Origin of the sequence: Paenibacillus sp. YYML68, assembly GCF_027923405.1 — a bacterium.
GTDB lineage: Bacteria > Bacillota > Bacilli > Paenibacillales > NBRC-103111 > Paenibacillus_G.
In genome coordinates, this window is the sequence record NZ_BQYI01000001.1 from 4,892,759 (window position 1) to 4,950,429 (window position 57,671).

51 protein-coding genes, 1 other RNA gene and 1 pseudogene (2 of these 53 running past the window's edge) are annotated in these 57,671 nt (G+C 51.9%); 21 read left to right on the forward strand and 32 right to left on the reverse strand.

Features of this window, described 5'->3' with window-relative positions; translation table 11 throughout:
- From PAE68_RS21860 to PAE68_RS21885, 6 genes are all read right to left on the reverse strand, one after another.
- Positions 1 to 962, reverse strand: partial view of an extracellular solute-binding protein gene (locus PAE68_RS21860; RefSeq protein ID WP_281890514.1) — the 5' portion only. Its footprint begins 556 nt before the window's first position; only the first 962 of its 1,518 coding nucleotides appear in the window; the start codon lies at positions 960 to 962; the stop codon falls past the left edge of the window.
- Between the two features lie 38 nt (positions 963 to 1,000).
- A complete protein-coding gene (locus tag PAE68_RS21865) occupies positions 1,001 to 1,879 on the reverse strand; it encodes a carbohydrate ABC transporter permease (RefSeq protein ID WP_281890516.1) in 879 nt (292 codons plus the stop codon).
- Between the two features lie 16 nt (positions 1,880 to 1,895).
- The gene (locus PAE68_RS21870; RefSeq protein ID WP_281890518.1) at positions 1,896 to 2,849 is read right to left on the reverse strand and encodes an ABC transporter permease; all 954 of its coding nucleotides are present in this window, start codon (positions 2,847 to 2,849) and stop codon (positions 1,896 to 1,898) included.
- 164 nt (positions 2,850 to 3,013) lie between these two features.
- The gene (locus PAE68_RS21875) at positions 3,014 to 5,137 is read right to left on the reverse strand and encodes a helix-turn-helix domain-containing protein (protein ID WP_281890520.1); all 2,124 of its coding nucleotides are present in this window, start codon (positions 5,135 to 5,137) and stop codon (positions 3,014 to 3,016) included.
- 410 nt (positions 5,138 to 5,547) lie between these two features.
- Positions 5,548 to 6,948: a sulfatase family protein gene (locus PAE68_RS21880; protein WP_281890521.1), complete on the reverse strand. Its 1,401-nt coding sequence runs from the start codon at positions 6,946 to 6,948 to the stop codon at positions 5,548 to 5,550.
- Positions 6,949 to 6,987: 39 nt separating this feature from the next.
- On the reverse strand, positions 6,988 to 8,859 hold the full coding sequence (locus PAE68_RS21885) for an ADP-ribosylglycohydrolase family protein (protein WP_281890523.1): 1,872 nt from the start codon (positions 8,857 to 8,859) through the stop codon (positions 6,988 to 6,990).
- A gap of 108 nt (positions 8,860 to 8,967) precedes the next feature.
- Here PAE68_RS21885 and PAE68_RS21890 point away from each other — a divergent pair, with 108 nt between their 5' ends.
- Complete coding sequence (locus tag PAE68_RS21890) at positions 8,968 to 9,855, forward strand: AraC family transcriptional regulator (RefSeq protein WP_281890525.1); 888 nt, start codon at positions 8,968 to 8,970, stop codon at positions 9,853 to 9,855.
- Positions 9,856 to 10,093: 238 nt separating this feature from the next.
- On the opposite strand, the gene PAE68_RS21895 is transcribed toward PAE68_RS21890, so the two are convergent.
- The 12 genes from PAE68_RS21895 to PAE68_RS21950 form a co-directional block, all read right to left on the reverse strand.
- Complete coding sequence (locus tag PAE68_RS21895; RefSeq protein ID WP_281890527.1) at positions 10,094 to 10,687, reverse strand: PIN domain-containing protein; 594 nt, start codon at positions 10,685 to 10,687, stop codon at positions 10,094 to 10,096.
- An 8-nt stretch (positions 10,688 to 10,695) separates the two neighbouring features.
- Complete coding sequence (locus tag PAE68_RS21900; protein ID WP_281890529.1) at positions 10,696 to 11,151, reverse strand: hypothetical protein; 456 nt, start codon at positions 11,149 to 11,151, stop codon at positions 10,696 to 10,698.
- 189 nt (positions 11,152 to 11,340) lie between these two features.
- Positions 11,341 to 12,066, reverse strand: coding sequence for a Fic family protein (locus PAE68_RS21905; protein ID WP_281890531.1), 726 nt, complete (start codon positions 12,064 to 12,066; stop codon positions 11,341 to 11,343).
- A gap of 98 nt (positions 12,067 to 12,164) precedes the next feature.
- Positions 12,165 to 12,529: a transfer-messenger RNA gene (gene ssrA, locus PAE68_RS21910) on the reverse strand.
- Between the two features lie 253 nt (positions 12,530 to 12,782).
- Positions 12,783 to 13,262, reverse strand: coding sequence for an SsrA-binding protein SmpB (gene smpB / locus PAE68_RS21915; RefSeq protein WP_281890533.1), 480 nt, complete (start codon positions 13,260 to 13,262; stop codon positions 12,783 to 12,785).
- Positions 13,263 to 13,370: 108 nt separating this feature from the next.
- Complete coding sequence (gene rnr, locus PAE68_RS21920) at positions 13,371 to 16,097, reverse strand: ribonuclease R (RefSeq protein WP_281890535.1); 2,727 nt, start codon at positions 16,095 to 16,097, stop codon at positions 13,371 to 13,373.
- A 43-nt stretch (positions 16,098 to 16,140) separates the two neighbouring features.
- A complete protein-coding gene (locus PAE68_RS21925; protein ID WP_281891187.1) occupies positions 16,141 to 16,941 on the reverse strand; it encodes an alpha/beta hydrolase in 801 nt (266 codons plus the stop codon).
- Positions 16,942 to 17,033: 92 nt separating this feature from the next.
- Entirely contained in the window at positions 17,034 to 17,273 is a 240-nt protein-coding gene (secG, locus tag PAE68_RS21930; RefSeq protein WP_281890537.1) for a preprotein translocase subunit SecG, read from the reverse strand.
- A 159-nt stretch (positions 17,274 to 17,432) separates the two neighbouring features.
- Complete coding sequence (locus tag PAE68_RS21935; RefSeq protein ID WP_281891189.1) at positions 17,433 to 18,287, reverse strand: formylglycine-generating enzyme family protein; 855 nt, start codon at positions 18,285 to 18,287, stop codon at positions 17,433 to 17,435.
- Positions 18,288 to 18,450: 163 nt separating this feature from the next.
- On the reverse strand, positions 18,451 to 19,020 hold the full coding sequence (locus PAE68_RS21940; RefSeq protein ID WP_281890539.1) for a chromate transporter: 570 nt from the start codon (positions 19,018 to 19,020) through the stop codon (positions 18,451 to 18,453).
- A complete protein-coding gene (locus PAE68_RS21945) occupies positions 19,017 to 19,652 on the reverse strand; it encodes a chromate transporter (protein WP_281890541.1) in 636 nt (211 codons plus the stop codon). The genes PAE68_RS21940 and PAE68_RS21945 overlap by 4 nt, the downstream gene beginning before the upstream one ends.
- 205 nt (positions 19,653 to 19,857) lie before the next feature.
- Positions 19,858 to 20,715, reverse strand: a complete 858-nt coding sequence (locus PAE68_RS21950) for an AraC family transcriptional regulator (protein ID WP_281890543.1) — start codon at positions 20,713 to 20,715, stop codon at positions 19,858 to 19,860.
- A 151-nt stretch (positions 20,716 to 20,866) separates the two neighbouring features.
- Here PAE68_RS21950 and PAE68_RS21955 point away from each other — a divergent pair, with 151 nt between their 5' ends.
- The 3 genes from PAE68_RS21955 (at position 20,867) to PAE68_RS21965 (ending at position 25,146) form a co-directional block, all read left to right on the forward strand.
- Positions 20,867 to 21,868: a Gfo/Idh/MocA family protein gene (locus PAE68_RS21955; protein ID WP_281890545.1), complete on the forward strand. Its 1,002-nt coding sequence runs from the start codon at positions 20,867 to 20,869 to the stop codon at positions 21,866 to 21,868.
- Between the two features lie 25 nt (positions 21,869 to 21,893).
- Positions 21,894 to 22,838: an aldo/keto reductase gene (locus PAE68_RS21960; protein WP_281890547.1), complete on the forward strand. Its 945-nt coding sequence runs from the start codon at positions 21,894 to 21,896 to the stop codon at positions 22,836 to 22,838.
- A gap of 391 nt (positions 22,839 to 23,229) precedes the next feature.
- Positions 23,230 to 25,146: a glycoside hydrolase family 127 protein gene (locus PAE68_RS21965; RefSeq protein ID WP_281890548.1), complete on the forward strand. Its 1,917-nt coding sequence runs from the start codon at positions 23,230 to 23,232 to the stop codon at positions 25,144 to 25,146.
- Between the two features lie 77 nt (positions 25,147 to 25,223).
- Here PAE68_RS21965 and PAE68_RS21970 read toward each other — a convergent pair whose 3' ends face one another.
- Together PAE68_RS21970 and PAE68_RS21975 are read right to left on the reverse strand one after the other, a co-directional pair.
- Entirely contained in the window at positions 25,224 to 25,880 is a 657-nt protein-coding gene (locus PAE68_RS21970; RefSeq protein ID WP_281890550.1) for an RloB family protein, read from the reverse strand.
- Positions 25,881 to 27,194 carry an AAA family ATPase gene (locus tag PAE68_RS21975; protein ID WP_281890551.1) on the reverse strand — a complete coding sequence of 438 codons (1,314 nt, stop codon included), beginning with the start codon at positions 27,192 to 27,194 and terminating at the stop codon, positions 25,881 to 25,883.
- Between the two features lie 409 nt (positions 27,195 to 27,603).
- On the opposite strand from PAE68_RS21975, the gene PAE68_RS21980 reads away from it, so the two are divergent.
- The gene (locus PAE68_RS21980; protein WP_281890553.1) at positions 27,604 to 29,046 is read left to right on the forward strand and encodes a transposase; all 1,443 of its coding nucleotides are present in this window, start codon (positions 27,604 to 27,606) and stop codon (positions 29,044 to 29,046) included.
- A 72-nt stretch (positions 29,047 to 29,118) separates the two neighbouring features.
- A complete protein-coding gene (locus PAE68_RS21985) occupies positions 29,119 to 29,637 on the forward strand; it encodes a hypothetical protein (RefSeq protein WP_281890554.1) in 519 nt (172 codons plus the stop codon).
- A gap of 371 nt (positions 29,638 to 30,008) precedes the next feature.
- Here the strand turns inward: PAE68_RS21985 and PAE68_RS21990 are convergent, their stop codons facing one another.
- The gene (locus PAE68_RS21990) at positions 30,009 to 30,581 is read right to left on the reverse strand and encodes a hypothetical protein (protein WP_281890555.1); all 573 of its coding nucleotides are present in this window, start codon (positions 30,579 to 30,581) and stop codon (positions 30,009 to 30,011) included.
- A 208-nt stretch (positions 30,582 to 30,789) separates the two neighbouring features.
- On the opposite strand from PAE68_RS21990, the gene PAE68_RS21995 reads away from it, so the two are divergent.
- The 4 genes from PAE68_RS21995 (at position 30,790) to PAE68_RS22010 (ending at position 34,388) form a co-directional block, all read left to right on the forward strand.
- Entirely contained in the window at positions 30,790 to 31,242 is a 453-nt protein-coding gene (locus PAE68_RS21995; protein ID WP_281890557.1) for a hypothetical protein, read from the forward strand.
- Positions 31,243 to 31,270: 28 nt separating this feature from the next.
- Positions 31,271 to 32,281 (forward strand): transposase, encoded by a 1,011-nt coding sequence (locus PAE68_RS22000; RefSeq protein WP_281890559.1) that lies wholly within the window; start codon positions 31,271 to 31,273, stop codon positions 32,279 to 32,281.
- 165 nt (positions 32,282 to 32,446) lie between these two features.
- Entirely contained in the window at positions 32,447 to 33,637 is a 1,191-nt protein-coding gene (locus PAE68_RS22005) for a two-component system regulatory protein YycI (RefSeq protein ID WP_281890560.1), read from the forward strand.
- A 373-nt stretch (positions 33,638 to 34,010) separates the two neighbouring features.
- Entirely contained in the window at positions 34,011 to 34,388 is a 378-nt protein-coding gene (locus tag PAE68_RS22010; protein ID WP_281890561.1) for a DUF1878 domain-containing protein, read from the forward strand.
- 31 nt (positions 34,389 to 34,419) lie between these two features.
- Here the strand turns inward: PAE68_RS22010 and PAE68_RS22015 are convergent.
- Positions 34,420 to 34,688 (reverse strand): annotated as a pseudogene (locus PAE68_RS22015) (transposase); the annotation flags it as partial.
- A gap of 122 nt (positions 34,689 to 34,810) precedes the next feature.
- Here PAE68_RS22015 and PAE68_RS22020 point away from each other — a divergent pair.
- The 10 genes from PAE68_RS22020 (at position 34,811) to PAE68_RS22065 (ending at position 43,618) form a co-directional block, all read left to right on the forward strand.
- Complete coding sequence (locus tag PAE68_RS22020) at positions 34,811 to 35,329, forward strand: hypothetical protein (RefSeq protein ID WP_281890563.1); 519 nt, start codon at positions 34,811 to 34,813, stop codon at positions 35,327 to 35,329.
- Between the two features lie 148 nt (positions 35,330 to 35,477).
- Positions 35,478 to 36,674: a two-component system regulatory protein YycI gene (locus tag PAE68_RS22025; RefSeq protein ID WP_281890565.1), complete on the forward strand. Its 1,197-nt coding sequence runs from the start codon at positions 35,478 to 35,480 to the stop codon at positions 36,672 to 36,674.
- Positions 36,675 to 36,683: 9 nt separating this feature from the next.
- Positions 36,684 to 37,448 (forward strand): hypothetical protein, encoded by a 765-nt coding sequence (locus tag PAE68_RS22030; RefSeq protein ID WP_281890567.1) that lies wholly within the window; start codon positions 36,684 to 36,686, stop codon positions 37,446 to 37,448.
- The gene (locus tag PAE68_RS22035) at positions 37,441 to 38,319 is read left to right on the forward strand and encodes a hypothetical protein (RefSeq protein WP_281890569.1); all 879 of its coding nucleotides are present in this window, start codon (positions 37,441 to 37,443) and stop codon (positions 38,317 to 38,319) included. Before PAE68_RS22030 ends, PAE68_RS22035 begins: the two co-directional genes overlap by 8 nt.
- A 1-nt stretch (position 38,320) precedes the next feature.
- On the forward strand, positions 38,321 to 38,959 hold the full coding sequence (locus PAE68_RS22040; protein WP_281890571.1) for an ABC transporter ATP-binding protein: 639 nt from the start codon (positions 38,321 to 38,323) through the stop codon (positions 38,957 to 38,959).
- Between the two features lie 509 nt (positions 38,960 to 39,468).
- Positions 39,469 to 39,987 carry a hypothetical protein gene (locus PAE68_RS22045; RefSeq protein ID WP_281890573.1) on the forward strand — a complete coding sequence of 173 codons (519 nt, stop codon included), beginning with the start codon at positions 39,469 to 39,471 and terminating at the stop codon, positions 39,985 to 39,987.
- A 149-nt stretch (positions 39,988 to 40,136) separates the two neighbouring features.
- Positions 40,137 to 41,333, forward strand: a complete 1,197-nt coding sequence (locus PAE68_RS22050; protein WP_281890575.1) for a two-component system regulatory protein YycI — start codon at positions 40,137 to 40,139, stop codon at positions 41,331 to 41,333.
- Between the two features lie 9 nt (positions 41,334 to 41,342).
- Positions 41,343 to 42,107 carry a hypothetical protein gene (locus PAE68_RS22055; protein ID WP_281890577.1) on the forward strand — a complete coding sequence of 255 codons (765 nt, stop codon included), beginning with the start codon at positions 41,343 to 41,345 and terminating at the stop codon, positions 42,105 to 42,107.
- Positions 42,100 to 42,978 (forward strand): hypothetical protein, encoded by an 879-nt coding sequence (locus PAE68_RS22060; RefSeq protein ID WP_281890578.1) that lies wholly within the window; start codon positions 42,100 to 42,102, stop codon positions 42,976 to 42,978. The genes PAE68_RS22055 and PAE68_RS22060 overlap by 8 nt, the downstream gene beginning before the upstream one ends.
- A 1-nt stretch (position 42,979) precedes the next feature.
- Positions 42,980 to 43,618, forward strand: a complete 639-nt coding sequence (locus tag PAE68_RS22065) for an ABC transporter ATP-binding protein (RefSeq protein WP_281890580.1) — start codon at positions 42,980 to 42,982, stop codon at positions 43,616 to 43,618.
- 77 nt (positions 43,619 to 43,695) lie between these two features.
- Here PAE68_RS22065 and PAE68_RS22070 read toward each other — a convergent pair whose 3' ends face one another.
- The 5 genes from PAE68_RS22070 to PAE68_RS22090 form a co-directional block, all read right to left on the reverse strand.
- Positions 43,696 to 45,315, reverse strand: coding sequence for an extracellular solute-binding protein (locus PAE68_RS22070; RefSeq protein WP_281890582.1), 1,620 nt, complete (start codon positions 45,313 to 45,315; stop codon positions 43,696 to 43,698).
- A 93-nt stretch (positions 45,316 to 45,408) separates the two neighbouring features.
- Positions 45,409 to 46,299, reverse strand: coding sequence for a carbohydrate ABC transporter permease (locus PAE68_RS22075; RefSeq protein ID WP_281890584.1), 891 nt, complete (start codon positions 46,297 to 46,299; stop codon positions 45,409 to 45,411).
- 12 nt (positions 46,300 to 46,311) lie between these two features.
- A complete protein-coding gene (locus PAE68_RS22080) occupies positions 46,312 to 47,205 on the reverse strand; it encodes an ABC transporter permease (protein WP_281890586.1) in 894 nt (297 codons plus the stop codon).
- A 77-nt stretch (positions 47,206 to 47,282) separates the two neighbouring features.
- Positions 47,283 to 48,677 (reverse strand): sulfatase-like hydrolase/transferase, encoded by a 1,395-nt coding sequence (locus PAE68_RS22085; RefSeq protein WP_281890588.1) that lies wholly within the window; start codon positions 48,675 to 48,677, stop codon positions 47,283 to 47,285.
- A gap of 247 nt (positions 48,678 to 48,924) precedes the next feature.
- On the reverse strand, positions 48,925 to 49,833 hold the full coding sequence (locus PAE68_RS22090) for a helix-turn-helix domain-containing protein (RefSeq protein WP_281890590.1): 909 nt from the start codon (positions 49,831 to 49,833) through the stop codon (positions 48,925 to 48,927).
- Positions 49,834 to 50,031: 198 nt separating this feature from the next.
- Here PAE68_RS22090 and PAE68_RS22095 point away from each other — a divergent pair, with 198 nt between their 5' ends.
- Complete coding sequence (locus PAE68_RS22095) at positions 50,032 to 50,460, forward strand: hypothetical protein (protein ID WP_281890592.1); 429 nt, start codon at positions 50,032 to 50,034, stop codon at positions 50,458 to 50,460.
- A gap of 39 nt (positions 50,461 to 50,499) precedes the next feature.
- Here PAE68_RS22095 and PAE68_RS22100 read toward each other — a convergent pair whose 3' ends face one another.
- From PAE68_RS22100 to PAE68_RS22120, 5 genes are all read right to left on the reverse strand, one after another.
- Complete coding sequence (locus PAE68_RS22100; protein ID WP_281890594.1) at positions 50,500 to 51,963, reverse strand: sulfatase family protein; 1,464 nt, start codon at positions 51,961 to 51,963, stop codon at positions 50,500 to 50,502.
- Between the two features lie 39 nt (positions 51,964 to 52,002).
- Positions 52,003 to 55,032: a glycoside hydrolase family 2 TIM barrel-domain containing protein gene (locus PAE68_RS22105; protein WP_281890596.1), complete on the reverse strand. Its 3,030-nt coding sequence runs from the start codon at positions 55,030 to 55,032 to the stop codon at positions 52,003 to 52,005.
- Positions 55,033 to 55,101: 69 nt separating this feature from the next.
- A complete protein-coding gene (locus PAE68_RS22110; RefSeq protein ID WP_281890598.1) occupies positions 55,102 to 55,740 on the reverse strand; it encodes a bifunctional 4-hydroxy-2-oxoglutarate aldolase/2-dehydro-3-deoxy-phosphogluconate aldolase in 639 nt (212 codons plus the stop codon).
- Entirely contained in the window at positions 55,737 to 56,723 is a 987-nt protein-coding gene (locus PAE68_RS22115; RefSeq protein WP_281890600.1) for a 2-dehydro-3-deoxygalactonokinase, read from the reverse strand. The genes PAE68_RS22110 and PAE68_RS22115 overlap by 4 nt, the downstream gene beginning before the upstream one ends.
- Positions 56,724 to 56,805: 82 nt before the next feature.
- On the reverse strand, positions 56,806 to 57,671 hold the 3' portion of the coding sequence (locus PAE68_RS22120; RefSeq protein WP_281890603.1) for an aldehyde dehydrogenase family protein. 556 nt of this gene lie beyond the right edge of the window; only the last 866 of its 1,422 coding nucleotides appear in the window; its start codon lies beyond the right edge, outside the window; it ends in the stop codon at positions 56,806 to 56,808.

Genomic DNA, 57,671 nt, shown 5'->3' on the forward strand with positions numbered 1-57,671 from the left:
TAGTCCTTCGTTCCTTTCAGTGGCGGCAACACCATGACCTCGCCCTTAGGGTCGGTTTTCTTCAATTCCTTCTCAATTTTCCATGCTCCATGGATCGGACGTTGAAGGATGCCTGCCTTACCCTGCTGGAACATCTCAACCTCTTGACCTGCCTTCAGCACCGAGTATTCGGCGGGAATGAGCTTCTCTTGATACAAGTTCCGGGCATATTGCAAATAATCACGGAAGTAAGGGGTCAGCTGCTTGATCAGTTGAACGCCCTGCCCATTCACCTCAGGGTTCAATGTACCATGAGCATACATGCCGATCGACATCGGATACGTTCCGTAAGTAGCCATAGGTGCAGCAATATTCGGCTTATTGGCTTTAAACGCTTTCATGACTTCCGTCAATTCGTCCATTGTTTCCGGAGTTTTCAGATTCAGTTCCTTCAGCCAATCTTTGCGGATCAGCAGCGATTCACTGATGAGGCCGGTGGCGTTAGGAATGCCATATACTTTTCCGTTAACCTTGGAATCTTCCCATATTTTTTTAGGAATCAACGCAAGATTAGGATACTTTTTCATATCGGCAAGGTAAGGGGTCAAATCCGTAAATGCCCCCTGATTAATTGCATTCACTATATTCGCATCCGTAAAGTTTTTTACAACAGTAATGTCTGCCAAATTATTGGAGGCCAATGCCAAATTAATCTTATCGGTAAAGGAAGGGCTGGTAATAAACTCAATATTCAGCTTCACATTCGTTCTTTGCTGTAGCTCTTTATAGAATGGACTCTGTTCTACAGACGGAGGGGTACCCCAGATTAAAGTCTGCATGCTGATTTCTGTAGGTGTGCTTACGGAAGCATCTTCGGGAGTTGCGGAACCATTCGGATTGGAGTTGCCGCAGCCGGCTAACAGTTGAGTCATGACCAATCCCGCGCTCAGCGCAACAACGGCACTTTTCTTTCGATTGAACATAGAATAATCCCCCTTTTGTTTGGAAAAAGTTCGAACCACTACCCTTTGACCGATCCAAGCAGAACGCCCTTGGCAAAATGCTTTTGCAAGAACGGGTACACCAACAGAATCGGCGCAATAACGGTTACCAATGCAGCCATTTTGATCGTTTCCGGTGGCAAGGCTACCCCCGGGTCCATCGAAACGACCGACATTCCTCCGACGTTGGTTTCATTTTGTAGGATCATCTGCTGCAGTAGCACTTGCAAGGTCCACTTCGACGAATCCTGAATATAGATCAAAGCGGAGAAATACGTGTTCCAATAGTTCACAGCAAAGAACAGGGAGAACGCTGCAATCACGGGCATGGACAACGGTAATATAATTTTGTACCAAATCATAAAGTCGTTGCAGCCGTCAATCTGAGCCGAATCCTCCAAGCTTGCGGGGATCGTATCAAAGAACCCTTTGACCACAAAGATGCTCCAAGCATTCGTCAGCACAGGCAGGATTAGCGCCCATAAGGAATCGATCAACCCTAGCTTATCGACGAGTAAATAATTAGGAATAAGTCCCCCGTGAAACACCATCGTAAACAATACCATCATGATGAGTAGACGAGCTCCAGGCATTTCCTTCTTCGTGATGGCATAGGCGAATGAGGTCGTAAACACTAGGCTCAAAATCGTGCCGACCAAGGTAACAAATGCAGTAGCCTGAAATGACTGCACAAAGGCTTTAGTAGATAAAATATACCGATACGAGTCCAACGACCATTTCTCGGGAAATAAGATGAACTTGCCTGCCACATAGGTCTTCGGATCAGTAAATGACACGGCAAATACATACAGGTATGGAAAAATCATCATTGTACATATGATGACCAGAATTGCATAGATGACAGCATCTACCCACCACGCATTATCCGGTTGCTTCACACAGCTTACCTCCTTCTTAATACAGACCCTGCCGTCCGAAGCGTTTGGCCAATTGATTCGCACTTACAATGAGGATCAAGCTTGCCACTGATTTGAACACGCCAACTGCAATACCGTAGCTGAATTGTCCTGACAACAAGCCTCGCTTATACACGTACGTATCGAATACTTCGGCAACGGGCTGAACAAGCGGATTCTGCATCAACAGCACCTGCTCGAAGCCGACCTCCAGCATGCTTCCCATTTGCAGAATGACCAGAATAATAATGGTTCCGCTAATGGCTGGCAACGTAATATGCCAGATTTGTCGCATACGGTTCGCTCCATCGAGAAGAGCTGCCTCATATTGCTGTGGATCGACACCGGCAATTGCCGCTAGGAAAATAATAGTACCCCAACCAACTTCCTTCCATATATTCTGTCCCGTAAGCAGCAGCCAGAACGCATTGGGATTCGTTAATATCGATACAGGCTCTTGACCGATATAAACAAGGAATTTGTTCAGCAGACCCACATCGGTAGACAGGAACAAGTAAGTGAAGCTGACCACCACAACCCAAGATAAGAAGTGGGGCAGGTACACAATCGACTGGGCCACCCGCTTGAACCTCTCCTGCCTGACCTCATTTAAGATCAGCGCCAATAAGATCGGCAACGGAAAAGAAAGGAACAAGCCGAGGAAGCTAATCGCTAGCGTGTTCCGCATTAATATCCAGAAATCCTCATAGCCGAAAAAAACTTTGAAATGCTCGAAGCCGACCCATTCACTGTCAAGTAATCCGCGGAAAGGATTATAGTCCTGAAAAGCCAATACAATGCCCCACATCGGTACATATTTGAACAAAATAAAGAAGAACGTTGTAGGTGCCGCCAGAAGATAACACCACCGGTATCGGACTATAAGGGCCCATAACCGTCCTGCCTTCAACTTGATCGACTGGTTACGTTGAATGTTGTAACCGTTCTCCATATCACTCACCTCCCTTCCTGTGTCCACTGTAAACCGAATCACAGTGACACAGAAGAGGCACGTTTTTACCCCAGCTAAACCGTTGATTTTCCTAGGTTTGCGCCGCTAATGCGTACATTTTTTTACCTAACCAAGCAGGCCACCTCAAAATATGTACGTTGCCTTTACTTGCGCTGCCGGGCCCGGAACGCTTGCGGGGGAATTCCTTCGTACTGCTTGAACACCCGCCGGAATGTAGGCTCCGTATAGCCAACCTTCCCGGCAATTTCGGTAATCGTCCAGTCCGTATCCAGAAGCATGTCTTTGGCTTTGGCCAGCTTCACCCGATTCACATAATCAACAAAGGTTACTCCTGTCTTCTGCGCGAACAATCGACTGAAGTAAGAAGGGTTTAACAACACATGCTCTGCAACGGCTGTCAACGACAGGTTGCTATCGACATTGTTCTCGATATATTTTTTGGCCTTGTCTACACTATGATAGCTTTGCCGTTCCCGCTCCTGGGCCATGTAGCTAGATACGAAGGGAAGCAGCCGCGTGCGGAACAAGCCTTCCATCTCGCTGCTGGTGGTGCATTGAAGAAGAAGCTCCATGACGTTCATTTCGTTCAAGTGAAGGCCACTATCTTTGAAGAGGCGGCATAAGGATGAATACAGCAGCAGATAGGAGTGCTTGATCATGGTAGGGGAGCAGCCGCAGTTGGTCAGCTTTTGGCCAAATTGGACAAAGCTCTTCAAGGCCTCCTCCTGCTTACCGTTCTGCAGGCTGAGTACAATCGCCTCTTCTTCTTCCACGGGATAAGCGGACTCCTCATCTATGACGGGCAATTCCTCGATGCTGATCGTTCGATTGCCGCCCTGCACCAGTCGGTAGCGCAACGCCTCCTGAGCATCATTAAAGGAGCGATGGACGGAATGAATATCAGGAGATATGGAACCAATTCCCACAGATACGTTAAATTTAAGATACGTCTCTACAGCCATCCGTGCTTGTTCACTGCAGGTATGGGACAATGCCTGCAGGTCCTTCGTTTGGTCCTCGTGTGACAGCTTGAGCAGCACAATCACCCGTTGCAGACCGGTAAATGACAGCACCTCAGCCTGCAGACCGTTCTCGTCCAGAATCTCCTTGACTATGTTGGCAATAGAGAACAACACCAGCTGCCATTCTTCCTTGCGGAAGCGGTCCTCGACATCATACTGTTCCGCGTCCACGACAATAACCTGATAGGCACATTGTGTCTCAATATGGTGCAGCTGACATAGACGATTCGTCTCTTCCCGGCTATCATTCGTATAGTACCCGTTTATTAAACGGCTTATCATCATTTCTCGAAGCACGGGCGCCTGCTGCTTGTTGAACTGCTCAATCTTCCGCTCCAGGTTGGACCATCTGTGGCGAATGACTCCCCATTCGTCCAGTCCCGGGGACATCACACCGTACTGCTCCTCCTTAAGAAGCTCGGACAACGGGGCGTACAGCCTGCGGGAATTAAAATAGGTCAGACAAATGCCCAGGATCGATGCGCCCAGAACGACGAGGACGGAGGTCCATAATAATTTCGACTTGAAGGTAAACATATTGTCGATCGCCACTGTCTTGACGATGAGCCAATCAGTCTGTGCCGATCTACTATAGAGAGTAATAACCGAGTCCTTGTGATCCGTTACTGAACCAGATAACGGTCCGTCTGCATCCAGTCTATCTAGCCATGCTTGATTATCAGCTATCGTTCCTAACCGCTTCCTGTCATGATGCGCCACGATCCGATGGCTCGCATCCCATATCTCAATTCGAGAATCGTGCTTGATGAAATCAAACAATCCCGCTTCGGTGAAATAAACGGCCAGATACCCATAGGCAATCGATGAATAAACGGGCAGCTGCCGGACAAAAGCAAGATTGGGCGCCTCGCTTCCCCGTTCTGCCTGAGAGTGCCCGTTCACTCCAGTCCATGCTCTTCCGTCGGACAATTGCAATGAACGGTAAAAAACGTCCGTGCCTGAATCGACCCGTGTCAAAAATCCGTTCTTCGAGGACAACAGCAAGCCTTGCCTAGGCAAATACAAGTCAATGCTGAACGACTTGGGAATGGTCTGATGAATCAAGTTCACCTTCTTATTAAGCTCCAGCAACGCCACTGCATCCTTGCCGATATCAAGGTCATAGATGGCATTCAACACTTCATTGTCTAAGGTTAGACTGATGGTCGCTTGCTCGACTTCGGCCAGAGCGGAATCCATCCGTTGCCGAATTTGCTCCAGCTCGCTTAAGGAAGCTTCCCTCACCTGCTGCTCCATGTTGGATGACATTAGCCAATAAGACAATGTCATGCTTAAGGCAAGAGGAATATAGACGGCAATCAATCCAAGATAAAGGAGTCGAAAAAAGTACCTTCTTCGCTGAGGATGCTTTCTTTTATATCGTTTATACATGTTTGTCAGTAACATCGCTTCCCCTCCATATCCTGTTGCTGTGCACCAGACTCCAGTGTGACGAGCATCTGCATGATCAGTATACCTGAATTGTCCTCCTATTGTACTCGAGTTTCAAGCGTTGGGCTCAGCAGTCTGACCTCCTTCCCAGATTATTGAAATAGAAGCAACGGCAATCCTTGGACTTGAACCTATCGTCCTGGATTACCGTTGCTTCAACCACTTTATGTGTAAGGTTGCACCGTTCTTGATTATGCCTTCTGTCAATACGTCCAGGTTCGTCGGCGCGGCGTTTCGATCTGCAGCATCCGATGAGCAAGGAGTCGCCGCGATTCAGCCAACACCTCCCGATACTCGGGCTGATCTGCCACATTCGTGTATTCCCGCGGATCCTTGTCTAGATCGAACAGCTTTTCCTGCCCGTTCGACTCCAGCAAGTACCTGTGTTGCTGCGTGCGGATGTTTCTCCAGCCGGTATGCTCCATTAGCGCGCATGCCTTGGGCTCATATGGACGATCTTGGAACAGTGGGAACAGCGACTGACCCTTCAATGGCTCGGGGACCGGAATGCCTATGCTGTCGAGCAAGGTAGGAACCACATCAACCCCCTCCACCAGATGGGAGATCGTCTGCCCTGATCGGACCATCCCTGCCGGCCATCGGATAATAAGCGGTACACGACTGATACAATCAGGTCCAGGGTAAGACTTCCCATAGCGCAGGTAATCTCCTAGAAACTCGCCATGATCAGAGGTATAGATGACGATCGTATTGTCCTGCAGCCCTAATTCTTCAAGCGTATCCAGCATGCGTCCTGCGTGATAATCGACTTCGCTGATCATTGCATAGTACCCATGCTTAACCGAACGTAGCTCTTCATCTGTGCACGTACCTGAACGCTGGCGTTCAGCTTCATAGTCTGGCGCATATTCGGGCAAGCTTAACCGGTCGGGCTCATATAGGTCCAAAAACTCCTTAGGTGCCACCCACGGGGAGTGTGGCGAATATATGCCAGCGACACAGCACCATGGCTCATGCTGATGACGCTTAATGAAAGAAATCGTCTGCTCCGCCACAAATGCTGTATGTGTGATCTCGGACCGGCCCGGGAATGGGTGAGCACATCGCGCTTCGCGTACGGGATGCTCGATTCCATCATCCAGAACCATCAAGTTCTGATATATCTTCGTAGCCGGTGGCAGTCCAAGACTGATGTCCTTCTCCTCACCCGGATAATTCCTTCTGACCCAAGCTCGGTATGCATCCTCATAGCATCCCGGTTCATCGGAGATCTCCAAGTGATCGAACCCATAGGAGGGATGGATGTCACGGTGATCCCGATTGGCATGAGGCAGAAAGTGCAGCTTACCTATATTTCCAGTGCGGTACCCGTAATTACGGAGCAGCCTCGGTAAGGTGACCGTGTCCTCCGGTACCGGCACACCCATATGGGTAATGCCCAGACTCGATGGATATTGCCCCGTCAAGAAGCTGACACGACTAGGCATACATATCGGACTTTGAACGAAATAATGGTCGAAATTCATCCCTTCGCTAGCCAGCCGATCCAGCCGCGGTGTGATGATCTCCTTGTTGCCATTAGCCCCCAGCGCATCCCAGCGTTGTTGATCGGTATATATAATTAAAATATTAGGACGCTTCATGCCACCTTCCCCCTTCTGCACTCATCGGGTTGTGCCTGTCTAGTTAGCAAACAACATGTCAGTATAATAATAGAATGGACCTGGTTGCTCCGTATTATTCACTGCCACAGGCAACACATACACCTCAAGTGGCGCTCCATTCTGTTGTGCTATGATCTCCAATTCGTGATTCCCTTCAGTCATGACAAACTCGGCATATTGACTATTCGGCGCGCGGTGATAGGCTGGCATGAACTCCTCAATCGTCTTGCACGCTATAATCGTCTCACCATTGAATCTAGCGGATACCAAACCATTAGAAGCAGTAATCAACCTAACCTTGCGTTCGCTTGGATTATGAATCGTAGTTACTGCTCGATACTCTCCATCCTGCTTCGTATCCATCCACTTATCCCAATCCAATCGATTGCCGATGAAGCTGGCTTGCACTCCTTCTGGCTGATCAGGGCCCGAGATGATCCATTCGCTTGCAGCAACCAGCACGATCGTCTCCTTAAGCTCAGCCCAGGTTGATCGATCATGAATCCTTGTAATGACTGCCGTCAACTCATAGGCAGGAGCAGGCATTCCCTTGCTATGAACCTCGAAGTCAAAGCTCATAGATTGACCGGCCTCCAGTGTGAAGCCTTGCGCTGGCGTTCCATCCCATTCGCTCGGTGTGTCTAATGCAAGCCTACCGTTCCATTGCTCAAGTGAATGGTTCACCAATGTTAGCTTCAACCATTTACTTTGTTCCCGACTAATCGCCGGCCCCCTATCACCATAATCAATGAGAAGCTCTAGTCCAAGCGGCTCAGTCGAACCTTGAGGCAGCAGCCTGCGATCAATCGCCACATCACGCTCCCATAGCTTACGAACCATATCGTTCGCTTCAGCAGTCGCAGCGGCAAAATCAGTTGCCATCTCCGGATGTACAATTATACCCGAATCCCAAGCGGCCAGCACCTGCTTCCCCATACGAATCGTTCGTCTTGTCAATTCGTCCAGGTCAGCTGGCACAGGAAACCCTTTAATGGGCGGACTGATGGCGATTCGATCCCCAATCGGCTTCACCCACTTTTCTGGTAAGCCGTCCGGTCCGAGAATCATTCCTAGAATCGCTGCAAGTGTAGCGGCCGTGCAGTCTGTATCGTAACCACAGTTAACTGCCTTTAAGATCGCATCCTCAAAGTCTTCGCCGTACAGCCATCCCAGGATAGTAAAAGCGATATTTTGCGGAGCATCGGTGAAGTTATCGCGGCCATGGTGCTCCAGAATAAGCTTGCGTGCCTCGATCCAGCTCTTGCCTTCGCGATGCCACTTCAACAAATCATACAGCGCCTTCGCTGTGCGACTTGTCTCTGGTATATAAGATAATCCGATCGCAATCAGCTTATCTCGATCTTTCTCCATGAAAATGGCACTCTCTATCGCAGCAAAAAACATCTCTCCATATACACCTTCGCCGCCTGCGTGATCCACGACTGCATCCTGGTAGGCATAATGCGCAGCGATATGAGGCGCCCCCGGAGCAACCATTCCCCAAATCTCAGAACGAATCGGCGAGCCCATGCAATTCGTGAACGGGTTGTTGAACTTCCCAGCAAGAGGGGGCTGGATTCCTCTTCGTATATTTGTAAGCGCATACCCATATTCGTCAAAAGGGAAGAACACATGCTCGATCCATTCCTGTCCCAATTCCTTACACGTTAGCTTCGGGCCATATTGCTCCAGCGCATGCAGCCAAACGAGTTGCAGGTCAAGATCGTCGTTTGCCAGTGGTAACTCCTTCAGCGAAGGATAGAAATCTAACGTAAGCAGTTCCTTTTTACCCTCATCAGGCGCACCAAGAGTTCCCCCTATATTTTTACCTAACCATCCACCATAGACGGTATTGTAATAATCCTGTTCGTTCAGTATGTGAGCAGCCATTGTTTCAAGCCTCCAGTTTGTTATAATACAATCATTATAAAATGTGGAGTTCCCGAAAGACCATGAACAATCTTCATATATGAACGAGCTCAGAACACGGAGGCAGCCATGTACTATTCCTTATCCAGACTCTCTTCACTAGATGTTAAATGGGCTGGATTGTACGATGCCAGCTCACCATCATTTCAATGGAATCACTATAATCCGTATTACCAGCTGATCGCGGCCGTCGAAGGTCCTGTTCATATTGACGCGGGGCAGCAGCAGCATACGCTCCGCACAGGTGAATCGTTGCTACTGCTCCCGTGGGAACCGCATACCGGCTGGAATCACGGCGAACGGCAAGGGCAGTTTTTCTGGACCCAATTCTCCTGCTCCCCTGACATCAGTGTATTTCATACGGAAGGAGCCGACCTGAAAATTGTCCATGCCGAGAAAACAGAGCTACGAACGACACATGCCAGTCACGAAGACCTGCTCGTTATTCCGAAGCTGCATCTGTCCAACCAACGCTTCCGATTACTTGGCTTGTTTGAGCAGTTGGTTGCAGCGTCGAACACACCTCAGGGGTATTTTCGGTTTCAACAGACACTGTTGCTCAGCGAGATCTTACGATTGATTGCCACTAGCTTCCTGGAACAGAGCGATCAGGACACTTCCTTTCCGACATCCTACATCACCTATCGTAAGCTGGTTAATTATCTGAATAATGAGTATGAGAATGAGATTAGCACTGAAGATTTGGAACAGGCTATCGATCGAAAGTACGGGTACTTGTGCCATGTGTTCAAAAAATATGCCGATACCACTATTGTCAGTTACCTTCACGAGCTGCGTGTCCAACGAGCCAAATACCTTCTGCTTCACTCTGATAAAAGTGTAGGAGAAATCGCAAATGAAGTTGGCTACCAGGATCCTTTCTATTTCAGTCGGATCTTCAAACGATTAGAAGGGCTGTCCCCTCAGCATTACCGTAATCGCAAGAGTACGACTTAAGAGAAGATATCCGTTCTGTGATTCAGGAGCTAACATTTCAGGAAGTAACCCATGCTTTCAAGCAACAAGAGCTCGCCTTGGTAAGTGGAGGATAGCATAAAGAAGCACCATCGCATCGGATGGTGCTTCTTGTCTTTATGGAGACGAGGGGAGTCGAACCCCTGTCCGAAGATAACGCCACATCAGCTTCTACGGGTGTAGTCACAGTTTTGATGTCACCCGAGCAAGCGAAATGAAATTACAGTCTCGATTGAATATAACCCAACGCATGATGAAAATTGGAAAAGAACTTACATTTATAATTTTGTAGTTCCTCCAAAATCTCTTCTTGTTCGAAGTCTTTCCAATTACGACTCACAAAGACTTTCTCTTCCCCTACAGATTGTTGCATTACGTTGGTAATAACTGATGAATAAATAATTGCATCTTGTGGAGATAAGTCTAATTCTTCCTGATAACGAATAGAACCCTCATAAATTGTTGATGTTATATCGATTGTTTCGCCAACTCGTAACAATCGACCCAACACCTTCTCAAGCATATCTCTCTCTTTGATTTCAACATCAATAATTGTCTTTGTTAATGGTTGTAGCACTGAAACAAGTTCCTGGTTATAAACGGACCTTTGCAATTGCTGCAATTCTTTATTTAAGGACTGCTGTATACTTTTCCTCTGCTTCCCTCTTCCCTGTATCGTCCAGAACGGCTCCATCAAAGAGAAAGTAGGTATCACCAATTTAATGCGGTTTATCTCAGCGAAATCAAGAATTTGCTCTGCCGCTGTTGCTTCTTCTTGTGCAAGAACCAATTCAAGTATGAAATTCGATTCCACATATACAATCATCCTTGTACCTCAGAAACAACCCTGGCTCCAAGTATGGTATCAATGAACCCGCCCTCAACCAGCTTCAGTTCAGGCTCACTCGTAAAATTTCGACTTTCTTTTGCTCTAACTAGATCATTTATCCATTGAGTTACGATTAACTCTAATTCATTTCCTCTGAGTCGGTTTTCGTAAGTATCCATATGCCTATAATATCGACTAACAATGTCTTGCATGGAGAAACTAATTAGTGGATTGTCCAACAATTGGTGGGATTTCTCATTATCCCAAACATAACCATATTCTTGAGAAACTAGCACAAAGTACTTCGACTTCAAGCTCTGGTGTGCAATAATATTTCTTCTAATCTTTTTTGCATCCTCTATGTTAAGGTTTTTTCGATTTTTCACTTCAATTACCGCTATGGTTCCATCATCATCTTTAATCAAAATATCAAAAGAATTTGAATTCATAACTTCACCACCCTTGAGTGCTTTAATAACAATTATACACGATAAAAACAGAAAGAGCATCCTTCCTTAATGGATGCCCTCTCAATGTACTTATGGAGACGAGGGGAGTCGAACCCCTGTCCGAAGATAACGCCACACAGGCTTCTACGGGTGTAGTCACAGTTTTGATGTCACCTTAGAAGCGTCCCGTTACACTAACTTTAAATATAAATCGAGGGTTTTGCCAAGTGTCCTTGTAATCAAAGTAAGAAACAAATCGTTATTGCCCGTAGTATGGGCCAAATCTATTGCAGCATAATATTCTGCTCGATCCTCTTTTTCTATTACGATGGGCGGATAACCATTCTTCATAAGTTCAAAATTCAGAAGCAATCGTGCTGTCCTTCCGTTCCCATCAATGAACGGATGTATCTTAACAAAATCAACATGAAGAAAAGCAGCCCGCTCTACAGCATGCTTTTGCACCTGCCACTCTGCATAAGAGTGTATTAACTGCTCCATCTGGTCCTGAACTTGGATATAGTCAGGCGGTATGTGAGTTGCTCCGCTGATAATCACATTTTCCTTTCGGTACATCCCTGCATTTTCATCATCTATACCCTTGAGGATCAAGCGATGAATATTTTTCGATTGCCACTCGGACAGAGGTTCCTGGCGACTCACGATTTCTTCGACATACAAGATGGCTTCTTTATGATTAATAACTTCCAGATGCTCTTTAATGGTTTTACCACCGACCGTTATGCCCTCAAGAGCTACCTTCGTTTCAGATAATGTCAAAGTGTTGCCCTCAATAGCATTAGAGTGATAAGTCCAATTAATGATTAAGTGCTCACGGATACTTCGTAATGTATGTATAGGCAAAGGTCGTTTCCTATCAAGTTGTTCCATCTTGCTATCAATGTCAGAGAACATAGCGAATCACTCCAATCTGCGGAATCATGATCCATTATACAACATGAGTAAATACAAAAGAAAAGAGCACCTGTAGTTAGGTGCCCCTTCTCTTTGACTTATGGAGACGAGGGGAGTCGAACCCCTGTCCGAAGATAACGCCACACAGGCATCTACGGGTGTAGTCACAGTTTTGATGTCACCTAGGCCGACGCCCCGTAACCGGCTTCGATCTAGGTCAGCCTGATTATCTTCTTCAGCTCACCCCAGGCGGAGATGAGACAGCGTATCCCACTAAAGTTGAGCCCCTATCCGGCCACATGGGCGATGGACGGTAGAAGCACGAGAGCAGTTTCTTAGGCTGCTACAGCGTAGTTAGTTGTACGGTTGCCATTTAATAGGCTTTAGCGTTGATGAAGTGGACGCGTCCCCACTACCCGCAACCCATGCTCGAACTATCCCCGTCGAATCCAAGAACGTCCCCGCATGGAGGACCCGGTAAAGGGTCCTATAAAAGTGTTATGAAAAAAATCTTATCACGATGCCTCAATCATTGCAACTTCGACGACTGCAACGGATGAGAGGCAGCAACAAGTGTAGTTCGCTGTGCTTCGAGCTGGCTATGGCTCCGAGCAAGCTGCGCCGTTTCCTTCAGCGCTCCTTTATTATAGCATACCGACGGTCGAAAGATAGCGTGATGTTACTGGCAGCATGACCAGTCCGCACCATACGCCTCTCTACCGCGCCACCTTCTGCTTCTCCCGCAACGCCCGCTGAATCTCACGCTGAGCATCGCGCTTCGCCTCCGTGTCGCGCTTGTCGTACTGCTTCTTACCTTTACCCAGACCGAGCAGCAGCTTCGCATAGCCGTTGCGCACGTATACCTTCAGCGGCACCAGCGTGTAGCCCTCCTGCTTCGACTGGCCGAGCAGCTTGTTGATCTCTGGCTTCTTCATCAGCAGCTTGCGCGCTCGCGTCGGATCGGTCGGATTGTGACGGTTCCCCTGCTCGAAGGGGCTGATATGCATATTGTGAATGAACGCCTCGCCATTGCGAATCGTCGCGAACGCGTCGCCGATATTGGCCTTGCCCAGACGCAGCGACTTGATCTCTGTGCCGGTCAGCACCATGCCGCATTCATACGTATCCTCGATAAAATAATCGTGCGACGCCTTCTTGTTCTGCGCCAGCACCTTATTCTCCGCCTTCTTGCTCATCTGTGAACCGCTCCTTCCCGCCAAGCTTACCCGCTTCCACGCCTGCAATATGCAAAAGAAGGGATAGAGTCCATTGTATCAACTCTATCCCTCGAAAGCAAGCCGCGCCTATCGCTTCACCGTCTTCTTGCGCCGCTTCTTCGGCCCGAAGCCGCCGAAGCCACCGCCGTCCTGGCCGCCTTCACCGCCGCGGCCAGTCGCCTTCAGCGCCCGCGACTTCGCCGCGCCGGGCCCCTTGCTGCGGCCAGCGCCGCCTGCGCTGCGCCCGCTGCCCGCTTCGCCAGCGGCTGCGCCCGCGGCGCCGTCACGCCCGGCTGCGCCTGTGCCCGGCGCGCCGCTGCGCCGCCCGCGCGGACCATCCCCGCGCCCGGCGCCTGCACTGCCCGCGCCTGCGCCCGCTCCGCCGCGGCGCCCGCCTTCGGCGCCGCCGAAGCCTGCGGCGTCGCCGCCACGCGCGGCTGCGCCTGTGCCCGGCGCGCCGCTGCGCCGTCCGCGCGGGCCGTCGCCGCGCCCCGCGCTGGCGCCCGCTCCGGCGCCGCGTCCACCGCGGCGCCCTGAGGCTGCGCCGCCTTCGCCTCCGCGGCGGCCTGAGCCTCCGCTGCGGCCTTCACGCCCACCGCCGGAGCCGCTGCCGCCGCGCTTGCCCTTGCGCACCGCCTTGAGCGCGTCGACGAGGCTCACCTTTTGCCCTCGCGGCCGCGTATCCATCATCTCGAAGTCGATCGTCTTCTCGTCCATGCTCACACGCGCCACGCGCACCTTCACCTCGTCGCCGAGGCGGTAGATGCGAGACGTACGCTCGCCGATCAGCGCATGCTGCGCCTCATGGAAGTGGTAATAGTCATCGTGCAGATCGGATAGACGAATCAAGCCTTCGACCGTATTGTCCAGCTCCACGAATATACCGAAGCTCGTCACGCTGCTAATAATGCCGTCGAACTCCTCGCCGACCTTATCCATCATGAACTCGGCCTTCTTCAGCGCCTCCGTCTCGCGCTCAGCATCGACAGCGACACGCTCGCGCTCCGACGACTGCTTCGCAATATCCTCCATACGCGCGGTCAAATATTCATGACGCGCATCGCTCAGCGTGCCGCTCTCCAGCACCTCGCGGATGACGCGGTGAATGATCAAGTCTGGATAACGACGAATCGGCGACGTGAAGTGCGAGTAATACTCGGCGGACAAGCCGTAATGCCCGAGACTCTGCGCGTCATAGCGCGCCTGCTTCATCGAGCGGAGCAGCACGGTGCTGATGACCGTCTCCTCCTTCGTCCCCTTAATCTCCTCAAGCAGCGACTGCAGCGCCTTCGGATGAATGGAGTTGCCCTTGCCGCGCACGACATACCCGAAGTTCGTAATGAACTCCATGAAGTGCTGCAGCTTCTCGCCATCCGGGTCCTCATGCACCCGGTACAGGAACGGCACCTTCAGCCAGTAGAAGTGCTCCGCCACCGTCTCATTCGCCGCGAGCATGAATTCCTCGATAATCATCTCGGCAATCGATCTATCGCGCTTAATAATCTCGGTCGGCTTGCCGTCGGAGTCGACGAGAATTTTGGCCTCCTGGAAGTCGAAATCAATCGCGCCGCGATGCATCCGCTTCGCTCGCAGCTTCATCGCGAGCTCCTCCATCAGACGGAAGTCGTCCATCAGGTAGCCGTATTTCTCCACCAGCTCCGGGTCAGGCGACTCCTCGGTCAGCAGCGTCTTCACGTTGTTGTACGTCATCCGCTCGCTCGTCCGAATGACGCTCGTGAACACATCGTGCCGCACGACGTTCAGCTGGGCATCGAATTCCATCTCGCACGACATCGTCAGACGGTCCACCTGTGGATTCAACGAGCAGATCCCGTTCGACAGACGATGCGGCAGCATCGGAATGACGCGATCGACGAGATAGACGCTGCAGCCGCGGTTGTACGCCTCGCGATCTAGCGGCGAGCCCTCACGCACATAGTAGCTCACATCGGCAATATGAACGCCCAGCACGTAGTTGCCGTTCGGCAGCCGCTCCACGTTCACCGCGTCATCGAGATCCTTCGCATCCTCGCCATCGATTGTCACGATCCGCTTGCCGCGCAGGTCACGACGGCCTTGGCTGACGATCTCCTCCTCGGTAATCACCTCAGGGGCACGTCCCGCCTCCTCCATCACCTCATCCGGGAACGACTCCGGCAAGCCATGCTTGCGAATGATGGACAATATGTCGACGCCCGGATCGTTCTTGTGACCGAGTATCTCGATCACCTCGCCCTGCGCCGCCGCACGCCCCTCTGGGTAAGCGACGATGTTCACGACGACCTTATGACCGTCCATCGCGCCGTTGAACGCATCCTTCGGGATGAATATATCCCGCACGACCCGCTTATCATCGGGTATAACGAACGCATACTCCTCATACGTCTTGAACAAGCCGACGATCCGCGTATTCCCGCGAGTGACGACTCGAACGACCTCGCCCTCCAGACGACCGCCGGACACACCCTTGCTCGTCACGCGCACGAGAATAATGTCGCCGTTCATCGCGGTACCCATATCGTTCGCATGAATGTAGACGTCTGGCAGCTCCTTGTCGTCCGGAATTAAGAACCCGAACCCCTTCGCATGCGCCTGCAGCCGACCACGCAGCAGATTCATCCGCTCAGGCACACCGTACCGATCATTACGCGTACGCAAAATATGCCCTTCGTTCTCCAGCTCATTCAGCAGTCTGAGGAAGCTCTTGAATTCCTCCGCGTCCTCCAGCTCGAAGTGCTGCTCCAGCTCGTGATACGTCATCGGCTTGTACGCCGTTTCCTTCATGAAATCCAATACTGTTTCTTTATTTACCATATCATCACCCTTTCTGGTGTCTTGTCTATCTTCATTATATTCCTTACACGTGCTGCAAGGTCCCGGCTAGTCCGGCTGCCGTTAATTCCAAGCTCTGCAGCTGATCCAATGCCAAGAGAAAACGTGAGATCTCCTCATACACATGCTCCCGTCCGTCATCGAGCAGCAGCGCGTGCGACGACTCCGGATACATCGAGAGCTGTCTGAATGGCGATGATACATGGCGATAGATGTACTCCGCGCTCTTCGGCACGACGAGCGAATCCTTCAGCCCTTGCGCGATCAGCACCGGAATATGAACGTGACGAAGGCTCGACTTCACAACCTTCAGCAGCTTGCGCAGATCGACCACACAAGGAATCGGTGTCTTCGTATACGTGCACGCCTCTTCCATAATATGCGGCGCTACAGTGGGCTTGCGCTCTATATATTTCACGAAATATTGCAGCAGTATGGCCAGAACAGTCTTCCGGCTCGAGAGATAAATAGGCGCAGCCAGCGTCACTACCGCGGCCAGACGCCGCTCCATCGCCAGCTTCAGTGCAAGCAGTCCGCCCATCGAGTGGCCGATCGCTACGATGCGCTTGCCGCTTCCTTCCATCTCATCATAGCATTCCCGCACATGTCTCGACCAATCGACCCAGCCCGTATGGATCATATCCTCCGGTGTTGTCCCGTGTCCGGGCAGAAGAATACCGCGTACCGTATATCCCTGGTCGTTCAAGTAATAGCCAACCCGGCGAAACTCAGAGGGTGAACCGGTGAAGCCGTGGATCATGAGGAGCTCTGTTGACGCCCGTTCCCCGATTCCCCGTAAGTAAAAAGGCTCTGTTGTCCGATACATTCTGCTCAACTGCCCCGCCTCGCTTCCCTAGCCGCAACGTTGAAAAAGAAAAACAGCAGGAGTATTATTCCCCTGCTGCTCGGATTTATGTTTTAGACGGATCTCACGAAAAATGCCACGACAATGGTCAGCCCAAAGAACACGACTGCAAGACCCATTGTAAGCCGCTGCAGGAACAGCTCCAGCCCGCGCGCCTTCTGCTTCCCGAACAAGTGCTCCGCACCTCCGGAGATGGCACCGGATAATCCCGCGCTCTTGCCTGGCTGCAGCAATACCGCCGCAATTAATCCAATGGACACAATGACCAAAATAATCTTAAGTGCTAATTCCATCCTTCCACCTCCTAATACCGACTGCTCACATCTTGTCCGATAATCATAGACAGCATCCCCAGTATAACACAACCGCGCAGCACTTGACAAACAGAATTGGAAGCGCTCTACGCACAAAAGCCCGCCCGAGCGTCGGACGGACTTCTATATGATATTCACTCAGCCCTGCGGTACATCCGCCGCACAGCGGAAGCCTGCGTTGCCGGTCGAGCTGTCCGGAGTGTTCGAGCTTCGCGCCGCGACACGGTACCGGTTGCAGTACGACTTGTGACACAGGTACGAGCCGCCGCGCATGACACGAGCTGCACCCGACGGTGGTCCCTGCGGATTCGTCCGCTCCGCCTTCTGGTGGTACGTCGGGTGGAACCAGTCGCTGCACCATTCCCACACGTTGCCCGACACGTTATACAGCCCATAGCCGTTCGGCTCGAACGCGTCGACCGGGCATGTCCCGATGTAGCCGTCAGAGGCGTTGTTCTTCTCCGGGAACTTGCCCTGCCAGATGTTGCACATATGCTTGCCGTCCTGCTTCAGCAGATCGCCCCAAGGGTAACGCTTGCCGACAAGACCGCCGCGGGCTGCGTACTCCCACTCCGCCTCGGTCGGCAGACGCTTGCCTGCCCAGCGGCAGTACGCCTCCGCATCGTTCCACGACACATGCACGACAGGATGGTCGGCCCGACCCTCGACAGAAGTGCCCGGACCTTCGGGACAAGCCCAGTAGGCGCCCGCCACCGCGTACCACCACGGCGTCTGCTGCGGCACCTGCGTCACGGTCGCTGCGACCGACTCCGGTACGAGTAGATGAAAGACGTACGACCAGCCGAACGTCTCCGCCTCTGTCTGATAGCCTGTCTCCTGTACGAACTGCGCGAACTGCGCATTCGTCACGGCGTACGCATCGATATAATAGTCGCCGAGCGTCACCTCGCGCACCGGGCCTTCCCCGTCTGCGGGGAAGCCCTCGGCGTCCTCCGTTCCCATCAGGAACGTCGCGCCGCTAATGCGGACCATGCCGTCATGCTCCGGCTTAGCTCCGAGCTGTCGTGGAGCCGGAACGACGAGCTCGATCGGAATCGGGGACGGCCCCTCGCCCGCTCTCGCCGGAGCACAGCAGGAACGCAGCTCCTTATGCTCTTGCTCACTCATCTCGTTCATCTCCTTCGTGTTGTGTGCCCTAGCTGTACAGTGCCGCACCGATGACACCTGACATGAGTATAACCGCCGCCGGGTGTACCCGATACTTCACGAGCGCGAGCAGCGCGCCGAGGAACACCAGCATCAGGCTGATCGTGCTCCAGTTGATCCCGCCGAGACTGGATGGGATGACCTGGTTGCCGATGGCGAACTTGATCGCGGCGTAGAAGATAAGACCAGTGATGATCGGACGGAGGACGTAGAAGCCTTTTTTGACAACCATATTCTGATTCATCTTATAGAACGACGTGGCGACGACCAGAATAATGATGAGCGATGGCAGCACCATCCCCGCCGCCGAGACGATCGCTCCCGGTACGCCGACGAGATGGTAGCCGATGAAGATCGCGCAGTTGGTCGCAATCGGTCCCGGAGACATGCCAGCCACGGCGATGACGTCCGTGAAGCTCTGCAGCGTCAGCCATTGATGCTCCCAGACGACCTCCCGTTCAATAACGGGAATCATCGAGTAGCCGCCGCCGAACGATACCGCACCGATCATGAGGAACGTCACGAACAATTCGAACAGTAAGCCCGCATCCTGCATCATATCCCATCCCCCATGATGAAGCCCCATTCCTTGCGCTCGATCTGATGACCCTCCAACGTCGTCTTCATCCCGAGGCGAGTACGTATCGCGACCAAGATCGGTCCGATCAGGAAGCCGCTCAGAATCATGAGTGCCGGATGAATATGCGGCAGGAACAGAATGCCGAGTGTCACGAGCACGACGCCGAACGTCATCTTATCCAGCACCGCTGTCTTGCCGATCTTGTAGCCCGCATAGCAGATGAGGGCGACGATCGCCGCGCGTATGCCCTGGAACGCCGCCTCGATCTTCGGGTGATCGTGCACCTCCATGAAGAACACCGACAGCAGCAGCACGATGAGGAACGTCGGCAGCAGTACGCCGGCCATTGCCGCGATCGCGCCTAGCGGTCCAGCCAGTCGGTAGCCGATGAACGTCGCCGAGTTAATAGCGATAGCGCCCGGGATCGACTCTGCAACCGCGAACACGTCCGCGACCTCCTTCGTCTCGAGCCACTTGCGCTTATCCACCACTTCCTTCTCAATGAGTGGAATCATGGCGTAGCCGCCGCCGAACGTGACCGGACCGATCCGCAGAAAGCACAGAAATATGGATGGAATGCGCCCCCAGCGCTCCTTGAACGATGTATGCATAAGTCCCGCCCCCTTACTTTACTTGTCAAACTAAGTATAGCATCTTTATTTCAACTTGAAAATAAGGAGTTGGATTTTTAGAGTTAATATAGTTTATATTTCAAAGTTAACTGGATTGTAGTGATTCTTTTGACCACTTTGGTTAATACATAGTGTTTTGCTAGGAATAATAGGGATGAGCTCTCGAGACGGCGGCTCCACGCGTTCATGTCATCGCACGCTGCTGACGGAACACGGACGGTGCTGCGCCGAACTCACGCTTGAACTGCCGCCCGAAGTATTCCGGCTCCATGCCCACGTAAGCCGCCGCCTCTGCGACGGACAGCTCCGGCTGCTCCTCCAAGAGCCGTGCTGCCGTATGGAGCCGCAGCCAGCGTACATACTGCAGCGGCGTCATGCCGAGCGATTGCTGGAAGATGCGGTTCAGCTGCTTGGACGAGTAGCCGACATAGGAGGACAGCTCGGCGAGCGTGAAGTCACGCTGCAGGTAGTCGTCCAGAAAGCGCACGACCCGGTCGACCACCTCACCGCGGTAACAAGAGGCTCGCTTCCTTGAGACGGGCCCCGACTCCTCCGCTTGCTCGCCCTGCTTCTTCAGCTCCATACATAGCGTGAACAGCAGCTCACTCGTCCGCCACTTGTCATACTGAGGGCCCGAGTATAGCCAGATGTCCCCGAGCAGATCGCGCATGCGCTGTATGTGCCGCACCCTCCGATGCACCGTCTCCACGCCGAAGCCCCAAGGCCCGAGCATCGCATGCGCTTCGTCGATGAACGTCACATAGCCAACCTGCCACGGCGAGCTGTCCTGCTTCGGCATGTACACATGCGGCAGGCTAGCCGGAATATACAGTACGGAGCCCGGCTCCAGCGTGAGCCAATCGTCCGACCCAAGGACCCGGAATACACCTGACCCGGATAAGGTGAGCAGCAGATGATTAGCCGAGAAGCCGCGCATCCGAATGCGCATGCTCTGCAGCTCTGTTCCGACGGTGTAGACGGAGAACGGCAAGGAGCCGCTCTCGGGATGGTACACATTCGTACGTAGTTTTAACAGCTTCATGGTACGTTTACACTCCGTTATGTCCATTTTGTCCGGATGAATGTCCGTCTTGACTCTATCCGTTACCAGTATAGCACGGTACACTGTTAGCAAGGGATTCGTGCTGAGCGATCCACATGAATAGATTCATATTGAGAGGAGCTGAAGTCTGATGAGTGTGAAGCCATTGCGCTGGGGCATTCTCGGCTGTGCAGGTATTGCGGTCCGGGCCGTCATTCCGGGCATTATCGAGTCGAACACAGGAGAGGTAGCGGCGATTGCGAGCCGTGATCTGGAGAAGTCTCGTGCCACCGCTGATAAGCTGGGCATCGAGACGGCCTACGGCAGCTACGAGGAGCTGCTCGCTGACGAGACGATTGAGGCGGTGTACATCCCGCTGCCGAACCATCTGCATAAGGAATGGACGATTCGTGCAGCCGAGGCCGGTAAGCATGTATTGTGCGAAAAGCCCGCTGCGCTGAACGCCGCCGAGATGGAAGAGATGGCGGCCGCCTGCGAGAAGGCCGGCGTGTTCTTCGCCGAGGCGTTCATGTACAGACTGCATCCCCGCTACGCGATGATCAGGGAGACCATTGCAAGCGGCAAGATCGGGGAGCTGCGCGGCATTCACGGCGCGTTCACCTTCAACAATGCAGGCAGCGACGGCAACGTGCGCTTCTCGCGCGCGATGGGCGGCGGCTCGCTGTACGACGTCGGCGTCTATCCGATCTCGGCCGCACGTATGGTGCTCGGCTGTGAGCCGGAAGCGGTCACGGTGCACGCCTTCTTCTCGCCGCAGCACGATGAGGTCGATATGATGGCATCGGGTCTTGTCGAGTTCCCGGGCTCGGTCGCGCTGACGTTCGACTGCGGCATGTGGGCGGCTGGACGCAATACGCTTGAGATTGTCGGAACGGAAGGACGGATCGAGGTACCGTCGGCGTACGTCGCTCCTGCCGATTCGAGCTCGGACTTCGTCGTGATCAAGGGCAACGAGCGCCGTGTAGTGGAGGTGCCGCACGTGAACCAGTATGCGGTGCAGGCCGACGTATTCGCGCACAGCGTACGTACGGGCGAGCCGCTACCGTACAGCCCGTCCGATTCGATCGCAGGCATGCGCGTGCTGGACGCTTGCTTGAAGTCAGCGCGTGAGCGTGTGCGTGTAACACTGTAATGATCCCCCTATGGAGGTGACTCGTATGGACTATATAACGATTCCGGGTGTGACGAAGCCGGTCTCCCGCTTAATCAAGGGCTCCGACTACTTCCGTCATCACGTATATGAGAAGGTATGCGACAATCTAGACGCGTATCTGGCCATTGGCGGTAACGCGATCGACACGGCGTACATCTATTGCGGCGGCGAGAGCGAGGCGGTCATCGGCCGCTACATGCAGGAGCGCGGCAACCGTGAGTCGCTCGTCATCTGGACGAAGGGTGCGCACCACGACCAGACAGGCCCGCGGGTGACGAAGGCTGCGATAGATCACGACCTATCCGCCAGCCTGGAGCGTCTGCAGTCGAGCTATGTCGACATGTACGCGCTCCATCGCGACGATCCGAGCGTGCCGGTCGGCCCTATTGTGGAGGCGCTGAACGCACACCTCGAGGCCGGACGCATCCGCGCGATCGGGGCGTCCAACTGGACGTGGCAGCGACTCGACGAGGCGAACCGCTACGCCGCGCAGCACGGGCTGACAGGCTTCAGCTTCAGCAGCCCGAACCTCAGTCTCGCGAAGGTGAACGAGCCGTTCTGGACCGGCTGCGTGTCCGCCGATCAGGCGACGCTCGACTGGCACGAGGAGACAGGACTGCCGCTGCTCGCATGGTCGTCGCAGGCCCGCGGCTTCTTCACCGGGCGCTACTCGCCAGAGGTGACGGATAACGCCGATCTCGTGCGCGTCTTGTACAGCGAGGCTAACTGGGAGCGTCTTGCGCGTGCGAAGCAGCTGGCGGCCGAGAAGCAGGTGAGCATGATTCAGATCGCGCTCGCATACGTGCTGAACCAGCCGTTCCCGACCTGCGCGCTCATCGGCGCCCAGTCGCGGGAGGAGCTGCTCTCCTGCGCCGAAGGCTCGCGCATCCGGCTGACTCCCGAGGAGACAGCTTGGCTCGATCTGCAGGAGCAGACGCTGCGCCGTTAGGCGGGCGCTTGAGCGACACAGGCAGACGCTGCGCCGCTGGCGGGCGCTTGAGCGGTACGGGCAAACGCTGCGCCGCTGGCGGGCGCTTGCCTCGCAAGCTAGTCTCGCTTGGCCTACAAGCGGGACGCCCGTCTCGTGCGAGCAGCTGCAACGCCAGCCTGTATGACCTCACCTGCTCAAGCAAGCGCTTCACTTACACGCCAGATTTCCCCCTACAAGGTACCGAATCGATTCGCGCATGTGGCGCGGGTTGGTTCGGTGCCTTTTTTTCACAGTGAGGGAGATAGGTAAAAATAGTACTAGTATTCTAAGCAATAATGCATGGCTACCGCATGTCCTCAAGGGTACAATAGCCTTATAGAACGAACAACTCATCCGAGGAGGACTTACGATGACGACTGACATCCGCAAAGTCAAACCATTACCAAATATGACCGATTCCACATGGACGAACGGCTTCTGGGCCGAACGCTTCCACCTGGCTCACAAGGAAATGATCGAGTCGATGGAGAAGGCGCTTCACGAGAAGGAGAACGGTACGTACTTGCCGAACTTCGAGGTGGCGGCTGGACTGAAGAGCGACCGCCATTACGGCGAAGATTGGTCCGACGGCGACTGCTACAAGTTCCTCGAGGCATGCGCACATGTGTACGCCTTGACGAAGGACCCTGAGCTCGATCAGAAGCTGGACAAATATATTAGCTTCATCGCGCAGGCGCAGGACGAGGACGGCTACATCAGCACGAACGTGCAGCTGAGCCACAAGAAGCGCTGGGGCCAGCGCATCTATCATGAGGACTACAACTTCGGTCACCTGCTCACGACAGCGGTCGTTCACTATGAAGCGACGGGCAAGGACAGCCTCTTGAACGTTGCGCTCAAGGCAGCCGAGTACCTGAACCGTACGTTCAACCCATGTCCGAAGCACCTCATTCACTACGGCTGGAACCCTTCGAACATTATGGGTCTGGTCGAGCTGTACCGCGTCACAGGCAACGAGCAGCATCTGAAGCTCGCTGACATTTTCATGACGATGCGCGGCGCAGGCTACGGCGGTGAGGACCAGAACCAGGACCGCACGCCACTTCGCGAGGAGACAGAAGCGATCGGTCACGCCGTAACGGCGGTATACCTGTATGCAGGCGCTGCTGACGTATTCGCTCACACAGGCGAAGAAGCGATCATGAACTCGCTCACACGCATCTGGGACGATATGTATCTGAGAAAAATGTACGTAACCGGCGGAGTCGGCGCGATCTACAACGGTCTGTCCAAGAACGGCGACAAGATCTGGGAAGCGTTCGGCAACGAGTACCAGCTTCCGAACCGCTCGGCTTACACCGAGACGTGCGCGAACATCGGTAACGCGATGTGGTCGATGCGCATGTTCAACCTGACTCAAGACGCGAAGTATATGGACGTCTTCGAGCGCGTCGTGTACAACAGCTTGCTCGGTTCGATGACGCTCGACGGTCACAAGTTCTGCTACACGAATCCGCTGGAGACGAGAGGCAGCAAGCTGTTCAACCACTTCACGCCGCAGACGCAGCACTTCCGCGCGGAGAGATGGTTCACGCATACGTGCTACTGCTGCCCGCCACAGGTGCTCCGCACGATCGCGAAGCTCAATCAGTGGGTATACGGCCAGTCGAGCGAAGGTCTGTACATTCATCTGTACAGCGGCAACAAGCTGAGCACGGTGCTGGAGTCCGGCGAGCAGCTGGAGCTGACGGTCAGCTCGAACTTCCCGACCGACGAGAACGTACAGATTACTATCGAATCGAGCCTGAAGCAAGAGACGTCGATCTTCCTGCGCATTCCGCAATGGGCGACAGGTGCAGTCGTGAAGGTGAACGGCGAAGTACAGCCGGGCGTTGCTGCCGGCTCGTATCATGAAGTGAAGCGTCAGTGGCAAGCGAACGATCGCATCGAGCTCGTACTGCCCATGTCCGTGAAGATGATTGCAGCGAACCCGATGGTCGAGGAAGCTCGCGGTCAAGTCGCATTCACCTACGGTCCATTCGTCTACTGCCTGGAGGCTCACGATCTTCCGCAGGACGTAACGATTGATCAGGTGCGCATCCCTCGCCAGATCAAGCTGGAGGCTTCGTTCAATGCCGACCTGCTCGGCGGTGTTACACAGCTGAAGGGCACAGCCGTGAAGATTCAAGAGGCTAATCACGACGTGTCGCTGTACCAGCCGTTTGAGAACCTGGAGCTGCAGGACATCGAGATCTCGCTGATCCCTTACTACGCTTGGAACAACCGCGGCAAGGCGGACATGTCCGTGTGGATGCCGTTGATCTAATGATTTAAATTCAATAAGGTACAGGAGATGCTGGTTGGCATCTTCTGTACCTTTGTTTGTTTGGGGCTGCGGTTTGGCTACAACAGCCCACAATCTTTCAATATTTTTTCGACCGACTCATGTACGGTTAGAGAAGGATTATCCTTATAATAGCTGTAGCCTTTATATCGGTGCAGTGTAATCCGAGCTTCGACATGTCCGTTCATAATGGCTTTAGCTCGTTTAATCGCAGCTCTCACATCATGTAATGAGATTTTACCAAGCACCCTCTTGAAGTTCTGCTCTTCCTTGTATGTATCGAGTTCCTTGAACTTTTCATCATATGCACGGTTTATAGGAGTAAGATACTGATCTCTGTGAGTCATGTAGCTGCAGTTGGTTTTATGCAAGATCATCCACAGTTCAAAGGTCAGATTGGAATATCCCAATATATATTTGATCTGCTTGCCTTGAATCGAAGAGCTCTGCTTAAGCTGGTCTAATGTATCCATAAACTGCTTGACATGCACGGCCTCACTACTTTCGTAGTCAAACCAGTGTGTAATTTCAATTGGTGACGTAGCGACTACAGTCTTAGCAAATTTATAGGGACTTTTCTGTACCTTGCATTCAATGGATACATGGAGCTTTGCCGACTCCTCAGCCCGAAGCAAATCATTAATCCGAGCTAAGTACCACTTCTCGGTCTCACCTTCTACTGTGAAGTAATACTTTCTATTCGGCTTTCTAACCATTCACCTTCCGACCCCCAGCTTCTCTATCAGCTTCTCAATAACTGGCGAGAAATCGATCTCCTTAATGGCTCCATACTGGCTGACGAAATAATTCTTCATATAATCTCCACCCATTCGAACCCCCTTCTCTCCAGAGGTACCGAAGTCAGATAGCGAATAGTGAGTGCTCAGTGAAGTATCATCATCTCGCTCTACGAATTTAATCTCGTCACGTCTGAACAAGTTCGAATTAAGGAATATCGGGTTATGGGTGTTGAATATGAGCTGGGCATTGTTCTTATTCAGGTCGTCACTGTGAAAAATATTAATAATACTCATCAGCGCCATCGGATGTAAGGAAGCATCGAATTCATCAACCACAAGGGTCCCGCCTCGGAGCAAGGCCGAGATGATCACAGGGAATAGATGAACAAATCGGACCGTTCCGTAAGATTCGAAAATTTCGGCGTTAAGTACATCATTCTCTATGATAGAGACCAGTCGCTGTTCAGATTCATCATCCTTGGAGGCATACCCCAGCTCATTGGAAGTGATCCCGAATATCTTCGCTGCTTCATTTACTGTTGTATCTATAAAGATGGTATCCTTTTTAGACTTGGAGGGCTTAGCTTGAAGCGAATCTGCCCTGTAGTACACCATGAATTTATTTTCAAGCCAATGACTCACCATTTCTGCCAGCTTCGGGCTAAATATATTTTTGAAGCCATTCGTCAAAAATAGTTCATCATCAACCAAATTGTTAAAAGCTAGCTTAGACAATAGCTCGGTTGCTTGTTTGTCCAGCACGTTCATACCAAATGAAGATAACCATCCAGCATCAATCTGCAGCTCATCATGTCGGTTATAAACGAGGCGCTCATTCACATAAAGAACCTCTTGTACAACCCTTCTCGAATACTCCTCATCCAAAAACGCACCCAGGTCGACAGTTAGTTGGAACTCGAACAACATGGTTTGTTCGATAAATTTGATTGAGAAGAAGACGGGATGTTTACCTTGGTCATAACGATTAGGTATTAATTCTAGATGAATAGCTGCTGCATCCGAGAATGTGAGTCGGCTCTGATCTCCATTTCGAACATTGCCGCGCAGCATGATCGACTTCAACGTCTCCATCGCCCCGATGATGTTGGTTTTACCCGATGCATTGGCTCCATAAATGACCGCTGAGCTTAAGGCCCGGTGCTCCTTCTTGCCAACCTTCTCCTTCAATATGCTGTAATCCAAGCCCTTCTGCTTTGGTGCAGGAATCATCGAAAAGACGAGCTCATCAACGAAGGTCTTGTAATTCTTTACGCGAAATTCCAACAGCAAGCAGAACACCTCCATTTTGCGGAAAAACTGCAAAATCACATTTTAAATATATGGTTTATATTGCACATATGTCAACTTTGTTATTTCTTTTTCCAAAATTAAATCTGCCAACAACAAAAATCTAACTTTAGGTCAATTTTTTCAGTCTATATCTGCCATGACAAACCATCTTAAGATGTACAAAAAGGTACCATGCAGAAAGACAGAGGAAATATAATACAAAATTTACCTGTAGGTTATTTACATTTTTTAATTATATACTATACCTTGACAGTGAAAAGTTCTCGATAGAAAAATAACCCAACCTAGCGATTTTACGGTATCCTTAAGGTCTCACTCTAAAAGGATAGAATCGCTGGATGGGTTATAGACACCAGTCTAACCCATTTGCGGGCGATTGACCAGACCTATGCTCCCATACATCGATAAAATCATAAATGAATTTCGTTCCTGCTTCTCCAGGCAAGCCGCCTTTCACTGGTTTGTCATTACGGTGATCGGCCTGATGGTGCGCTCCGACCAGTTAGGGGTGACCTCCATTGTACGAGACCTTACGCTGCATCCGCGCTGCTACGAGACGCTGATCCATTTCTTTCGTTCTTCGGCCTGGTCGCTGGAATCCCTTCGATTAACTTGGCTCCAAGTCGTCCGCAAGGCGGCTCCTTTGATGACCGTTGGTGACCGCGTAGTCCTGGTGGGCGATGGCATGAAGCAGTCCAAGGAAGGCCGTCGAATGCCCGGCGTGAAGAAAATGCATCAGGAATCAGAAAATTCGTCCAAAGGTGAATATATCTTTGGCCATCTCTTTGGAGCCGTCGGTGTGTTGGTCGGAGCGTCGGCCAAATGGTTCTGCTTGCCCCTCTCTATGAATTTGCAAGACGGCGTGAAGACGATTTGGAACTGGGGAGCGTCCGCTCCAGCCGAGCCGAAATCAGATTCCCATGTGGTGCAAATGATCGGGCAGGGCTTTGCCGCCGCGAAGGTGCTTGGTGACGCCTTGTTCCTGCTGGATCGCTATTTTCTGTCCGTTCCGGCGCTGATCCGGTGGAAGCAGGAGCAGGCTGCGAGCGGAGTCCGACTGGACCTCATCACGAAGGCCAAAGTCAACACCACAGCCTATGAATTCCCCGCTGCCAAAAAACCAGGCCGGGGCCGTCCGCCGAAGAAAGGCGCGAAAGTCAAGCTCAAGGAGCTTTTTCAAACCCGGGCAGCATCGTTTCAAACGGCCGAGGTGATGCTGTATGGCAAGGAAGAAACGGTTTCCTTTTTGTGCCTGGACCTGTTGTGGGGGAAAAAGCTGTATCAGCCTTTGCGATTTGTCCTGGTGCTGCGTGGAGACCAGACCTCTATTTTGGTGAGTACGGACCTGACGCTTGCCGGCCCCGAGATCATTTCCTTGTACGGATACCGGTTCAAGATCGAATGTACGTTTCGGGAAATGAAACAAGTCATCGGCGCCTTCGGCTATCGCTTCTGGAGCAAATCCATGCCGAAGCTCAAGAGGTATCTACGCAAGACCGAGAGCCATCCACTGGAACAAGTAAAGAACGAACAGGATCAAAAGCGAATACGACAAACACTTGAAGCCATCGAAGGATTCGTCATGTGCAGTTGCATCGCAACCGGCTTAATTCAGATGGTCGCGTTGACGTTTTCGGCGCGTACGCCGGGCTTGTTCTGGCGTTATTTGCGAACACCATCGAAAGCCATCGTCTCTGAGGCTACCGTGGTGGTTTATTTGCGCAGATCCATTTTTCGCATGTTTGCCCAGCACCCGGATTTACCCATAACCGAAACAATTCGTTCCAAGCAGGAAAAAACCACTAACAACGCGGATTTGCTGGCTTCTTAAGCGTTAGAACTCTTCACTGTCCAGTACTATACTATCAATGTAATTACAAAAACTAATAGGAGTGAATTATTCATGAAAATTAAAAAACTGTTGTTTGTATCTATCGTAAGTGTAGCATTGAGCGCAACGGCAACCAGCGTTTTTGCAAACTCCGAGCCTGGCGCGTCAAGTAAGAGTACATTGTCGTTAAGCCCTAGTATCACCACGAATAAAGTTGGAACGAAAAATACTGCGGAGCCGCTTGCCACTGTTACTCCTTCACGTGATGGAGGTATCAGTATTTTATCCAACAATTTGGTCATTCAAGAGACCAACATCTCAGCATCTCAAGGTACTTGGGAAAGAAGTTGGTCTCAGCCAGAAGATTGGAACTATTATAGGTTCTATGTTAATAACACTACAAGCACAAGTGTAACTGTTCAAATCCAACAGAATGGTTATACTCAAAACTATAGTTTAAGTGCTAATTCAAACTCAACTTGGACACAAAACGCAGCAGTGCCAGGAGACCATAAAATTGTGGTTACCACATCTGACGGTAGAAAGTTTACAGGAGATGTTTCAGTAAGAATAGCCGATGCTCCATTTTAATCTAACTATTCAGCAGATTTAACGCTTGGCTAGTGCACATCGTCAAAGGCAGACAGTTTAACTAGTTTGCCTTTGACGATCTCCTAGGTGAATGATCTACAACAAGGCTAGCCTCTGCGTTTAGCGGTCTACAAGTAAACTTTAACTTTTTCGACTAAGCTTATAGCCCCTGTCCTATCAACTAAAGTCTCCCGGCACCACTACACTAAGAATCAAACAAAACCGGATAATCCTTCTCTAACCGTACATGAGTCGGTCGAAAAAATATTGAAAGATTGTGGGCTGTTGTAGCCAAACCACAGCCCAAACAAACAAAGGTACAGAAGGTGCCAACCAGCATCTCCTGTACCTTTGTTTGTTTGGGAATTTGTCTATTCCCAGCAGCCTGAGAGGATCATATCCAGCCTCTCCAATGATGCTGTATCAACCTTAAATCCATATTGACCCATTGTCGTAAAATATGCACGACCCGCTTCAGCTAAACTATAGATGAATGCACTTGAAGGAGCTTCAAACGCAAATATTTCTTTGTTGGAAACCTTCTCCTCGTAGGCCAAACGGACCCGTATATAAGCATCGCTAGAACCCGGTTTTATGGAAAGCAGCAGAGGCTCAATACCAAAGTTAACCTCCCCATATCCTTTGGATATGTATTGATATGCTGCTTCAATATAGGCACTCCAAATCCCCATACCGTATGCATCATAATCAATAAGTTTTTCACCTTTGAATTCAAGGGTAACAGCTAGATATAGCCGATTATGACGTTCCTGCGCTCTCACTTTTTCCATTTCAGAGGCATTATGAATGTCAATAAAACAGAACTCTGGGTGTTTCAAAAATACGTAGGATGAGGAGAGTCCATACTTTTCTACAATTTGACTTTGATTTCTTAATACGAACGTGTGAAATGCAAACATGGTAGTACCGCCTTTCCGCTTCATCTACTGGCATATCCAGCTCTTCAGGGACCCTCGGTCCATTATTCACTCTAAGATGCGAACCTTCATTACTCCATGACCTATGCAGTTGAAGTAATTAACTGGTAGCATCTCAATCCAAAAAAAACACTTGACTTTTGAAAAACGGCCTAATAATTGCGAAGGATACCTTTTCACGAGGTATATCTTCTAGATAACAGGTGGTTTTCCAATGTCAGCGTTACAAAAACCGAGATTCAAACAATTAAACCATGGAGAGTGCGCAGGCGCACCCATACTGAAAAGCTTGTGGGAGCGGTTTGACCTTTCCCTCCTGCTCACACAATCCGGCATGATGAAAAGAAGCGGTACTCCGTCCTGGCTCATCTGCTTTCTGTATGTGATTGGCCTTGTCAGTAACTGCTCGTCTGTCGTTCAAATGGCGAGACTGGCCGAGCAAGATGCGCTTCTTAAAGTGATGTTCCAGCCATGGAAGCTTGCTCAGTATACGATGAGTCGGTTTCTCTCGAGCCCCTTCGCATGGACTACCTTTGGCAAAAAGCGAGTAGCAAGGCTTCAGCAGGATGAAGTCACTCGCCTGCAGGATGGGGATGTGATCAATCTGGACGATACGCATCTAGCTCATCCTTATGCCAAGCAGCTTCCTTTTAAGCTGGTTGTATGACTCGTCTAAGAAGACTTATGTGTGGGCGATGAATGTGGTCGTTCTTCAGGCCGTACTTCACAGCGGACTTGAATATCCGTTGTTTTACCGCGTATGGCACAAGTCTGAGCAGAAGAACGAAGGCTTGTCAAAGATCGATTTGGCCAAGCAAATGCTCTTGATGCTACGCGAATCGGCGACCTGCCGTCTTTGGGTTGCGATGGATCGCTGGTACTTGTGTAAAGGCTTCTTCGCCTTTCTCGAAAAGCATCAATTTGACTGGGTAACAAAGGCTAAACGCAACACGGCATTATTTCGTAAGGTCATCGAGCCTTGTACGGGTAGGGAGCGGTACGTTCCTGTGACCCCGATCATGCTCATCCGGGAAGTGTACGGGCAACTGGTTGCCGAGGGTGCGTCAGGACTGGTTTCACTTGCGATTCCTGACATCTACATGAAGCAGCCGCATCCTGTAACGAACCGCAGAGGCAAGCAAGTCAACAAGCAGCGCTATGTACAAATTGCCGCTGTAGCCGCCATGCGCTTAAAGGAAGACGATTCCGAGTTGCTCGAGACGGAGGAGGAAGCCCCCGCGACTTACAAGGGTGCCTACCTGCTCATCAGCAACCGCTTCGATGCGCCTGAAGAAGCCTTGCGTACTTACGTGAAGCGTTGGCGGATCGAGGTGTTTTTCCGTACGGCCAAGCAGGAGCTAGCCTTGGAGAAGTGTCATTCCGAAACTGAAGCCCATCACCATGCACACTTCGAATTATTGTTTACGGCCGAAACGTTGCTGTCCGTTGCTCTATACGAATTAAACAAAGAAAAAACGAGTGATGAAGGCTACACCCACGGCGAAATGGTTCGTGGCCTCTTCCACACTCGTTGTCAGGTCCGCATGTCACACCACAAAGGGCAACAGCGAATCTACATCGATTGTGACACACATGTACAGCAGTTTGCAAGACTTATTGATTTATTTTGGCCGGAGCATTATCGGATGGTTCTTTGGGTTGCGCATCATCCGATAAACTACCAGACCTTACCACGAAGTGCATAGGTCATGATTACTCTAGCATCATACCATTAACAATTCATTTATGGTATGATATGGAATTGTTATCAGTCGTATGCAACTAACAGAATCAACATCATGGGTCTTTGTAGCAGCTATTCTATATGCCCATTCCAAGTCACGCAATCGGATTACAAGGGAGGAATTACCATGAGGTTCATGCTTCTATTGCTATGTACCATCTCATTGATATCGTTCGCTTCAGCATGCCAAGGAACGCAGACAGAGAATCATGTCGCTCACTCGACCGACCTGGCATCGTTTCTTCAGACCGTAGAGCTACCTAATAATCTATCTATTTCTCTAGATCCCGCGGAAGTGAAGTCAGTGTCCTCAGCCAAGACCTACACAGTCAATTATCTGAGACTTGAACCGGAGACCGTCGCACAGAAGCTGTTAAATCGTACGATTGTCGAGAGGCGGATATTGGCGCAGGGGTTACAGTTCCAGACAGGAGACGAAGCCCTGACTGAGTACCTTACCGTTCTCGATGGGGGCAAACGCTTTGGAGAGGAAAGCGGCGTAGATGGTGGATTTTACTACGGAATTTATGCCTACGGTAAGTCGACGGCAAATTATTCATCCGTCATAGCAAATGCCGTCGGGCCTCTAGACATCACTGAGCAGTTACATAGAAGCTTACTACGGAGTGACTATGCTTCCCGTGCTGACCTATCCTTCCAGAGCTTCGAGCAGGCGCTAGCTACCGTACAGCAACACTTGATGGCTACCGGTATTCCGGCAATCGAGCTAAGTGAGACCTATTCCCTGGACTTAAACACCATTCAAGCGCATTATGCGTTATATATGAAAGACATTCATGATCAGAAGGAGCACATTGATTGGACCAAGAACGACGAAGCGTACCTCTTCCACTTTCGCCAAATCTTTGATCAAATTCCTGTTATAAATATAAGCTGGGAGTGGGGCAAAGGGGCTGCAGCAAGTGCATTCGGTAACTGGATGCCGCACCCAGCTATTAACGCAACGTATACCACTAATGGTGTAGCCAAAATTCATGCCAGCGGTGTTTATGACAAGAATGGAGCCGTAGCAGGGGAAGAACAGCCTCTTATTAGCGCGGCACAGGCTATACAGCATCTGGTTAAGGAATATGAAGGTCTCATACTCAGTGAAGGTACCGATGTTATCTCTGCTGAGCTGTGCTATGTATCCATTCCGCAGAACAAATCGTATCAGTTAATTCCAGCGTGGGTCTTAATCGTGGCCAAGCCAGAGATCTGGACACAAGCTGAGAGCAATATCCAGACCCCTTATTATGACTATAGCATCTATGTGGTCAATGCCGTAACAGGCGAGAAAATGTCGGGGATGAGGTGATGCTGTCTGATGAAGACGTTCTTCTCTCTCTTGGCCGTTTGCTGCGGTAATATTCAAGTCCTCAGTGAAGTACGGCCTGAAGAACAACCACATTGTTGCAGTGGAATATGTTGACATTTAGAGAAACTATACTAAAATAATGTGGGATATGGCTTATTGTGAAGTTGCTAAAGAAAATGGTTCCGGTCGTCCTTGCACTGCTGCTCCAACAGGTTACGGTTTCCAAAGAAGCGCTTGAAAGACTGTATTAAGCTTTAGACAGTCCTAGCAATATTGAAACAATAACAGCAGGGATGAGAGCTGTAGGACTTGGTAAACATACAGGCAAAATTGATAGTGCTTAGTGAATGGTTGTAATAGTGGAGATGATGAGATGAGCGAGGAAAACTTAGTTAAAAAGGTGGAACGTCTCGAATTTTATGTAAATTTACTTCGTGAGTTTTCTTTAGATCCAGAAGCATATGTACTTTGGGATTATTATATGGCAGAAGAACTTGACGAAGGTCAAGCGCGACAAATGATGCAGGTTTTCAGTCAACATTTAAAGGTTGTGCGCGAAGTAAATGAACAACAGGAAGATATCGCACCTTATTGGAACGCATTAATAGAAGATCTTAAACCATTATTCGAAACGCTTAAATGGCGTACTGATCGGGAATCTATACTTAGAGTCGTACGCAGAGCATCAAAACTGCCCCATATGTATGAACTTAAAAAACTAGTTCATTATGCTGAGGGTATAAAGGAATAAAATTGGACGGGGCTTTGTGATCCGATGACTTTTTCCAGTTCTCTTGCCAAATTAAACGCATGCGATACGCCTTGGCGGTATCTAGATCGCACTCCTTCAGCTTGTCGAGCTTGGCTCGTTGCGCGTCGGTCAGCTTCTCCGGATTCTTAAGCCACATCTATCGGGTATCCTTGAGCTCTGCACAGCTTCTACGCTCTGTACGGCGAACTTCGTCTACGGCTTGGTTCGCAGCTTGAATCACATGGAATTTATGATGAAAGCTGGCGACATGTCCATGCAAACCTCGGTGATGTTCTCCGCTTTACATTTGTATCTACCACGCACCACACACTTAAGGTATTATATGGTGTCAATTTTCATCATTAGTCGTATGCAACTAACAAAAAGAAATATCAACACGAAGTGAATAGGAGTGTATACCGATGAACTCCAAGGTAATGTTAGCAACGATAATTATTATCACTGTATGCAGCGCTACAGCCGCTAGTCTGCATGCCAAGTCCAAGCCACATGCCGGTAATAAAGTTCTAGCTATTCCTTCAACCTATATCGCTGCAAGTGCATATATTCTACAGCCGAGTACTGAACCACTTGCCACACCCGTCCCCTCTGTTGACGAGGAACTCAACGTAATGAATACTACTCCGGTCATTCGTGAAACCGACATCTCTGCAGCTCAAGGAGCTTGGGAGCGTACCTGGTCTCAACCCAAAGGCTGGGAATCTTACACGTTCTATGCTGTCAACACAACAAGCACGAATGTAACGATTCATATTAAACAGAATGATCACACGCAAAGCTATCATCTTACTGCTCATTCCAACTCGACATGGGTACAAAACGCCGCTGCTCCTGGCGACCATCAGATCGTTATTACGACCTCTGACGGAGGAACATTCACAGGCGATGTTTCTGTAATCATAGCTGAGTCTCCCTATTAAACGTGCTGTTCTCCTGTGCGTCACCACATCCTTGTTAATTACAGTGAAAGTGGAGATTTTTCAAATAAATTAGGTTTATTGGGCTGTTGTAGCAGTTACATGCGCCACCTGCTTCTTGCTATAGTCGGATTGAAAGGGAGGAATTACCATGAGATTCATGCTTCTATTGCTATGTATCATCTCATTGATGTCGTTCGCTTCAGGATGCACAGGAACGCAGACAGAGAACCACATCACTCACTCCACCGACCTGGCATCGCTTCTTCAGACCGTAGAGCTACCTAAGAATCTATCTATTTCTCTAGATCCCGCGGAAGTGAAGTCAGTGTCCTCAGCTAAGACCTACACAGTCAATTATCTGAGACTTGAACCGGAGACCGTCGCACAGAAGCTGTTAAATCGTACGATTGTTGAGAGGCGGATATTGGCGCAGGGGTTACAGTTCCAGACAGGAGATGAAGCGCTGACTGAGTACCTCACCGTTCTTGATGGGGGCAAACGCATTGGTGATGAAAGGGAAAGCGACTCAGATGGTGGATTTTATTACGGAATGTTCTCTAACGGAAAGCTAGTGGCGAATTATTCACCCGTTATAGCAAACATCGTCGGGCCCCCAGACATCAATGAGCAGTTACATAGAAGCTTGCTACGGAGTGACTATGCTTCCCGTGCTGACCTATCCTTCCAGAGCTTCGAGCAGGCGCTAGCTACCGTACAGCATCACTTGATGGCTGCCGGTATTCCCGCAATCGAGCTAAGTGAGACCTATTCCCTGGACTTAAACACCATTCAAGCGCATTATGCGTTATATATGAAAGACATTCATGATCAGAAGGAGCACATTGATTGGACCAAGAACGACGAAGCGTACGTCTTCCACTTTCGCCAAATCATTGATCAAATTCCTGTCATAGATATAAGCTGGGAGTGGGGCAAAGGGGCTGCAACAAGTGCAATCGGCAGTTGGATGCCATACCCCACTATTAACGCAACGTATACAACTCAAGGTGTAACCGATATTCATGCCAGAGGTATTTATGACAAGAATGGAGCCGTAGCAGGGGAAGAACAGCCTCTTATTAGCGCGGCACAAGCTATACAGCATCTGGTTAAGGAATATGAAGGTCTCATACTCGATGAAGGTACCGATGTAATCTCTGCTGAGCTGTGCTATGTATCCATTCCGCAGAACAAATCGTATCAGTTAATTCCAGCGTGGGTCTTAATCGTGGCCAAGCCATCCGTCTGGATACAAGCTGAGCGCAATATCCAGACTCCCTATTATAACCATAGCATCTATGTGGTCAATGCCGTAACAGGCGAGAAAATGTCGGGGATGAGGTGATGCTGTCTGATGAAGACGTTCTTATCTCTCTTGGCCGTTTGCTGCGGTAGAGCAATCTTCTCGATTCGTTTCTTAGCGAGTGTGGTAGGGGTTACTGTCGTTCTATTCCTCACTACGTTCGGCATGATTGAATCACACTCCAGTGTGCTGTCTGTATTGGTGGCAAGCGGGAGCGGAAGCGTAATATTAGTTGTTGGCATCATCCCGCTCCTTCCTTTCGCGACAACGTTTGCTTCTGAATGGGAGGAGCGCGCGACAAGCTTCTGGCTGATCCGTTCAGGTGTTCGCGCGTATAGTATAAGTAAAGCAATTGCGAGTGCGGTCTCTGCTGCATGTACAACGCTAGCAGGGATTCTATTGTATGCGCTCCTGCTGCTCATCAAGCTCCCCTTTTTCACTACCATCTCCACAGGGGATGCGTACGTATCCCTGCTGGAGAGGAATCAGCCCGTTACATACTTGCTGTTCTCAGCTGCCCATCTATCCCTGTCTTCTTCCTTGTTTGCGGTAGCCGCACTGTGGATTTCAACCTATATTCCGAACCGATTTACAGCTCTGGCAGCGCCGGCTGTTCTTTATTATGTCATGTTCCGCCTCACTCGATTTTGGGATTTACCTCCGTTTTTGAATTTGGGCATGATCGTCGAAGGGACGTATATCGCTGGCTCTCCACTTGAGAGCTTGTTCCTTAAGTTTATGACAATACTGACTTTATGTATTATCATGGGTTATGGCATAGTAGGCCAAGTACGAAGGAGGGTGCAGCATGATTGATCTGAAGACGATCTGGCTCTGTGCCATGATTAATTTTTCGAAGTGGAAGGTTAACCCTCGTATATACACTCTTGCTGCGATCATAGTGGCGTTTGCCATATGGGTCTTCTCCTGGATTGCCGATTATGCTGCTGCTGTAGGTGTACCGGTCTCTCCTTGGGTGTTCCCTTTCTTCCTTACCCGGCCTATTATGGTCTCCATATTCGGTTGTCTGACCCTGCTGCTGTTTTGCGATGCTCCATTTACAGATAGCCATACCCCCTTCCTCATGATTCGGACCAGCAGACGCAACTGGGTGCTCGGCCAGCTTCTGTATATCATGATGGCGGCTTTTGTGTATACGGCGTTTTTTGTAGTCGCATCCGTAGTAGCCTTGATTCCTCATCTCCAGCTAACGGCTGATTGGGGAGCGGTATTACGGACAATCGCCTATAACCCAAGCAGCTTGTCCAAGTATGGCATTACGTCATTGGCTGATGTAGCTGGGCCCGCTATAACTTTGTTTTCTCCCGTTCAAGCCATGTTTATTAGCTTCGGATTATTTGCGCTCGTATCCATATTCATCGGCGTTCTCATCTTCTGCTTCAATATTGTCTTGCGGCGAATGAGCGGCTTAATCGTAGCCGGTGGATTTACGGTGCTCTCTTACTTCTCCATCTACGTGGGGAAAATGTCCTATGGGAATGCGCCTTATTACATCTCCCCGATCAACTGGAGCAGTATGATCTATCTTGACTTCGGCTATACGGGCTCCATGCCTTCACCTATATATGCTGTAACCGTTCTGGTTGGATCGATTGTACTGATGAGTATCGTGTCTGTCATCGTATTCTGCAAGCAAGATGTATCCATTCTGGAGAGGAGGGCTTAATGTGGCAACCCCTATGGTAGAGGTTATCGATGCGATGAAGAGCTTCAAAGAAACTATCGCCTTAAACCATGTATCCGTCAAATTCGAGACAGGACGCATTCATGGCATTATCGGCCGGAACGGTTCGGGGAAGACGGTACTGTTCAAATGCATCTGCGGATTTATGAAGCTGCAGGCTGGTCATATCTTCGTTAACGGTCAGTCGGTGAAGCCGTCACGTGCACAAGATATTGGCATTATTATTGAAGACCCCGGCTTCATCGGTTCATTAAGCGGATTCAAGAATCTACAACTGTTAGCTTCCATCCGTCGTAAAATATCCGATCAAGTGATTCGTGATACGTTGGCCCGAGTCGGGCTTGATCCTCATAGCAAAAAGCATGTGAGCAAGTACTCGTTAGGCATGCGACACAGGCTCGGTATTGCCCAAGCGATTATGGAAAAGCCCAAGCTGCTTATTCTTGACGAACCGATGAATGGGTTAGATAAGCAGGGGGTGCTAGAAATACGCGAGCTGCTTAAAGAGCTGAAGGAAGAAGGAACGACCATTATACTGTCTTCCCATTACGCGGAGGATATCGAACTGCTATGCGATACCGTCAACGAAATGGATGGAGGGGTATTGACTCCAATCAGATAGTCAGCTCCCAAACAAAAACAAAGGTACAGGAGATGCCCGCCCCCCCTGTACCTTTGTTTTTGCTGCGGCTTAGCTTAGGAATCACAACCCTCTGACCTGTTTATTTACCAATATATATAATTACCAACGAGACCTATAGATCAAGGCATTTTGCTCTCATCATCATCAATGAGTTCTTCACCCTTGTATTCAAGGGTAACAGCTAGATGTAGTCGATCATGACGTTCCTGCGCTCTCAATTTACGTAGGATGAGGAATGTCCATGCTTTTCTACAATTTAACCTTGTTTTTTAATACGAACGTGTGAAATGTAAACATGTTAGTATCGCCTTCCCGCTAATCGACTCGCATAGCCAGCTCTTCAGGGACCTTCGGTCCATTATTCACTCTACGATGTGAACCTTCATGACTCTAGTGTCATACCATCAACCGTAAACTTGTGGTATTATATGGTATTATACCTAGTCGTATGCAACTAACAACATGAAGCTGAATAGGAGTGTATACCGATGAACTCCAAGGTAATGTTAACAACGATAGTTATTGTCGCTGTATGCAGCGCTATAGCCGTTAGTCTGCATACCAATTCCAAGCTACATGCGGGTAATAAAGCTCTAGCTACTCCTTCAACCCATCTCGTTGCAAGTGCTTATATTCTACAGCCGAATGCAGAACCACTTGCCACCCCCGTCCCCACTGTTGACGAGGAACTCAACGTAATGACTACCACTCCGATCATTCGTGAAACCGACATCTCTGCAGCTCAAGGAGCTTGGGAGCGTACCTGGTCTCAACCCAAAGGCTGGGAATCTTACAAGTTCTATGCTGTCAACACAGCAAGCACGAATATAACGATTCATATTAAACAGAATGATCACACGCAAAGCTATCATCTAGCTGCTCATTCCAACTCGACATGGGTACAGAACGCCGCTGTTCCTGGTGACCACCAGATCGTCATTACAACCTCTGACGGAGGAACATTCGTAGGGAATGTTTCTGTAATCATAGCTGAGTCTACCTATTAAAAACTGCTGTTCTCCTGTGCGTCACCACATCTTTGTTAATTACAGTGTAAGTGGAGATTGTTCAAATAAATAAGGTTTATTGGGCTGTTGTAGCAGTTACATGCGCCACCTGCTTCTTGCTATAATCGTCTTATAAGGGAGGAATTACCATGAGAGTCGCAATTCTATTGTTATGTACCATCTCGCTCATATCGTTCACTTCAGCATGCACAGGAACTCAGACAGAGAACCACATCGCTCACTCGACCGACCTGGCATCGTTTCTTCAGACTGTAGAGCTACCTAAGAATCTTTCTATTTCTCTAGATCCCGCGGAAGTGAAGTCAGTGTCCTCAGCTAAGACCTACACAGTCAATTATCTGAGACTTGAACCAGAGACCGTCGCACAGAAGCTGTTAAATCGTACGATTGTCGAGAGGCGGATATTGGCGCAGGGGTTACAGTTCCAGACAGGAGATGAAGCGCTGACTGAGTACCTCACCGTTCTTGATGGGGGCAAACGCATTGGTGATGAAAGGGAAAGCGACTCAGATGGTGGATTTTATTACGGAATGTTCTCTAACGGAAAGCTAGTGGCGAATTATTCACCCGTTATAGCAAACATCGTCGGGCCCCCAGACATCAATGAGCAGTTACATAGAAGCTTGCTACGGAGTGACTATGCTTCCCGTGCTGACCTATCCTTCCAGAGCTTCGAGCAGGCGCTAGCTACCGTACAGCATCACTTGATGGCTGCCGGTATTCCCGCAATCGAGCTAAGTGAGACCTATTCCCTGGACTTAAACACCATTCAAGCGCATTATGCGTTATATATGAAAGACATTCATGATCAGAAGGAGCACATTGATTGGACCAAGAACGACGAAGCGTACGTCTTCCACTTTCGCCAAATCATTGATCAAATTCCTGTCATAGATATAAGCTGGGAGTGGGGCAAAGGGGCAGCAACAAGTGCAATCGGCAGTTGGATGCCATACCCCACTATTAACGCAACGTATACAACTCAAGGTGTAACCGATATTCATGCCAGAGGTATTTATGACAAGAATGGAGCCGTAGCAGGGGAAGAACAGCCTCTTATTAGCGCGGCACAAGCAATACAGCATCTGATTAAGGAATACGAAGGTCTCATACTCAGTGAAGGTACCGATGTTATCTCTGCTGAGCTGTGCTATGTATCCATTCCGCAGAACAAATCGTATCAGTTAATTCCAGCGTGGGTCTTAATCGTGGCCAAGCCAGAGATCTGGACACAAGCTGAGAGCAATATCCAGACCCCTTATTATGACTATAGCATCTATGTGGTCAATGCCGTAACAGGCGAGAAAATGTCGGGGATGAGGTGATGCTGTCTGATGAAGACGTTCTTATCTCTCTTGGCCGTTTGCTGCGGTAGAGCAATCTTCTCGATTCGTTTCTTAGCGAGTGTGGTAGGGGTTACTGTCGTTCTATTCCTCACTACGTTCGGCATGATTGAATCACACTCCAGTGTGCTGTCTGTATTGGTGGCAAGCGGGAGCGGAAGCGTAATATTAGTTGTAGGCATCATCCCGCTCCTTCCATTCGCGACAACGTTTGCTTCTGAATGGGAGGAGCGCGCGACAAGCTTCTGGCTAATCCGTTCAGGTGTTCGCGCGTATAGTATAAGTAAAGCAATTGCGAGTGCGGTCTCTGCTGCATGTACAACGCTAGCAGGGATTCTATTGTATGCGCTCCTGCTGCTCATCAAGCTCCCCTTTTTCACTACCATCTCCACAGGGGATGCGTACGTATCCCTGCTGGAGAGGAATCAGCCTGTTACATACTTGCTGTTCTCAGCTGCCCATCTATCCCTGTCTTCTTCCTTGTTTGCGGTAGCCGCACTGTGGATTTCAACCTATATTCCGAACCGATTTACAGCTTTGGCAGCGCCGGCTGTTCTTTATTATGTCATGTTCCGCCTCACTCGATTTTGGGATTTACCTCCGTTTTTGAATTTGGGCATGATCGTCGAAGGGACGTATATCGCTGGCTCTCCACTTGAGAGCTTGTTCCTTAAGTTTATGACAATACTGACTTTATGTATGATCATGGGTTATGGCATAGTAGGCCAAGTACGAAGGAGGGTGCAGCATGATTGATCTGAAGACGATCTGGCTCTGTGCCATGATTAATTTTTCGAAGTGGAAGGTTAACCCTCGTATATACACTCTTGCTGCGATCATAGTGGCGTTTGCCATATGGGTCTTCTCCTGGATTGCCGATTATGCTGCTGCTGTAGGTGTACCGGTCTCTCCTTGGGTGTTCCCTTTCTTCCTTACCCGGCCTGTTATGGTCTCCATATTCGGTTGCCTGACCCTGCTGCTGTTTTGCGATGCTCCATTTACAGATAGCCATACCCCCTTCCTCATGATTCGGACCAGCAGACGCAACTGGGTGCTCGGCCAGCTTCTGTATATCATGATGGCAGCTTTTGTGTATACGGCGTTTTTTGTAGTCGCATCCGTAGTAGCCTTGATTCCTCATCTCCAGCTAACGGCTGATTGGGGAGCGGTATTACGGACAATCGCCTATAACCCAAGCAGCTTGTCCAAGTATGGCATTACGTCATTGGCTGATGTAGCAGGGCCCGCTATAACTTTGTTTTCTCCCGTTCAAGCCATGTTCATTAGCTTCGGATTATTTGCGCTCGTATCCATATTCATCGGTGTTCTCATCTTCTGCTTCAATATTGTCTTGCGGCGAATGAGCGGCTTAATCGTAGCAGGTGGTTTTACGGTGCTCTCTTACTTCTCCATCTACGTGGGGAAGATGTCCTATGGGAATGCGCCTTATTACATCTCCCCGATCAACTGGAGCAGTATGATCTATCTTGACTTCGGCTATACGGGCTCCATGCCTTCACCTATATATGCTGTAACCGTTCTGGTTGGATCGATTGTACTGATGAGTATCGTGTCTGTCATCGTATTCTGCAAGCAAGATGTATCCATTCTGGAGAGGAGGGCTTAATGTGGCAACCCCTATGGTAGAGGTTATCGATGCAATGAAGAGCTTCAAAGAAACTATCGCCTTAAACCATGTATCCGTCAAATTCGAGACAGGACGCATTCATGGCATTATCGGCCGGAACGGTTCGGGGAAGACGGTACTGTTCAAATGCATCTGCGGATTTATGAAGCTGCAGGCTGGTCATATCTTCGTTAACGGTCAGCCGGTGAAGCCGTCACGTGCACAAGATATTGGCATTATTATTGAAGACCCCGGCTTCATTGGCTCATTAAGCGGATTCAAGAATCTACAACTGTTAGCTTCCATCCGTCGTAAAATATCCGATCAAGTGATTCGTGATACGTTGGCCCGAGTCGGGCTTGATCCTCTTAGCAAAAAGCATGTGAGCAAGTACTCGTTAGGCATGCGACACAGGCTCGGTATTGCCCAAGCGATTATGGAAAAGCCCAAGCTGCTCATTCTTGACGAACCGATGAATGGGTTAGATAAGCAGGGGGTGCTAGAAATACGCGAGCTGCTTAAAGAGCTGAAGGAAGAAGGAACGACCATTATACTGTCTTCCCATTACGCGGAGGATATCGAACTGCTATGTGATACCGTTAACGAAATGGATGGAGGGGTATTGACTCCGATCAGATAGTCAGCTCCCAAACCCCAAACAAAACCGGACGGTTCCCCGTCCGGCTCTGCCTTCACTTCACTATAAGCTCCAATCCCTTACTTCTTACTCATGTACGCGTCATAGTACTTCTGGTACAGGCTCACGTACTCATCGACCTTCAGCTTCTTCAGCTGTGCCTGGTGGTTCTCCCAGTCCGCCTTCGTGAAGCCGTCCATAACGAACTTCGCGTACGTGCTCGCGTAGTAGCCGTTCTTGCCGTTCAGCTCTAGGTTAATGTTGTTCAGCTTCTCGGAATCCTCGAGCGACCAGAGCAGGTTCGGAATGATGTCCTTGCTCGCGTAAGGCTCATACATCTTGAAGTAGCTGCGCTTCTCGTCGGCTTGAGCGTCGATATACTTGTCGACCATGTTCTTCAGGACGAGAACAACCGCGGCGTTACCCGGCGCCTCCGAGTGCTTGAAGATGTCCGCTCCCACACCTTGTGGCGTAGGTAGCTTCTCGATCGTGCCGTCTGGATTCTCCTTGGACGTCAGACCGAATGGACCGGATTCGAACTGGAAGCTGAGCTTCTCGTCATACATCGTATCGAGCCACTGCATCGTCACCTCAGGGTGCTTATTCGCCGACGTGATGGCGAAGGCGCCTAGGTTAGGGCTGGTCGGCATACGCAGCCAGCTCGGCTGCTTGCCATCCGGACCCTTCAGCGGAAGCACTGGCACGTAATCGGTCTTGTTATCTCCGAAGATGCTCATCAAGGAGTAACCGAAGAAGGCACCGACCTGCACATCCTTGCTGCGAATCTTCGTCAAGTATTGGTTCATATTGTGCGTAAATACTTCCTGGTCGATCAGTCTTTCCTTGTAGAGCTTGCTCATGTACTGCATGTAGGTCTCGTATTCAGGCTGGGCCGGGCTGTACTTCACCTTGCCATTGTCAACATACAGGTTGTTACGCGGGTCATCGCTCTTAATGCCGAACGAGCCAGCCAGCGCGTTCGCTCCGTTCTGGGCATTGTTGAACAGGAAGGACATCGGAATCTCATCGTTCTTGCCGTTGCCGTTCGGGTCCTTCTCCTTGAATGCCTTCAGCGCGTTGTAGAATTCATCGGTCGTCTTCGGCACAGGCAGACCGAGCTGATCGAGCCACTTCTTGTTAATGAACAATACAGACGGAATCTCATTGAAGTCACGCTCTACGAACGTCGGCAGCGTGTAGATATGACCGTCCGGCGCTGTCATCATCTTCTTGAACTCCGGACGCTGGTCCAGCACCTTCTTCAGGTTCGGCGCGTACTGATCGATCATACCCTCGAGTGGAATGAGCGCGCCCTGAGAGCCGAGCTTGACGATCTCCTGATCGAGCAGCACCCCGCGGCCGTAGAACGCATCTGGTAAGTCGCCGCTCGCGATCAGAATGTTCTTTTTCTCTGCCAATTGCTCCCAGCCTACCTGTGTCCAGCTCACCTGAACGTTCGTCTGCTTGTTCAGCTCCTTGAACATCTGCATGTCGTTCATGTCCTTCTTGATCTGTGGCGGCACGTTAGCGAACATCTTCAGCTGGATCGGCTGCTCCAGCGGGAATTGCACCTTCTTGGCCGCTGACTTCTCCTCAGGCTTACTCGCTCCTTCTTTACCTCCGTCGCCTGCGCAACCGCTTACAACTAGTGCCGCTGTCATCATTAGACTCGTACCTGTGACCATCCATTTTTTTCTCATACCTATTGACCTCCCATATTGTAGTTCATCGTGATCGCTCTAGCTGTACTTTGTTGCCCCTTGTTGAACTTGCATCTATTCATGAATGCGCAGTCAGCCTTTGACTGAGCCGATCATGACACCTTTGACAAAATATCGCTGCAGGAACGGATACAGCACCAGCACCGGCAAGCTTGAGACGATGACCATGCCGTACTTGATCAGCTCCGCCACCTTCTGCTCCGCCACCGTATCGGCTGACCCGTCGATCATATCGAGCTGGGCCTCGCTGATGATTAAGATTTTGCGGAGAATGATCTGCAGTGGATGTAGACTGACGTCATTCAAGTAAATGAGCGCCTGGAAGTAGGAGTTCCACATCGCCACCGCGTTGAACAAGACGATAACCGCGATAATCGGCAGCGACAACGGCAGCACCATCCGGGTGAAAAACTTGAGATTGCCGCAGCCGTCCATCATCGCCGCCTCCAGCATCTCCTGCGGAATCGTGCTCTGGAAGAACGTGCGTACGATGATCAACTGGTAAACGCTTACAGCACCTGGTATAATCATCGCCCACATCGTGTTCACCATGCCCAAATTTTTCACGAGCAGGTACGTCGGGATGAGCCCTCCGTTGAAGAACATCGTGAACAGAATGAGCATCATGATCACGCCTGAGTAAGGCAAATCCTTGCGTGACAGCGCGTAGCCGCCGGTAATGGTGAGCACGACGCGGAACGTCGTACCGAATACGGTATAGATGATCGAGTTCCAGTAGCCCTGCCAGATCTCCGCATCGGCGAATATGCGCTCGTACCCGACCCATGTCATCTCCCGAGGGAGGAACGCAATCTTGCCCGCATTGACCAGGTCAGGGTCGCTGACTGAGGCGATCAGAATGAAGTACAGCGGGTACACAATAATGAAGAGCAGCACCGCGAAGAACAGGACGTTCACCGTATCGAATAGTCGATCCGCCTTGCTTCTGTTCCAAGTATCCATCGCTTTCCCCTCCTACCACAGGCTCGACTGGCCGAAGCGCTTCGCCAGCATATTGACGGTCAGCAGCAGCACGCAGTTAATGACAGAGTTGAACATACCGATCGCCGCTGAATAGCTGTATTGGGCGCCGAGTAGTCCGCTCTTGTACACGTAGGTCTGGATGACCTCGGCAGAGCCGACGTTGAGCGGATTCTGCATCAGATATACTTTCTCGAAGCCGACCGACATGAAGCTGCCGACGTTCAGGATGAGCAGGACGATGACCGTCGGCATAATGCCCGGCAGATCAATATGGAGGATGCGCTGCACCTTGCTCGCGCCATCGACGACGGACGATTCATGAAGCTCGGGATTAATCGAAGTAAGCGCTGCCAAATATATGATCGTTCCCCAGCCCGCATTCTGCCACACACCGGACCAGACGAAGATCGAAGCGAACCAATCCGCCTTCGCCATGAAGAAGACGCTCTCCATGCCTAGTGAGGTCAACAGCTGGTTCACAATTCCGTTGCGCGGCGACAGGAACAGATACAGCATTCCGACGATGACGACGGTCGAGATGAAGTGCGGCGCGTACGTGACCGTCTGCACGACCTTCTTGAACCGCTTGCTGGTCAGCTGGTTGATCAAGAGCGCCAGGATGACCGGGATCGGGAATAGCAGCAGCTCATAGAGGCTGATGACGAGCGTGTTCGTCAGCACCTCCCAGAACTTGTAGCTGTCGAAGAACCGCTCGAAGTGGGCGAAGCCGACCCACGGACTGCCGTCGATTCCTTTGAACGGCGTGAAGTTTTTGAAGGCAATCTGCAGCCCGTAGATCGGCCCATACTCGAATATGGCGAAGTACGCAAGCGCCGGCAATAGCAGCAGGTACAGCTCGTAGTAGCGTTTGACCTTATTCAGCATGTCATTCCCCCCTCGAATCGAAGCGATCCCCCGTCCCCCCGACGTTCCGAGGAGACAGCTCTCACTCCCTTGCGGCCCTACACGTTCGGCGTCTTGTAATTCCATAGCGTATCCCACTTCGGAATCGCTCTGTACATGTTGTTCAGGATGAGGCGGGTGCCCTCGAGCTTATGCTCGGCATAATCCGGCTCATCCCACAGGTTGACACGCTCCAGCGGGTCCAGCTTCAGGTCATACAGCTCGCCGTACTCGCGGTTCATATAATGAATCGTCTTGATGCCGTCCTTGACGACACCCTTGATCTCGCCCGCTTCCATATATACATGGTCGCGTACCTTGAGCTCCTCGCTCGCGTCCCAGTAGCCATTGTACGGATAGTTCGACAGACGGGCTGGCACCTCGGCTTCGGCTGCTCGCAGACACGTCGCGGCAATATCAATGTTCGTCACCGGATCGTCGACGCGCACACCCTTGAACCCCGCGACCGGCGGCTTCACGAACAGCGGCACTCGCATGAGACTGTCCGTTAAGCACTGCAGCTTCTCCACCAGGCCGAAGTCGCCCATGAAGTCGCCGTGATCGGACGTGTAGATGATCAGCGTGTTATCGTACTGGCCCGTCTCCTTCAGAATGCGAATCACTTCGCCGATCTTCTCATCGATGAGCGTCATGTTCGCATAGTACGAGCGCTTCGTGCGCAGGAACGCCTCCTCGGAGAAGTTGTTCAAGTAGATGTTCGCGTACGAGCCCATCTCCTTGAAGTGCCCCGGCTTCTGGTCGAGATCCTCGTAGCTCGTCGCCGGCTTGCGCAGCTGCTCCAGCTCATAGCCCTCGGCATACCGCGTCCCTTCACAATCGTACGGATGGTGCGGCCCCGGGAACGATAGTGTGAAGAACCACGGCTGTTCGTCCTGCTGCTCCGCCCGCTTCGTCAGCCACGCCTTGCCCAGCTCGCCGATGAAGTAATCGAGGTGATGCTCCTCGGCCACCTGCCACGAGCCGCCACTGATCAGCCCGCCAGCCATCACCGTCTTCGGGTCGATGCCATGCTGCGCCAGATAGTCGTGATACGACTTCACATATTCATAAGGAGCATGGGCGCTATGCCCGTCGATGATGTTCTCCTCATCATAGCCTCTCTCGATACCCGATCCGGCAAAATGCTGCTTCCCGACAACCGCCGTGTAGTAGCCCGCCTCCTGCAGTCTGCTCATGAACGTCTTCTCGTGCTCTGGCAGCATTGTGATGTAGGTCGGACATTCGCACTCCGACGGAAACTTGCCTGTCATGATCGCCGCGCGTGACGGCACACAGGACGGATTGGCGCAGTACGCTTCGTTGAAATATACACTGTCCTGTATAAGCTGATCCAGATTCGGCGTCCGAATCTCCGGATTCACGCATGAGAATGTGTCAGCACGCTGCTGGTCGGTCATTAAGAATAAAATATTGGGTCTCTTCTTCAACTGCATCTCTTACCCCTCCAATCGGCACCTTACGGAGTGACACTCTGTAAGCGTAACCAATTTTATATATCTACCGTGTATTTACATATAGTTTAACAAGGGTTCAGTTTATATGTCAATGTTAAAAATAAATATAGATCATTAGGGACAAGAAAACGCCGACCTGCTGCATCGCTGCATGCTGATCGACGTCTACCTATTCCCTTCGTTCCTTGCTCGCCCTGCGGCTACTGCTACGAGCTACTGGCTACTCCTAGTCCTTGGACGAGTAATCGTAATAGCCCCGCTTCAGGAACGACGTCGGGCTATGTCCGGTCACCTGTCTGAACACGCGGGTGAAATAGTACGGGTTCGCGTAGCCAAGCCGCTCGCTAATCTGCGAGATGTTCAACGAGGTCTCTCCGAACAGCCGGATCGCCTCCTTCATCTTCTGCTCCATAATGTACCGCTGTATCGATAGACCTGTCGCCTGCGAGAAGGCGCGGCTCATGTACGAATAGTTCATCTGCAGCGCCTGCGTCAGATCCGCTGACCGGATCGTGCTGTACAGATGCTGATGCACATATTTCTTCACATCATGGACGAGTCGGCTGCCAGCCTTCGTCTTCTCCGTCATCTCACGGTGCAGATCGACGAGCAGCTCCAGAACGCCGATATGCAGCTTCAGGCCATCGTAGGCGGTGCGGCTGTCATAGTGATCCAGCAGCTTATTGAGCCGCACACACATATGCTGGAGGTCCGCAGACTCCACCAGCTTCATGCGAATGACCGCCTTATCGGGCAGCACGGGCCCATGCAGAGAGCTGCCTTGCAGCTCCCACGCCTCGTCCCCCTCCTGTCCCTCCTCCAGCGCCGCGGGCGTGAACGTGATCCAATACCACTCCGATCCGGCCGGGGTCCTCCGATGACCATAATGGCGCACGCCATGCTTCATGAAGAAGGCTTGTCCCGGCGTGACCTCATATTCAACTCCGTCCTCTATAATGTGCACGAGCCCCTTGCGCACGAAGATCATCACATCGTTATCTATGATGCGGTCCATGTGCGCCCACAGGTCGCTCGTCCGATACAGTCCCATGTCCTCGATGCGGGGGAACGTATGTACGCAGAACGATACCCGGTGGTCCAGCGCCGTATCGTGCTTATCGCTGCCAGTAGTCAACCTCGATCACCTGCCTTGCCCGAGATGCTGTATACCTATGGTGTTCTCCTCCATCATTTTACCAAAGACGTGGAGCACTTTTCACCTTATGGATGAGCATTAACTTCGAAGTACAGGATGGAGCAATTCATACAGCATTCTAAATTACATATGGTAAAATAGGGTTTAGTTGGGATTTTGTTTATGGGAGGAACTATCATGCCGAAAATAATAATAACCGCCATTACGTTATCTATACCATTCAGCATCCTAAATTTCAGCGCGTATATGAAAGGAATAGCACCTGATTTTACTCAGGTGCTATCTTCATCACTTTTTGTTTTTCTCTGGTTCATTTCCAGTCTATTCTCAGGATATCTTGGAAAGTTTGTTTACTTGAAAGCGGCAACTTCATATTGGGTTGTAGGCATGTTGGTAGTCGCACTTGGTTATTTTGCTCACATAGGCGTAGTCTTCGTTCCAAGTGTACTCATATTTGCCGGCCCCCTGTATGGTCTCAAACATTATCTTGGTACGCCACCAGGTATTCTTCTAGTATCGTACACGATCCTAATCAACTACACACTCATTATAGTAGGCTATTTAGCTGGCAAGCATCTCAAGAAGATATGGCTCCACCTTCGATGACCGTAACTCATCATCTCACCTAACGAGCCTCGCATCCACTTAGATAGCCGGAACAGACGGATGCCAGATGACGTGCACATTTTGCCCGATCTGAATAATCCGATCCATCAGCCTCTTCATCAGCTCTTGCTTCACGCTCTGCAGGTCCTCACGGGACCACAGGTTGTCGCGCTCCTCCGGATCGTTCAACAGATCGTACAGCTCGCCGTACTCACGCTCCGCATAATAGACCAGCTTGTACTGCTTGCTCCGAATGCCGCGAATGTCTCGCGCCTCAAGGTAGATGTCCTCCCAGCGCTCTGGCTCGCCGTCCTTGTCGAAGAACTGGGTCAAGCTGCGCGGCGACATGTTGCCCGGCACCTCGATGCCGCCAGCAGTCAGGCACGTAGCCGCGACCTCGACGGAGCTGACGAACGATTCCTCGCGGTACCCCTCGAAGCCAGCCACAGGCGGCTTAATGAAGTACGGGATGCGCATGAGCTGCTCAGACACGCACTGCATCTTCTGCGCCATGCCGAAGTCGCCCATGAAGTCGCCGTGGTCGGACAAGTAAATAATCATCGTGTTGTCATACTCGCCAGCGCTCTTCAGCGCCTCGACGACCTCACCGACCTTGCGGTCGATGAGCGTCACGTTAGCGTAATACGACTTGCGCATCAGACGAAGCTCGTCATCGCTCATGCGCGACACGATCTTCTTCGCCTCGGGGTCAATCTCGCAATATCTGCGCAGCAGGCTCTGGAAGTGGCCCGGCTTCTTGAAGATGTCCTCTGGCTCCGTCGTCGGCAGCGACAGCTTCGACTCGTCGTAGAGCGCCTCATCGGGCAGGCCGATCCCGTCGAACGGCGTATGCGGCCCCGGGAACGAGAGCGTCAGGAACCAAGGCTCCGACGGACGGCTGTTCTGAATCCACTCGACGCCGCGGTTGCCCACGTACGCGTCGATATGGTACTTCTCCTCAACCTTCCAGCGGTACACTTCCTTCGTCGCTCCGACCTTCTCGAACAGCTGTGCGCCCTCGGTGAAGCCGCTGTCGGCGAGGAAGCTGACGTAGCTCGACACCCGGTCCGATACGGTCAGATGCTGCGGCAGACCGAATTCGCGCTCGTCCAACTCCTTGCTGATCACCTTCGGCGGGAAGTGCTCGTCGACGATATCCATATAGTCGTAGCCCTTATCCACCTTCGTCTTCCAGAAATGCTGCTTGCCGATGACCGCCGTATGGTAGCCGTTATCGCGCAATATGCTCATGAACGTCTGCTCGTAGTCCGGTAGCGGCGTCATGTACGTCGGGGCGCCGCACTGCGACGGATACCGACCTGTGAAGATGGCCGCTCTCGCCGGAATGCAAGACGGGTTAGACGTATAACCGTTCGTGAAGACGACCGACTCGGCCGCCAAGCGGTCGAGATGCGGTGTCAGAACCTCGGGATTGCGGTAACCAATCGCGTCGTGACGCTGCTGGTCGGTCATAATGAATAAAATATTAGGCTTCTTGCTCATCGTTACCTCCGATACATCTATCGAAATATGGCGCTATCCCTACTCGTCTTCCTTCAGCACGGGAACGATCCGCAGCTCGAACGCAAGCTCCGTATCGCTCAGCTGGTACTGCTCCAGCAGCTCTGTACCGCACGAGCTGGAGCCGATGCCGTTCATCTTGTGGTCGAGCGAGACGATCGTCTCCTTACGACGCTTCAGCTCATACGTATGCGCCGCCTCTGTCAGATCCTCCGCCGTGTAATGCAGCGCCTGGAACGAGAACTCGCCGCCCGGGCTCGTGAAGGCTAGACCCATGCCGAGCGCGTTGGCGACTGTCGCCCATTCCGTACCGTAGTGGGAGCCGTTCTCCTGCGGCACGACGTACGATTGATGCATCGCATCCACCGTGCTCGCGAACTTGCCCTTACGCACGTACTGACGCTTGTCGATGTAGCTCTCGTGCGGACCGTAGCCGAAATATTCGACGTGCTCGTTGCCCGCAGGCATCGTCAGCTCGAGTCCGAAGCGCGGCAAATATGGCATGCCCTCGCGCACCTGCACCATCGTATGAACGGCAATGGCACCTGTGCCATCGAGTGTCCACATCGCCTTGCCGCGCAGCACCGGCTGCTTGATCGGGCACGTCAATGCGAATTCGACCTCGATCTGCACCTGGCTCGCCGTGGACTGCACGACCTCAGCGCGGTACACCTTCATGAACACGCGGTCGAATCCTTCCTGACGCCACAGCACCTTGATCTTCCGGTCGTTATCTGCAGGAGCACGCCATATGTTGAAGCGTGGAGTTCCCTGAATGAGCGGTACGCCGTTCTTCGTAATCTGCGTCGGCATCCCGGCATGCAGGTCGAACACGTGACGGAAGTCGAAGCCTGTCACGATGACCTCTGTGCCGGACTGCTCCACCTGCAGCGGCGCCAGCTGTGGCGCTGCCTCCGTCTTCGCGCTTGCAGCCTGCGCCACCGGGAGCTCGAACTGCTCGCTCGTCAGCTCATGGCCTGCCACCGCCCAGCGCTTGTCGGTACGCTGCGCCGCGCTGATATTCAGGAACCAGCGTCCAGCTGCTTCGCCTGCAGGCAGCTCGTACGGCACGACGACCGTCTCGAACTGGTGCGGTCCCGTCTTCAGCTGTGGCAGCACGCCCTGCTGCACCAGCTCGCCGTCGCGCTCGACGCTCCAGGTCAGGACGACGTCCGACAGGTCGATGAAGTCGTAACGGTTATGCACACGAATCGCGCCGGCAGCCAAGTCTGCGGCTGCGAAGGCGATTGGGGCGATGACCTTTTTCAGCTCGAGCAGGTTCGTATGCGGCTTGCGGTCCGGGCTCACGAGTCCGTCGATGCAGAAGTTGCCGTCGTTCTGTATATCGCCGAAGTCGCCGCCATAGCCGTAGTACGGCACGCCGTCCGCGGTCTGTGTCAAGATGCCGTGATCGCACCATTCCCAGACGCAGCCGCCCATCAGCTTCGGATACTTGTAGATGACGTCCCAATAATCCTGTAGGTCGCCGCAGCTGTTGCCCATCGCATGGCTGTACTCACATTGCAGCAGCGGCTTCGTCATCGTCTCGTCCTCGCCGTAGGCGATCAGCTCCTGAACGGTCGCATACATGCGGCTGTTCACATCGAGGCAGCTCGTATCCGGATGCCCCTTGTACTTCAGTGCGGCTCCCTCGTAGTGGACCGGTCTCGAAGGATCACGCTCCCGCGTCCAGCGGGCAATCGCGATATGGTTAACGCCGTAGCCGGACTCGTTACCCATCGACCACATGATGATGCACGGATGATTTTTGTCGCGCTCGACCATCCGGACGGCACGATCGAGGAACGCGTGCTCCCAGTCCGGGTTTTTGGCCAGCATATGGTAGTCGCCTCCAGCGTGCAGCACACCGTGAGCTTCAATATCCGCCTCATCGATGACGTAGAAGCCGTGCTCGTCGCACAGGTCGAGGAAGCGCGGATCGTTCGGATAGTGCGCCGTACGGATCGTGTTCACATTGTGACGCTTCATAATCATGAGATCGTCGATCATATGCTGCAGCGGGATCGTCTGACCGAACTCTGGATGCGAGTCGTGACGGTTCACACCCTTCAGCTTGATCGCCCGGCCATTCACCATGAACACGCCTGTCGGCTCGACCCACACCTTGCGCAGGCCGACGTTGACGTGCAGCGACTCCTGCGCACCGTGGATGCGCAGGGCATACAGATACGGCTGCTCCGCACTCCACAGCACCGGCGACTCGACCGGGAAGCTCACTGTACCAGAGCCTGCAATCCGAAGCTGTGCCTCGCCTACCGCTTGACCGTTCGCATCCAGCAGCTCAACCTGCACGTCCAGCTCGCCTACCGTCTCGATGTCGACATGTACCGCAGCTTGAGTGAAGTCGTCCGACAGCTCCACGCGGTGGAACACGTCCTGCACCCGTGCCTGGCTGCGACCCAGCATATATACATCGCGGAAAATACCCGAGTAGCGCCACGCATCCTGATCCTCCAGGTACGTTCCATCACACCACTTCAGCACGAGCAGAGCCATCCGGTTGCTGCCGCTGCGTACATAAGGCGTCAGGTCGAACTCAGCCGGAATGCGGCTGCCTTGACTGTAGCCGACAAACTGACCGTTCACCCACAGGTAGAAGCAGGAGTTCACGCCCTCGAACACGACGTGCGTCTGCTTCTCCTGCCAGCTGTCGCGCACCTGGAAGTCGCGTACATACAGTCCGGCTGGATTGCGGTCCGGTACGAATGGCGGGTCGCACGGAATCGGGTAGTTCACGTTGCAATATTGCAGCTGGTCGTAGCCATTGGACTGCCAGCACGAAGGCACGAGCAGGTCATCCCAGCTACTCGCATCATAGCCTTCCTCGTAGAACAGCTCCTTCACCTCGCTCACGCTTGGATAGTAGCTGAACTTCCACTGACCGTTCAACGTCTGGTAGTATGGCGAACGGCTGCGCTTGCGCGACTGCGCCGCCTCACCGTCGGCATAAGGAATATAATAAGCGCGAGGCGCCTCGCGGTTGACATGCAGTACATTCAAGTCTTCCCAATACTTCTGAATAGGTATCATTGCGCTTCCCCTCCTGGAATCGTTGGCTTCGTATATGTTGAAACTATGCCGCTCTAGCGGCATGGTTATCTACTTCGTGATCGAATGAACGCTAGTCGTCATCTGGAGCGCACGGCTCGTAATCGCCGCATAGTCGTCCCGCTGTATATCGGCGGCAGACACGAGGCTGCTGCCTGCGCCGACGCCGACGGCTCCCGCACGAATATAATCGGCTGCATTGCTCTCGTTGATGCCTCCTACGGCGATCAGCTTGCACGTATGCAGCGGTCCGAGCAGCTCCTTCACATAGCCCGGTCCGAGCGACGAGCAAGGGAACAGCTTCACGAGAGGCGCTCCTGCCTCCATCGCACGGACGATCTCGGTCGGTGTCATCGCGCCAGGCATCGGCACGACCCCGTGCTCCAGCGCCGTCTCAATGACACCCTCATTCACATGCGGCGAGATGAGGAATTGCGCCCCCGCCTCGATTGCCTGCTTCGCCTGATCCCGGTTCATCACCGTGCCTGCGCCCAGCAGAAGCCGCCCCTCGAACGTCTTCGACATCGAAGCGATGCCCTCCAGCGCTCCCGGCGAGTTCAACGTAATCTCCGCAAGTCGCACGCCGCTTTCAACCAGTGCCTCAAGCACGCGCTCCAGCTTGCCCGGTGGTACGTTGCGAAGAATCGCTACGACCTTATGTTGTTCGATATACGCTTGAAGCTCCATCATCCTTCTGTGACCTCCTTATAACGCTTATACAGCATCGACGCCCCGTATACACTTAGCAACGCCGACTCCTCCTCCGGCACGACCTCGACGCTCAGCTGCGGATAACGTTGCTGCAGCACCGGCGCGGCCAAGGACGGATACAGACTGCGTCCGTACAGCACGATGCGGCTCACGCCCTGCAGCAGCTCCTCCGTCAGCATCGCCAGATCGAGCGCGATCATGATGCCGAGCATGAAGCTGGTTGCCGCCTGCTTACTCTGCTTACTCAGCACCTCGAGCGTGCGGACCGCGAACAGTGCGTGTCCAGCGCCGTACGTCTCGACCGCCTCGATGCCCTTGCTCACCCACTCCTGCTCAGGCTGCACCTCATCGAGCGTCACCAGGCTGCTCTTCAGCAGTGTCTGACCGGCCACCGCCATGAACAGCTCGCCCGTCACCGACGTGCGGCAGCTGACGACCTGCTGCTGCTCCAGCTTGATCCACTTATGATGGGAGCCGTAGTGCATAATGAGCTGCGCTTCACGAACCGCCTCTGGACTTGCTGTATGGCCGAGATAGCCGTACACCTCTGTCTCCTCGCCGCGCAGCATGTCGCAGGCTGCGACCTCCTCGCTGACGAAGCGGATGCCCGGCACGAACACGATCGGCTTATCACACAGCTCAGGGAAGGCGACAGGCTTCATCCCTCTAGCCAACGCCTCCAGATCCACAGGACCGTCGAGATGCGGGAGCTCGTACAGCCCCGCGTTCGACGTAATCATGCCTGAGGCGAGCAGCCCCTCCACCTCTGCCATCTCCTCTGGACGCTCATGCCGAAGCTGCTCATAGCTCTCCTTCAGCGCCCGCTCGAGCGGCAGCGTACTACCTGCGATCGCGACGTCCTTCGCTCCGATCTGCCTCGTCACACTGGCAGCTACCGTATCACCGTCCACGAGACGCATCCTGCAATTCGTCGTTCCGCAATCTATGACGATCAGCTTCATCGTTCCTGCTCTCCCCCTCATGCTTGCAACGAATAGCGGGCAGATCTGCATCCGCCCGCCATCGGTGTTGTATGATTTATTTTTATTTCCGAATCGAGACACGCTTCAAGTAGTAGTACTCCTCGAGACTGTAGGACGAGCAATCCTTGCCGATTCCGCTCTCCTTCACGCCTCCGTGCGGCAGGCTCACCGAATATTGCGGACCGTTCACGCACACCGTACCGACCTCGAGCGAATCAGCGACACGGAAGATGTCTTGAATATTCGAGCCGTACACATACGAGGCCAGACCGTGCTCACTGCTGTTCGCCTCACGAATGACCGCATCCAGATCGCTGTAGGACATAATCGGCATCACTGGGCCAAAAATCTCCTCGCATCCCAGACGCATGCCCGGCTTCACATCGGTAAGCACCGTAGGCTCCACGTAGTAGCCCGTCTCCATGCCAGCAGGCGACTTGCCGCCTGCCTTCACCGTCGCGCCCTGCGCCACAGCCTCCTGGATGAGCCCGAGCACGCGCTCCTTATGTCCTGCCGAGATCATAGGCCCCATCTGCGCCTGTGCCTCACGGCCCCAGCCGAGCGTAATGCTCTTGGCCTTCTCGGTCACGATGTCGACGAACGTATCGTAGATCGACTCATGCACGAATACCCGGTTCGGCGATACGCAGATTTGTCCAGCGTTGGCGAACTTCAAGCCAGCCATCTGATTGGCCGCCTGCACCACATCCGCATCTGGCAGCACAATCACCGGCGCGTTGCCGCCGAGCTCGAGCGAGAAGCGCTTGATCGACGTACTCGACTGGCCGATAACCGCACGACCTGCTGCGCTCGAGCCGATCAGCGTCAGCATGCGCGGTATCGTGCTCGTGCTCAGAACCGAAGCCAGCTCCAGCGTGTCGCCCGCGATGAAGTTAAGCACCCCCGCCGGGAAGCCGATCTCCTCGG

Coding starts and splice junctions, on each gene's coding strand:
- PAE68_RS21905 (WP_281890531.1), bottom strand. CDS start 12,066: ATGTTCTCTGACATTGATAGCAAGATGGAACAACTTGATAGGAAACGA.
- PAE68_RS22115 (WP_281890600.1), bottom strand. CDS start 56,723: ATGAAGCTGATCGTCATAGATTGCGGAACGACGAATTGCAGGATGCGT.
- PAE68_RS22035 (WP_281890569.1), top strand. CDS start 37,441: ATGATTGATCTGAAGACGATCTGGCTCTGTGCCATGATTAATTTTTCG.
- secG (WP_281890537.1), bottom strand. CDS start 17,273: ATGGAATTAGCACTTAAGATTATTTTGGTCATTGTGTCCATTGGATTA.
- PAE68_RS22045 (WP_281890573.1), top strand. CDS start 39,469: ATGAACTCCAAGGTAATGTTAACAACGATAGTTATTGTCGCTGTATGC.
- PAE68_RS22000 (WP_281890559.1), top strand. CDS start 31,271: ATGAATGTGGTCGTTCTTCAGGCCGTACTTCACAGCGGACTTGAATAT.
- PAE68_RS21890 (WP_281890525.1), top strand. CDS start 8,968: ATGTACTATTCCTTATCCAGACTCTCTTCACTAGATGTTAAATGGGCT.
- PAE68_RS22070 (WP_281890582.1), bottom strand. CDS start 45,315: ATGAGAAAAAAATGGATGGTCACAGGTACGAGTCTAATGATGACAGCG.
- PAE68_RS21885 (WP_281890523.1), bottom strand. CDS start 8,859: ATGGCTGCTCACATACTGAACGAACAGGATTATTACAATACCGTCTAT.
- PAE68_RS21945 (WP_281890541.1), bottom strand. CDS start 19,652: ATGCATACATCGTTCAAGGAGCGCTGGGGGCGCATTCCATCCATATTT.
- PAE68_RS22075 (WP_281890584.1), bottom strand. CDS start 46,299: ATGGATACTTGGAACAGAAGCAAGGCGGATCGACTATTCGATACGGTG.
- PAE68_RS22030 (WP_281890567.1), top strand. CDS start 36,684: ATGAAGACGTTCTTATCTCTCTTGGCCGTTTGCTGCGGTAGAGCAATC.
- PAE68_RS22095 (WP_281890592.1), top strand. CDS start 50,032: ATGCCGAAAATAATAATAACCGCCATTACGTTATCTATACCATTCAGC.
- PAE68_RS21965 (WP_281890548.1), top strand. CDS start 23,230: ATGACGACTGACATCCGCAAAGTCAAACCATTACCAAATATGACCGAT.
- PAE68_RS22080 (WP_281890586.1), bottom strand. CDS start 47,205: ATGCTGAATAAGGTCAAACGCTACTACGAGCTGTACCTGCTGCTATTG.
- PAE68_RS21995 (WP_281890557.1), top strand. CDS start 30,790: ATGTCAGCGTTACAAAAACCGAGATTCAAACAATTAAACCATGGAGAG.
- PAE68_RS21935 (WP_281891189.1), bottom strand. CDS start 18,287: ATGGTCCGCATTAGCGGCGCGACGTTCCTGATGGGAACGGAGGACGCC.
- PAE68_RS21980 (WP_281890553.1), top strand. CDS start 27,604: ATGCTCCCATACATCGATAAAATCATAAATGAATTTCGTTCCTGCTTC.
- PAE68_RS22110 (WP_281890598.1), bottom strand. CDS start 55,740: ATGATGGAGCTTCAAGCGTATATCGAACAACATAAGGTCGTAGCGATT.
- PAE68_RS22050 (WP_281890575.1), top strand. CDS start 40,137: ATGAGAGTCGCAATTCTATTGTTATGTACCATCTCGCTCATATCGTTC.
- PAE68_RS21955 (WP_281890545.1), top strand. CDS start 20,867: ATGAGTGTGAAGCCATTGCGCTGGGGCATTCTCGGCTGTGCAGGTATT.
- PAE68_RS21925 (WP_281891187.1), bottom strand. CDS start 16,941: ATGTATCGGACAACAGAGCCTTTTTACTTACGGGGAATCGGGGAACGG.
- PAE68_RS21940 (WP_281890539.1), bottom strand. CDS start 19,020: ATGATGCAGGATGCGGGCTTACTGTTCGAATTGTTCGTGACGTTCCTC.
- PAE68_RS22055 (WP_281890577.1), top strand. CDS start 41,343: ATGAAGACGTTCTTATCTCTCTTGGCCGTTTGCTGCGGTAGAGCAATC.
- PAE68_RS21990 (WP_281890555.1), bottom strand. CDS start 30,581: ATGAAGCGGAAAGGCGGTACTACCATGTTTGCATTTCACACGTTCGTA.
- PAE68_RS22060 (WP_281890578.1), top strand. CDS start 42,100: ATGATTGATCTGAAGACGATCTGGCTCTGTGCCATGATTAATTTTTCG.
- PAE68_RS22010 (WP_281890561.1), top strand. CDS start 34,011: ATGAGCGAGGAAAACTTAGTTAAAAAGGTGGAACGTCTCGAATTTTAT.
- PAE68_RS21880 (WP_281890521.1), bottom strand. CDS start 6,948: ATGAAGCGTCCTAATATTTTAATTATATATACCGATCAACAACGCTGG.
- PAE68_RS22085 (WP_281890588.1), bottom strand. CDS start 48,677: ATGCAGTTGAAGAAGAGACCCAATATTTTATTCTTAATGACCGACCAG.
- PAE68_RS22105 (WP_281890596.1), bottom strand. CDS start 55,032: ATGATACCTATTCAGAAGTATTGGGAAGACTTGAATGTACTGCATGTC.
- PAE68_RS21950 (WP_281890543.1), bottom strand. CDS start 20,715: ATGAAGCTGTTAAAACTACGTACGAATGTGTACCATCCCGAGAGCGGC.
- PAE68_RS22100 (WP_281890594.1), bottom strand. CDS start 51,963: ATGAGCAAGAAGCCTAATATTTTATTCATTATGACCGACCAGCAGCGT.
- PAE68_RS21970 (WP_281890550.1), bottom strand. CDS start 25,880: ATGGTTAGAAAGCCGAATAGAAAGTATTACTTCACAGTAGAAGGTGAG.
- PAE68_RS21870 (WP_281890518.1), bottom strand. CDS start 2,849: ATGGAGAACGGTTACAACATTCAACGTAACCAGTCGATCAAGTTGAAG.
- PAE68_RS22005 (WP_281890560.1), top strand. CDS start 32,447: ATGAGGTTCATGCTTCTATTGCTATGTACCATCTCATTGATATCGTTC.
- PAE68_RS21985 (WP_281890554.1), top strand. CDS start 29,119: ATGAAAATTAAAAAACTGTTGTTTGTATCTATCGTAAGTGTAGCATTG.
- PAE68_RS22025 (WP_281890565.1), top strand. CDS start 35,478: ATGAGATTCATGCTTCTATTGCTATGTATCATCTCATTGATGTCGTTC.
- PAE68_RS21960 (WP_281890547.1), top strand. CDS start 21,894: ATGGACTATATAACGATTCCGGGTGTGACGAAGCCGGTCTCCCGCTTA.
- PAE68_RS21900 (WP_281890529.1), bottom strand. CDS start 11,151: ATGAATTCAAATTCTTTTGATATTTTGATTAAAGATGATGATGGAACC.
- smpB (WP_281890533.1), bottom strand. CDS start 13,262: ATGAGCAAGAAGGCGGAGAATAAGGTGCTGGCGCAGAACAAGAAGGCG.
- PAE68_RS22020 (WP_281890563.1), top strand. CDS start 34,811: ATGAACTCCAAGGTAATGTTAGCAACGATAATTATTATCACTGTATGC.
- rnr (WP_281890535.1), bottom strand. CDS start 16,097: ATGGTAAATAAAGAAACAGTATTGGATTTCATGAAGGAAACGGCGTAC.